Raw genomic sequence first — 56,966 nt, forward strand, 5'->3', positions numbered from 1 at the left:
GGCCCTGTTTTTTAACGAAATTCCGAAGGAGACTGAAGACTATTCAGCCTTCTTGGCCTTCTCCTGCGCTTCACGCAGCTTTTCGGTAAACTCTTCGTTGTTCTTGTTCACGAAGTCCTGAAGCTTCTTCTGGCGGTCCTCGATGTCGGACTGCGGCAGCGGGTCGCCGTCATAGGCGTTGGTGAAACCGGACAGCGACATCTTGATCGGGTTCGGCTGGTTCTGGAAATTGACGGAGGTGAGCGTCAGTTCCGAGCCGCGCTTGAAGGAAGCCACGAGCTGATCGGTCAGCGGGGCTTCCGCGATGCAGCGATCCGGCAGGCAGATCGCGTAGTCGATCTTCTGGGTCTGGCCACCGTCGATCTGCAGGCCGATGCCGGGAGGCACCATGCGGCCGGTCGGAACGGTGATCTGGAAGACCTTGCGGTTCACCTTGCCCTTCACTTCGATCAGGCTGACGCCGGTGATCATCTGGCCGGTTTCCGCCACGAGAACGTTCTGCACATTGCAGATATCCACGTCTTCCTGTTTGGTGCAGGCCTTGAACCAGCCCTGCGGCGGCTGCTGCTGTTGCGCGGCGGCGACACCAACTCCGCTTGCGGCCACGCAGGCGGCGCCGGCAAGGGCGAACAGGGTGCGGATTGCTTTCGCGTTCAGGCTTTTCATATGGCTCAGTTCCTCTAAATGCACAGCGCCAGAATATCGATCACTGCGTCACCTGTTGTTAAAATGCGGCGACAGCATGACCCTTGGCCGCGTGTTACACCGCCATGCGGTGCGAATCCAGTCCGTCCGCGCATTTCCCTGGACTTTATGACAGTGTGCGGCAAACATCACACGATCTGCGGGAAGCCCGGAAAAGGTCACACTGTGTGCTAGGCTCCCCGGCGAATCATGGAAACGCGCAATTCCCGGCCAAGGTGTCTCGATGTCTGCAGCCCTAAAACCCCTTCGTTTCGCCCTGTTGGCGAGTTTGATCGCAACAGGTGCGGCTGTCGCGGCAGACGACCAGCCGAAACATGGCGTCGCCATGCACGGCGCACCTGAACTGCCGGCCGATTTCTCGCATTTCCCCTACGCCAATCCCGAAGCGCCGAAGGGCGGCGAGATCACCTATTGCGTCGTGGGGTCCTTCGACAATCTCAACCCCTTCATTCTCAAAAGCATGCGCACCACGGCGCGCGGCGTAATCGACACCATTTTCGGCAATCTGGTGTTTGAATCCCTGATGATGCGCAGTGCCGACGAGCCCTTTTCACTCTACGGCCTGCTGGCAGAAAGCGTGGAGATGGACGAGGCGCGCAGTTATGCGGAATTCAACCTGAACCCGGACGCCAAATGGTCGGACGGAACGGATGTGACGCCGGAAGACGTGATCTTCACCTACGAGGCGTACACGGAGAAGGGACGCCCGCCCTATTCCAGCCGCATGGCAAAGATCGAGAAAATCGAGAAAACCGGCGATCACAGTGTGCGCTTCACCTTCAACGACAAGGCGGATCGCGAGTTTCCGCTGATCGTTGCGATGACCCCGATCATCCCGGAACACGCATTCGACATCGAAACCTTCGACCAGACAACGCTCAAACCGGTGATCGGCAGCGGCGCCTATCGCATTTCGGAGGTCGAGCCCGGCCGACGCATCGTCTTCACCCGAAACGAAGAGTACTGGGGCGAAAACATTCCGTCGAAGCGCGGTTTCGACAATTTCGACAAGGTCACCATCGAGTACTTCCTGAACGCAAATTCGCTTATCGAGGCGTTCAAGAAGGGCATCTGCTCTGTCTATGCAGAATCCGACCCGGTGCGCCGGCAGCGCGGCATCGATTTTCCGGCTGCCCGCGAAGGCAAGGTTGTCAGCGAAACCTTCACCAATGGCATCCCGCCCGCGGTCACGGGCTTTTTCTTCAACACACGCCGCGAAAAGTTCGCCGATCCGCAGGTGCGCCGCGCTCTTTCCAAACTCTATGATTTTGGCTGGGTCAACACGAACGTGTTGCGCGGCGAATATGAGCGCACGCTTAGCTACTGGCAGGGATCGCATCTCTCCGCCCTTGGAAAGCCCGCCGACGAGCGCGAGCGCGCGCTTCTGGAACCCTTTGCCGACCGCGTGACGCCGGACGTCATGGACGGGACCTATGGCAAGGCGGAGATGGCCGGGGCGCCCATCGGGCGTGGTGAAATGCGCGAAGCGCTGCAGATGCTTCAGCAGGCCGGATACAGCCTCGAAGGCAATGCACTGGTAAATGCCGATGGCGAGGCCCTCACCTTCGAAATCCTCGTGACATCCGAGGAAGGCGAGAAACTGGCTGCCGTTTTCCAGCGAGTGCTCAAGAAGATCGGCATAGATGTTTCGATCCGCCTGCTGGACGATTCACAGGCCCAGCAACGCAAGCAGCGCTATGATTTCGACGTGATCATCGCTTCCGTGGGCTTTTCCGGTTCGCTGTCGCCCGGTATCGAACAGATCAACCGCTGGGGTTCTGAAGCTGCGAAGGCCGAAGGCACGTTCAACCTTTCAGGCGCGGCCGATCCGGCAATCGATGCCATGATCGACGCGATGCTCAATGCGCGGGACATGGACGACTACGCCGCAGCCGTGCGCGCGCTCGACCGGCTTTTGATGTCCGGCGCCTATGTCGTGCCCATGCAGCATGACAGCGACGAATGGGTCGCCTACTGGAGCGATCTGGCGCATCCCGAAAAAACACCGCTTTACGGATACAAGCTACAGACCTGGTGGCACAAAACGGACGCTGAATAAGGCTTGAGACCATGACTGTTCCCGTTACGATCGACGTCGTTTCCGACGTCGTATGCCCCTGGTGTTATGTGGGGCGCGCGCGTCTGAAGAAGGCTTTGGAGGCAGTTCCAGAGATTTCCGTCAATCTGCGCTGGCGACCGTTCCAGCTCGACCCGACCATTCCGCCAGAAGGCAAGAGCCGGCGGGATTATCTCGCCGACAAATTCGGCGACGAGACGCGTATCCGACAGATGCACGAACAGCTTGGCACGCTTGGAGAGGCCGAGGGGATATCGTTCGATTTCGACGCCATTGCGCTTTCACCCAATACGCTCAACGCACACCGGGTGATCCGCTGGGCGGCAACGGCGGAACCGGGCGTGCAGGATCGCCTCGTCGGCCGCCTTTTCGCACTCTATTTCGAGGAAGGCGCGGATATCGGGAATGCCGCCGTCCTGATCCAGGCTGCAAAAGAGGCAGGGATGGACGCTGCGGTGGTCGAGACGCTGCTTGCGACCGACGCCGACCGGACCGAGGTCGAACAGGAAATCGCGACCGCTCAACAGATGGGTGTCACCGGAGTGCCCTGCTTCCTGCTTGAAGGCAGGTATGCGGTGGTGGGAGCGCAGGAACCGGCAACACTTGCCGATGCCATCCGCCAGGTGGCACAGGCCAAGGCTGACGGCACGCTGGACAGCGGCCAGGCGTGACCTCTGAGGCGGGGTAAGACAAGCGGCCGCCGCCCGCCCTGTCAGGCCGCTTTCTTCTCGATCAGTCGCACGAGCTGCGTCATGATGACGGCAGCACCGGCAAGCCGCTTCTCGGGCGTCGGCCAGTCACGGATAAAGACGATGCTCTGGTCGGGCCGGATTTTGGCGAGCGATCCCTGCTCGCCGATGAAGCGAACGAGCCCCACCGGTTCGGGGAATTCCTGATTCCGGAAATGCACCACGGCACCCTTGGGGCCGGCATCGAGCTTTTCGACATTGGCCCTGCGGCACAGAGCCTTGATGAAGACGATCTTGAGCAGATGCTCCACTTCCTGCGGAAGCGGGCCGAAACGGTCGATGAGTTCGGCGCCGAAAGCATCGATCTCTTCAGGCGTTTCGAGCTCTGCAATGCGGCGGTATAGCCCCAGACGCAACTGCAGATCCGAAACATAGGCTTCGGGGATCATCACCGCCGTGCCGACCGTGATCTGCGGCGACCAGCCGGTGTCTACGGCCTCTTCCGTTCCCTTCAGCTCGGCAACGGCTTCTTCCAGCATCTGCTGGTAGAGTTCATAGCCAACTTCCTTGACGTGACCGGACTGCTCCTCGCCCAGTATGTTGCCGGCACCGCGAATGTCGAGATCGTGGCTTGCAAGCTGGAACCCTGCGCCGAGCGTGTCGAGCGACTGGAGCACTTTGAGACGCCGTTCGGCCGTGGCGGTCAATGTCCGGTTTGGCGGCAGGGTGAAGAGCGCATAGGCGCGTACCTTCGAGCGGCCCACGCGCCCGCGCAGCTGATAGAGCTGCGCCAGGCCAAACATGTCTGCCCGGTGCACGATCAGCGTGTTGGCTGTCGGGATGTCGAGACCGGACTCGACGATGGTGGTGGACAGAAGCACGTCATACTGACCGTCATAGAAGGCGTTCATGATGTCGTCGAGTTCGCCCGGCGCCAATTGCCCGTGTGCTGTCGCAACTTTCAGTTCCGGCACGTGTTCGCTGAGGAATTCCCGGACTTCCGCCAGATCGGAGACCCGCGGGACGACATAAAAGCTCTGCCCGCCGCGATAGCGCTCGCGCAGGAGCGTCTCGCGGATGACGAGCGGATCGACCGGTGAGATAAAGCTGCGCACGGCCATGCGGTCCACGGGGGCCGTGGTGATGAGCGACAGCTCGCGCACGCCGGTCAGCGCCAGCTGGAGGGTGCGCGGGATCGGCGTGGCCGACAGTGTCAGCACGTGGATATCCGATTTGAGATCCTTCAGCCGCTCCTTGTGCCTGACGCCGAAATGCTGCTCTTCATCGATGATCAGAAGGCCGAGATTCTTGAAGGTGACGGAGCTTCCCAGAAGTGCATGGGTGCCGATCACGATGTCGATCGTGCCATCGGCGATGCCTTTCTTGGTTTCGGCAAGCTCTTTCGAACCGACCAGACGCGAGGCCTGCCGCACACGCAGGGGCAGACCGGCGAAGCGGTCGCGGAAGGTCTTGAAGTGCTGGCGGGCAAGCAGTGTCGTGGGCACGACCACGGCGACCTGCAGTCCCTCCATGGCGGCCACGAATGCCGCACGCAACGCCACCTCCGTCTTGCCGAACCCCACATCGCCGCAGATCAGGCGGTCCATGGGCCGGCCGGAGCCCAGATCGTCGATCACGGCATCAATGGCGGTCTGCTGGTCCTCGGTTTCCTCATAGGGGAAGCGCGCGGCAAACTCGCCATAAAGCCCCTCTGGCGGTGCGAGCTTGACGCCGGGCCGCATCTCGCGTTCGGCGGCAATGCGGATCAGATGGCCCGCCATCTCCAGAAGCTTCTTCTTGAGCCTGGCCTTGCGCGACTGCCAGGCCACGCCGCCCAGCTTGTCGAGCATGGTGTCCGGCCCGTCCGACCCGTAGCGCGACAGAAGCTCTATGTTTTCGACCGGCAGGAACAGCCGGTCATCGCCCGCATAGCGCAGCTCAAGGCAGTCATGAGGCGCACCCATGGCCTCGATGGTCTTGAGGCCAATGAACCGGCCGATGCCGTGATCGGCATGAACGACGATGTCTCCGGCTGAAAGGGCTGCCACTTCGGAGATAAAATCGGACGCCTTTTTGCGCTTCCTGGCGCGGCGCACCAGACGGTCGCCCAGAATGTCCTGTTCGCCGATGACGGCCAGCCTGGCCGTTTCGAACCCGGTTTCCAGCGGCAGAACGCCGATGCCTGCCTGCTGTTCTGGAAGCGTTTCCAGCTCTGCCAGCGTTTCGATACGCGCGACGTTGCCGAGATTGTGCTCGGCCAGGATCTGCGAAAGCCGCTCGGCGGAACCTTCACTCCAGCCCGCGATCAGAACGCGTTTGCCGCTGGCGCGCAGCGCTCCGATATGCCTGACCGCGTGATCGAACACATTGGCATTGGGATCGGCGCGCTCCTCGGCAAAATTGCGCCCGGCCTCCGCGGCCGCGTGGTGGATGCGGGCCTTGCTCGTCTCCGGCGTTGCAAAGGGGGTGAAGTGGATCACACGCCTGTCGCTTGACGCTGCACTCACCTCTTCCCGATCAAGATAAAGCGTTTCGGGCGCGACCGGCTTGTAGGGCACCGCCCCGCCAAGCTCGCTACCTTCCATCTGGGCGCGGCGTGCCTCGTAGTGATCGACGATGAGCGCATGGCGCTCGCCCAGCGCCTCTTCCGCCAGATGATCGAACACGATCGGAGCGTCGGGGAGATAATCGAGAACGCTGTCGAGCCGCTCATGGAAGAGCGGCAGCCAGTGTTCCATGCCCGCAAAACGCCTGCCCTCGCTCACGGCCGCATAGAGCGCATCGTCGCGTGAAGGCGCGCCGAAAGTCTCTATATAGTTGCGGCGAAACCGGCTGATGACCTCGGGGCTGAGCGTGATCTCGCTCATGGCCTGAAGCGAGACTTCCTTGCGCTGCCCGGTCGTCCTCTGGGTGGCAACGTCGAACGCGCGGATCGATTCGAGCGTGTCGCCGAAGAAGTCGAGCCGTAGCGCCTCATCCCAACCGGGAGCGAAGAGGTCCAGAATGCCGCCGCGCACCGCATATTCGCCCACGTCACGCACTGTCGAAACGCGTTCGAAACCGCTCGTTTCAAGACGTCCCGTGAGCGCGGTCATGTCGACCTGATTGCCCGGACGCGCGAAAAAGCCCTGGGCGCCGATCTGGTCTGCCGGCGGCATGCGCTGCAAGAGCGCATTGGCGCTCACGATCACCAAAGAACGGTGCGGCTTCCTGCGCAGCTCCGCCATCGCGCTCATCGCCGCGAGCCGCCGCGCGGCCGCATCCCCACCCGGTGACACACGATCATAGGGCAGACAGTCCCAGGCCGGCAGCTCGAGCACCGGCAATCCCGGATCGACGAAGCGCAGCGTGTCGACCAGCGCAGGCAGACGCTGCCCGTCGCGCAGAATAAAAATTGTCGGGCCATCGGGCGCCACTTCGCGGGCGACCGCAGCCAGGGCGAAGGCCTCAAACCCGTCGGCCACACCATCAACTGTCAGCGCACCGACGCCCTCACGCGGCAGTTTCAGTGAATCCATCAGGCTCATCGACGTCGCGCCTCAGCGCCCGCGCGACGCGGTTATGCGCGCCCAGAGAGGCGTGTCGTACTCCGGTGGCACCGCCACCTCGCCCGTCACCCATTTGAAGAGATTCGTGTCCGGAACATCGAGAATGGCCTCAAGCTCGGTCATTTCTTCGTCGCTCAGACGGTCGATCTCGGCATCGGCAAAACCGCCGAGCACCAGGTCCATCTCGCGCATGCCGCGCCGCCAGGAACGCACAAGCGCGCGGCGTCGGCGCGGGTCGAGATCGTGGCTGGAACGGGTTGTGCCTGTCATGGGTTTCGCCTTCATGGTCTGCGGCGGTAGGTCGCCCGGGCGGATATAGCGTGTGCATGAGCGTCTGTCAGCCTTGCGTCACCGAATTTGGGCCTTAATCATGACAGGATGCGCCCTTCCGTTCTCGACCCTCTCTTCGCTCCTGTCACGACGCTCGACGGCGTCGGCGCGAAACTGGCCGACCTCATGGCAAACATCGTTCCCGGCGATGTCGCGGGACGAGAACTTCGTGTCGGCGATCTTCTCTTTGTGCTTCCGCACTCGTTGATTGATCGGCGAAACCGCCCGGGCATTGCCAACGCGGCGGAAGGAACGATTGTCACGCTCGACCTGACGGTCGGACGTCACCACCCATCTCCGCCCGGCCGAAAGAACGTGCCCTACCGGGTCTTCGCCTTCGATGAAACGGGCGAGATCGCCCTCACCTTCTTCCACGCCCGCGCGCCGTGGATCGAAAAAATCCTTCCGGAAGGCGGGCAGGTTCTGGTGAGCGGGCGGATGGAATGGTTCAACGGGCGCGCCTCCATGGTGCATCCCGATTTCGTCGTTCCAGCGGCAGAGGCGCACACGCTGCCGACGCTCGAGCCGGTTTATCCGCTGACGGCCGGTCTCTCGGCAAAAGTCCTGCGCCGGTCGATCGCGCAATCGCTGGAGCGCTTGCCCGATCTGCCGGAATGGCAAGATGAAAGCTTTCTCTCCCGCAACCGGATGCCAGCCTTCGGCGAAGCCCTGAAAAGGCTGCATGACCCCGACGCGCCGGAAGACGTTCAGCCTGAAAGCCCCTATTGGCGACGCATCGCCTATGACGAATTCCTTGCCGGACAGCTTTCGCTGGCACTGGTACGCGCAAAGGTCAAACGCCTCTCCGGTCGTCCGCTGACGGGTGATGGGCGCTTTGAAGCGAAAATCCGGGCTGCCCTTCCCTATCAGCTGACGCGATCACAGGAAGAGGCCGTGCAGGACATCCACGCGGATCTGGCGAGCCCGGAGCGAATGGTTCGCCTGCTTCAGGGCGACGTAGGCGCGGGCAAGACCGTGGTGGCACTTCTTGCCATGGCACGCGCGGCGGAAGCGGGCGGCCAGTCGGCGCTCATGGCGCCGACGGAAATCCTCGCCCGCCAGCACGCGGCAACAATCGCACCGCTGGCCGAAGCAGCCGGCCTTCGGGTTGCGGTTCTGACCGGCCGTGAGAAAGGCAGGGAGCGCCAGCGCATTCTCGATGAAATCGCGTCGGGCACGGTCGATTTCGTGATCGGGACCCATGCACTTTTCCAGGAAACGGTCCAGTTCCGCGATCTCGCCTTTGCGGTCGTGGATGAGCAGCATCGTTTCGGCGTGCATCAGCGGCTTGCCATGACCGCAAAGGGCAATGCACCGGACATGCTCGTGATGACGGCGACCCCGATCCCGCGCACGCTCGTGCTCTCGGCGTTTGGCGACATGGATGTCTCGCGCCTGACTGAAAAACCCGCCGGGCGCCAGTCGATCCGCACCGTGACGCTGCCGGTGGAGCGTCTGCCGCAACTGGTCGACCGGCTCAGGAAAGCGCTTTCAGAGGGCCAGAAGGTTTACTGGATCTGCCCGCTCGTCGAGGAATCGGAAGAACTTGAGCTGATGTCGGCCGAAGACCGCCACGCTGCGCTGCAGAAAGTCTTCGGGAACGCCGTCGGTCTCATTCACGGACGCATGAAGGCTGCCGACAAGGACGAGGCGATGCGCGCCTTCAAGGCCGGCGAGACACGCATTCTGGTCGGTACGACGGTGGTCGAGGTGGGCGTCGACGTGCCGGATGCGACGATCATTGTGATAGAACATGCCGAGCGCTTCGGCCTCGCCCAGCTTCACCAGCTGCGCGGACGCGTTGGCCGTGGCGCCCTCGCCTCTTCCTGCGTGCTTGTCTACAAGGGGCCGCTCGGGGAAACGGCCACGCGGCGGCTGGAGGTGATGCGCGACACAGAGGACGGGTTCATGATCGCGGAGGAGGATCTGAAACTGCGCGGTGAAGGCGATCTTCTGGGCACCAAGCAGTCCGGCACGCCGGGGTTCCGCGTCGCACGGATCGAGGCGCATGTGGACCTGCTGCAGGCCGCCCGCGACGATGCACGGCTTGTCCTGTCCCGCGATCCCGAACTCCAGACCCCGCGCGGCGAGGCACTGCGGTTGCTGCTCTATTTGTTTGGACGCGACGAGGCTGTCCGCTTGCTGCGCGCCGGCTGAGCCTTGCCCGACCTGGCTTCAACAGCCAGTTCTGCCGTCCTGGCCTGATACTCGGGCGCGACAAGACCTGCCGATATGACAAGTTTTGCACCCTCTTCAACGGTCATCTTGAGTTCGATCACATCCTTCTTGGGAACGAAGAGTAGATAACCGGAGGTCGGATTCGGCGTCGTGGGTAGAAACACGGCAATGGTCTGCCCGAGATCATCGCCAATCTTCGCCTGAACCTCGCCTCGCGTTTCCGTGGCGATGAAAACGAGTGCCCACAGCCCTGTGCGAGGATACTCGATGAGGCCGACCTTCTTGAACGTGTCGGACCGTTCCGAAAGCACGGTTTCAAGAATCTGCTTGAGGCCACGGTAAACACTGCGCACGAGCGGCATGCGCCCGAGGACGCTTTCGCCCGTAGCGATGATGGTGCGCCCGATGAAATTGGCCGTCAGAAATCCGATCAGCGTGATCATGATCAGGGCGATGATCAAGCCGAAGCCCGGGACGGCAAATGGCAGATAGTTGTCCGGATTGTACCGGAACGGAATGTAGGGTTTGACCCAGGAATCGACCCAGCCGATCATCGACCAGGCGAGATAGGCCGTGATCGCCAGCGGCGCGGTGACAATGAAGCCCGTAAGGAAGTAGTTGCGCAGGCGAGTCATCATGATGTGGAAACGGGCCTCGAATATGATGGATTGACAAAAACAGCCCGGTGGACACTACGCCACCAGGCTGAACAATAGAATAGGAATTCGGGCCGCTATATGACAGCCCCTCTTTCGCTATTCGACCGTAACCGATTTCGCCAGATTGCGGGGCTGATCAACATCCGTGCCCATGATGACCGCCGTATGATAGGCCAGCATCTGGATTGGCAGCGCGTAAATGATCGGCGCAACGAACTCGGGAATGTCCGGCAGGACCACCGTCTCCAGCGTGTCGAGCGTTGCGTTTTTCGCGCCCTTCTCGTCCGTGATCAGAATGATCCGCCCGCCGCGTGCGGCGACCTCCTGCATATTCGAGACGGTTTTCTCAAAAATGCGGTCATGCGGGGCGATCACAATCACCGGCATCTGCTCATCGATGAGCGCGATGGGGCCGTGCTTCAGTTCGCCGGCCGCGTAGCCTTCGGCATGGATGTAGGAAATTTCCTTGAGCTTCAGCGCACCTTCCAGTGCCAGCGGATAGTTCGTATCCCGCCCGAGATAAAGGACATGCCGCACATGGGAGAGTTCGCGGGCGACCTTCTCGATGCCTGAACTCAGCTTGAGCGCCTGCGAAGCAAAACGCGGTGCTTCCGACAACTGACGCACAAGCGACTGCTCTTCCTCCGCGGAAATCGTGCCGCGCGCCTTCGCCGCCCTAAGCGTCAGCGCAGCGAGAACGCTGAGCTGGCAGGTGAACGCCTTTGTCGAGGCAACGCCGATTTCGGGGCCAGCCAGAGTGGGGAAAATACCGTCGCTCTCGCGTGCAATGGTCGATTCGCGCACATTGACGATGGCGGAGATCGGAACGCCTTCGCCCCGGCAATAACGTAGCGAGGCGAGCGTGTCGGCCGTTTCGCCGGACTGCGATATGAACAGTGCGGCACTGTTCTTCGGCAGCGGCATCTCGCGGTACCGGAACTCGGAAGCGATATCGATATCCACCGGCAGACGTGCATAGCGCTCAAGCCAGTATTTTCCGATCAGCCCCGCAAGGTAGGCCGTGCCACAGGCCGAAATCGCCAGACGCTCGATCTTTCCGAAGTCGAACGGCAGGTCGAAGTCTGCCACCGTGCCTTCGGCAAAGTTCAGATAGTGGGCGAGTGTATGGGAAATCACCTCCGGCTGCTCATGGATTTCCTTTTCCATAAAGTGCCGGTGATTGCCCTTGTCAACGAGAAGGCTGGTGCCGACCGACTGCTGGCGCGCGCGTTCGACAGGCTGGCCGTCCATGCCGAAAATCTCCATGCCTCCACGGCGCACCACCACCCAGTCGCCATCCTCCAGATAGGTGATGGCGTTGGTGAACGGCGCCAGTGCAATGGCGTCGGAGCCGAGATACATCTCCCCCTCGCCATGACCGACGGCGAGAGGCGGGCCGTTTCGGGCGCCGATGATCATGTCTTCGTCGCCCCGGAACAAGATTGCCAGAGCGAATGCACCGCGCAGACGCTTTAGCGCCGCAAATGCCGCATCCTGCGGCGCAGCCCCGTTCTTCAGCCCGCGGGCAACCAGATGCGCGACCACCTCCGTGTCGGTCTGGGACGAGAACGCCACACCGTCCGCTTTCAGTTCGTCACGAAGCTCCGCGAAATTCTCGATAATGCCGTTGTGAACCACGGCAACATCCTGGGCGAAATGGGGGTGCGCATTGGTCTCGTTGGGAACACCGTGCGTCGCCCAGCGTGTGTGACCGATGCCGATCATCCCGCCAAGCGGCTCCTCGCCAAGCCTCTTCTCGAGATTGACGAGTTTGCCCTCCGCGCGGCGGCGGTCGAGCTTGCCGTGATCCAGCGTGGCAACACCGGCAGAATCATATCCGCGATACTCCAGCCGCTTCAGCGCATCGACGATGAGCGGTGCCACCGGCGTCTGTCCGACAATGCCTACGATTCCACACATATGGCTGTCTCAGCCTCCCACCAAACGGTCAAACCCCGATTCACGCGATTGTTCTAGAGCGTGGAAGAAGGGGATGAAAATCAACAAGTCTTTCAGTTCGTATCAGGCCTGATCAGCTGCCTATATTGCCTGGATTTCAAGTTTTCGAGCGTCGCGCCTTGAGCGCCGCCAGCCGGTCGCGCAGGCGTTTGCCAAGCCCCTCGCGATTGGACTGACGCGCGCGGCCGAAAGCAAGTGCGTCGGCTGGCACGGACTCCGTGATCACGCTACCCGACGCCACATAGGCACCCGCGCCGATGGTCACCGGAGCAACCAAGGAAGAGTTGGTGCCGACAAAGGCACCCGGCTCAATATCGGTAAAATGCTTCGAAAAGCCGTCATAGTTGCAGGTGATGGTGCCGGCTCCAAGATTGGCCTTCGCACCAACACGCGCGTCGCCCACATAGGACAGGTGCGGAATCTTGGCGCCGGGTTCGACACGCGTCTTTTTGATCTCGACGAAATTGCCGACCTTCGCGCCATCCATGATCTCGGCGCCCGGACGCAGCCGCGCGAACGGTCCGACCGAGGCTCCCGCGTCGACACGCGCTTCCTCGAGATGGGAATTGGCTTTCAGCGTGACGTTTTCACCTATCGTCACGCCGGGTCCGAAGAAGACATTCGGTTCGATGACCGTGTCACGGCCCACAACGGTGTCATATGCGAAATAAACGGTTTCGGGAGCGATCAGCGTTACGCCATCCAGCATCATGGCTTCGCGCCGGCGCTGCTGCCAGATCGCTTCTGCAGCGGCAAGTTCTGCCCGATTGTTGATGCCGAGCGCGCTTTCGTAATCGGCTTCGATTGCCCGAACCGTCAACCCGCGGCCGGTTGCGATCTCGACAATATCGGTGAGGTAATATTCGCCCTTGGCGTTGTCGTTGCCGATGGCTTCAAGGAGTTCCAGCGCCCGATTGCCGGCAATGCCCATGGCGCCGCCGTTGCAGAACGTTATCCGACGCTCTTCATCGGAGCAGTCCTTCTCCTCGCGGATCGCAATCAGCGCTTCGCCATGCTCGATCAGCCGGCCATAGCCGGTCGGACGATCGGTGCGAAACCCCATGACGACTATGTCGGCTCCCCTGGCCAGCCCTGCGCGCAGTGCCTGAAGCGCTTCCAGCGAAATAAGCGGTGTGTCGCCAAAGGTCACGAGAACATCGTCATACCCGCGTGCAATCGCCGCGCGGGCTGCGAGCACTGCGTGGCCCGTGCCCAGACGCTCGGACTGAACGAATGTCTCGGCCCCCGGCGCAAAACCCTCCGCCGCTTTCGATACGGCTTCAGCACCGTGTCCCACGACCAGCGCCTTGTTGCCAGCCCCGGCACCGTCAAGCGCGCGTGTCACGTGACCGAGCATCTCCTGCCCGGCGATCCTGTGCAGCACCTTGGGCGTGGCGCTTTTCATCCGCGTCCCCTCGCCTGCTGCGAGAATGACGGAAAGGCAGGTGCGTTCGCTCATGGAAGGAAATCCGTTGTGCTTCTGACGAGTCGCCTTTTCTTAGAGCATCGGACCGAAAAGTGGAATCCGGTTTTCGGATTATTCCGATGCTCCATCAATCGTTTAGATCGTCCTTTGTGGTTCCGGATGGACGCACGGCGATCCAGCATCCTGCCCTTACGGCTCCAGTCCACTCTCAGCCGAGTTTGCCGAGGGCCGGAAAGGTTTCAAGAAGCCAGAAAGCCATGGATTGCATGCCGCCGGTTAAGAAAAGGACACCGGCGAGGACCAGCAGGCCGCCCATTACTTTTTCAACTCGCCCGAGCTGCATGCGGAACCGGGCGAGGAAGCGCATGAAACTGCCCGAAAACAGTGCCGCCAGAAGAAACGGCACCCCAAGCCCCAGGGAATAAACGGCGAGCAGCAGCGCGCCATCGCCAACGGTCTCGCGTCCGCCTGCCAGCGTCAGGATCGGTCCCAGAACGGGTCCGATGCACGGTGTCCAGCCGAAGGCGAACGCCAACCCCATGACATAGGCTCCGAGCCTGGTGGCCGGTTTGCCCCCCGCCTGAAAGCGTGCTTCGCGCGACAGAAATGGAATGCGCACCACGCCCAGGAAGTTCAGCCCCATGATGATGATGATGATGCCGGCAAGAATGGCGAGTTCCTGCTGCCATGCGCGCAGCACGGCGCCGATCGTGGACGCTCCCGCCCCCAGAAGCACAAAGACCGTGGTAAAGCCGAGAACGAAAGAGACGGACGCCGCAAAGAGCGCGAACCGCGTTGAGCCGCCGGACGAAGCGGCGGTTCCATCTGCGCCTTCGCCCTGGAACTGCTCCACCGAGACGCCTGCCATGTAGCACAGATAGGGAGGAACGAGCGGCAGGACACACGGTGACAGGAACGACAGCGCACCCGCACCTGCGGCACTCAAATATCCGACATCAATCGCCATGCTTCATCTCAAAACCAAATCCGCGCAAAGCGGGCTGCAGAAAGAACACACCCGTATAAGCAGACGGGTCCACACACGCCAATCACCTTTGCGTGGCATACCGTCGCGACGAATGAGCACCCGCGCGGCCAGCCTGTGCGGGAGAATGACGTTCAACTCTGGTCTGACGGAGATGGTGGTGAGCGCGCAGGGGCTCGAACCCTGGACCTACTGATTAAAAGTCAGTTGCTCTACCAACTGAGCTACGCGCTCCCGGCGGGTTCTTCCGAACCCCGGAAATTGCGGCGGAACATAGAGAGGCGCTTATCAGCGGTCAACCGGAAAAAAGTGTCTTTCTCCCGACTTTTTTCCGCTCTTCCCGACCAGCGCCATCCCGCGCGACTTCAGGTGGTGCTGAGCGTGCGACGCACCGCATCGTGCCAGCCCTTCAGCCTCGCCTCACGTTCGGCTTCGTCCATCCTTGGCCGAAACTGCCGGTCGAGCTTCCAGCTCCGCGCAAAATCACCGGCATCCGGCCACACGCCCGCCCGCGCGCCCGCGAGCCAGGCGGCTCCCAGCGCCGTCGTCTCAAGCTGAGTCGGCCGGTCCACCGGCGCGTCGAGCATGTCGGCAACGCACTGCAGCATCCAGTCGCTGGCAACCATGCCGCCATCGACGCGCAGAACCGTATCGTTCGCCCCGTCCCGCCAGTCCTTGCGCATGGCATCGAGCAGGTCGCGCGTCTGGTAGGCGACCGATTCGAGCGTCGCCCGCGCAAACTCCGCCGGGCCTGAATTGCGCGTGAGGCCATAGATTGCGCCGCGGGCTTCCGCGTCCCAGTATGGCGCGCCGAGCCCCACGAAGGCGGGAACGAGATAAAGGTGCTGTGTGGGGTCGGCTTTCGCGGCAAGCGCCCCGGAATCGGCGGCTTTGCCGATGACCTTCAGGCCGTCGCGCAACCATTGCACCGCAGCACCCGCAACGAAAATCGACCCTTCGAGCGCGTAGGTCGTCACGCCGTTCAGCCGATAGGCAATGGTGGTGAGCAGACGGTTCTTCGAGGCGACCATGGTTTCGCCGGTGTTGAGCACCGCGAAGCAACCTGTTCCGTAGGTTGCCTTGAGCATTCCCGGCTCGAAACAGGCCTGGCCAATGACGGCTGCCTGCTGGTCGCCGGCAACGCCAAGGATCGGGATGGCCGCACCGAAAAGAGCCTTCTCCGTCACGCCGAAATCATCCGCGCTATCCTTTACCTCCGGCAACAGGACCTTCGGCACGCGAAGGATTTTCAGAAGCTCGTCATCCCACGTATTTGTCCCGATATTGAAAAGCAGCGTGCGCGATGCATTTGTCGCGTCGGTCACATGCGCCCTGCCGCCGGTGAGCCGCCAGATCAGGAATGTGTCGATGGTTCCTGCAAGAAGCTCTCCCTTTTCGGCCCGTTCGCGCGCGCCTTCGACCTCATCGAGGATCCAGGTGAGTTTGGTTCCCGAAAAATAAGGATCAAGAAGCAGGCCGGTCTTCGCCGTAAAAGTCTCTTCCAGCCCCTCGGCCTTCAGCTTTTCACACATGGAAGCGGTGCGGCGGTCCTGCCAGACAATGGCATTGTGGATCGGCTTGCCCGTATCGCGCTCCCATACGACGACCGTTTCGCGCTGATTGGTGATACCGATGGCGGCAATATCTCCTGCGGAGAGCTTCGCCTTGCGCAAAGCGCTGCGCACGGTGGAGATCACGCCCTTCCAGATGTCTTCCGGATCGTGCTCGACCCAGCCCGAATCCGGATAGTGTTGCGGAAACTCCTTCTGACCCGTCGCCAGCGGCTTCATGGCCGCGTCAAACACGATGGACCTGCTTGACGTGGTGCCCTGGTCTATCGCCAATACATAGCCGCTCATGGGTCCTCCGGATCGGTCTGCAAAACTGTCGAAAACGGGGAGCCGGACTGACCGCCTCCCCGTGCAATTGTCATGTCAATCAAGCCGACTGCAACCGGCCTTACTGCCAGCGCTTGACGATTTCCTCATAGACGATGGTCTCGCCCTGGGGTTTTTCGTTTTCAAGCTTGGCCTTGGCGCCACCCTTGCCGATCCACTCGGACGGGTCCTTCTCCTCGTTCAGACGCGGCCCGCAGCCACCATAGACATTGGCGCTTTCGTCCGCTGCCTGCATGCGGGCCATGGTCAGATCCATCTCGCCGGCCAGACGGTCCATTGCTTCCTGCGGCGTGAAGGCGCCGGAGTTCACATCGCCGATCTGCTGCCACCAGATCTGGGCGAGCTTCGGGTAGTCCGGCACATTGACGCCGGTGTCCGTCCACAGGACCCGATCCGGTGAGCGGTAGAACTCGACGAGCCCGCCGAGCTTCGGCGCCCGCTCGGTGAAGGATTCGTGATTCACCGTGGAATCGCGGATGATCGTGAGACCCACATGGCTCTTCTTCACATCAACCGTCTTCGACGTGACGAACTGGGCGTAGAGCCAGGCCGCCTTGCGCCGGTCCACGGGCGTGGACTGGAATAGGGTCCAGGAGCCGACATCCTGATAGCCGAGCTTCATGCCCTCTTCCCAATAGGGACCATGCGGCGAAGGTGCCATCTTCCAAAGCAGATTGCCCTCGTCATCGACGGTGTTGTTGCCCTCGCTCTTCGGCTTCACCATGTCGGCGGTGAAGGCCGTGTACCAGAAAATCTGCTGGGCGACGTTGCCCTGGCTCAAGGCCGGCAGCGACTGGTAGAAGTCGAGGTCGGCAGCACCGGGCGGAGCATACTGACGCAGCCACTCATCCCATTTGCGGATGGCGTAGACGGCGGCCGGCCCATTGGCAGCACCGCCGCGGCTGACGGATGCACCGGATGGATTGCAGGAACCCTCCTCCATGCGGATGCCCCATTCATCGATAGGCCGGCCATTGGGCAAACCCTTGGAACCCGCACCTGCCATGGAAAGCCAGGCATCCGTCATGCGCCAGCCGAGATCCGGTGCGCGCTTGCCGTAGTCCATATGGCCGTAGACGCGAACGCCGTCGATCTCCTTCACGTCGTTGGTGAAGAAATCAGCGATGTCCTCATAGGCAGACCAGTTTACGGGAACGCCGAGCTCATACCCGTATTTCTCTTTAAATTTCTCTTTGATTTCAGGGCGATCAAACCAGTCTTTACGGAACCAGTACAGGTTTGCGAACTGCTGGTCGGGCAGTTGCCAGAGCTTGCCGTCGGGACCCGTGGCCGAAGCCACACCGATAAAATCTTCCAGATCGAGTGTCGGCGATGTGACGTCCGCACCCTCGCCGCCCATCCAGTCGGTGAGGTTGACGGCGCTTTGCAGGCGGGAATGCGTGCCCACCAGATCGGCGTCGTTGACATAGGCATCATAGAGGTTTCGGTTGGTCTGCATCTGCGTCTGCACGGCCTGAACCACCTCGCCTTCGCCCAGAAGCTGGTGGTTCACCTTGATGCCCGTAATCTCTTCGAACGCCTTGGTCAGCGTTTCGGATTCATAGGTGTGGGTCGGGATGGTTTCGGAGAGAACGTTGATCTCCATGCCCTGAAACGGTTCCGCTGCCTTGATGAACCATTCCATTTCTGCGAGCTGCTCCTCACGGCTGAGTGAAGAGGGCTGGAACTCGTCATCAATCCACTTTTCCGCTGCCGCCATGTCCGCCATGGCCTGGCCGGGCAGCCAGAGCAGAGCGAGCGCAGCGACTGAAGCTTTCAAATGCGCTTTCATTTCAAACTCCTCCTCCTGTTTCCACATTCAGTTCCTGAACATGGTTGGCGGTTCGGGTGGGCTTGTTCCGGTCCCGTTGCGCCGGTTTGCGGAGCGGCCTGCCGTTCCGCTTTGCTTTGCCGATGGACCTACACCCAGCGAAACACCGCGTAGGCGTAGATCAGCGACAAAATCGTGCCGCCCCAAAGCGGCATGTCCGTCAGCCCCAGCCATCCAAGATGGATGAAGGCGCTGCCAAGCAGAGAAATGAACAGCCGGTCTCCGCGTGTCGTGTCCAGACCCAGAATCCCGTGCCGCGGTCCTCCACCGGGGCTCGCCCATTCCCAGACGGTCATGGCGCACAGAAGCGCGAAGATGACGAGGAAGAACGTGGCGGTCTGCCAGGTCCAGGCCATCCATGTGAGATCGAGCCAATGGGGCATGATTTCCTCCCTACACGCGCCCGAGGGCAAAGCCCTTGGCGATGTAATTGCGTACGAACCAGATCACGATCGCGCCCGGGATGATGGTCAAAACGCCGGCCGCAGCCAACAGTCCCAGCTCATAGCCGGACGTGCTTGCGGTGCGTGTCATGACGGCCGCGATGGGCTTGGCGGCGACAGAGGTCAGCGTCTTTGCAAGAAGCAGTTCCACCCATGAGAACATGAAACAGAAGAAGGCCGTAACCCCGATGCCCGATGCAATCAGCGGCATGAAAATTCTGACAAAGAAGCGCGGGAATGAATAACCGTCGATATAGGCGGTTTCGTCGATCTCCTTGGGCACGCCCGACATGAAACCTTCGAGGATCCAGACGGCAAGCGGAATGTTGAACAAGCAGTGCGCGAGCGCGACGGCCCACGGCGTATCGAACAGGCCGATGGCCGAATAGAGCTGGTAGAACGGCAGGGCAAAGACCGCCGGCGGGGCCATGCGGTTGGTCAGAAGCCAGAAAAACAGGTGCTTGTCGCCAAGGAAGCGATAGCGTGAAAACGCATAGGCTGCCGGCAGCGCAAAGGCGACGGAAATCACCGTATTTATAATGACATAGCTGATGGAGCTGATGTAACCGTTATACCAGACGGGGTTGGTCAGAATCTCCACATAGCTGTCGATGGTGAAGTTCTTCGGCCAGGGACTGAAGCCGCCCAGGATCTCGTTTGTCGTCTTGAACGACATGTTGACCAGCCAATAGATCGGCAGAAGCAGGAAGACGATATAGAGCGTGGGAACAAGCCAGCGCGTCAGTCTCATTGTTCGTCTCCCCGACTCATCAGCGTGTAGAAGATCCAGCTCACCAGCAATGTCATGAGGAAGTAGATGATGCTCATGGCGGCTGCGATGCCGAGGTTGAATTCACCCAGCGCCGCCTTCACCAGATCGATGGACAGAAACGTCGTCGCATTGCCGGGACCGCCGCCGGTCAGCACGAAGGGCTCCGTGTAGATCATGAAGGAGTCCATGAAGCGCAGGAGAACGGCGATGGTGAGAACGCGGTTCATCTTGGGCAGCTGGATAAAGCGGAACACCGACCAGCGCGATGCGCCATCGATCTTCGCCGCCTGATAATAGGCCTCCGGGATAGACCGCAGGCCTGCATAGGCAAGCAGCACGACAAGCGAGGTCCAGTGCCAGACATCCATCAACACCACCGTGAACCAGGCGGAAATGGGCTGACGGGTGAAATTATAGGGAATGCCGAGAGCATTCAGCCCATAGCCCAGAAGGCCGATATCCGGCAGAGCCATGATGTTCCACATCGCACCCACCACGTTCCACGGAATGAGCAGCGGCAGCGCCATCAGCACAAGACAGACAGACACCCATGGCCCGGAGCGCGGCATGGTCAGAGCAATGGCCACGCCGAGCGGCACCTCGATCAGAAGAATGATCCCGGTGAACAGAAACTGCCGGAAAAGCGAGGCGTGAAAACGGTCGGAGGTGAGCACATCCTCATACCATTTGACACCTTCGAAAAAGAACAGATTGTTGCCGAACGTCTCCTGCACCGAGTAGTTCACCACCGTCATCAGCGGTATGATCGCGTTGAAAGCGACCAGCAGCAGGACCGGCAGGACGAGAAACCAGGCCCGGTTGTTCCATGTCTTGGTCATGCTGCCCCTCCCTGGCGCGCAGCCGCCGGATTCACACGCCATGAATTTGCATAGATGTTGATGCCAGCGGGATCGAAACTGATATGCGGTTCACCTGGAATGGCAGTATCCTCGGCGACAATCGCCGCAATGGGTTGCCCCTCGATGGTCGCATGAACGATCTTGCGCCGCCCCGTATCCTCGACGCGCGTTATCTGTGCCGGAATGCCGTTGTTGCCGATGCGCACATATTCCGGGCGCACGCCCAGTTCCATGCGCGCCGCATGGTCTGCCGCGACCGGCCCGGCCAGGGTGATGGCGTGGCTGCCGATATGGGCGCCCTGCCCGTCAATCCGGACAGGAAGAACATTCATGCCCGGAGAGCCGATAAAATATCCGACAAAGGTGTGATTGGGACGTTCGAACAGTTCTTCCGGCGTTCCGATCTGTACGATCTCGCCCTCGTTCATCACCACCACCTGATCGGCAAAGGTCAGCGCCTCGGTCTGATCGTGGGTCACATAGACCATGGTAAAGGCAAAGCGCCGGTGCAGTTCCTTCAGCTGCGAGCGCAGCACCCATTTCATGTGGGGATCGATAACCGTCAGTGGTTCATCGAACAGGATGGCGCTGACATCCGAGCGCACCAGCCCGCGACCGAGCGCGATCTTCTGTTTGTCGTCTGCCGTCAGCCCCTTGGCTTTCTGATCAGCGCGGTCCGCCAGATCGATCATTTCGAGCGTTTCGCGCACCCGCCGCTCGATCTCATTCGAAGCCACGCCGCGATTTCGTAGGGGAAAGGCCAGGTTCTGGTAGACCGTCATCGTGTCGTAGACGACCGGAAACTGGAAAACCTGCGCGATATTGCGATCTTCCGTGGAAAGGTCTGTCACCTTGTGTCCATCAAAGAGGATCTCTCCCTCGGTTGGCCGCAACAGCCCCGAGATGATGTTCAAAAGTGTGGTCTTGCCACAGCCCGACGGCCCAAGAAGAGCATAGGCGCCACCATCATCGAAGGTGTGGTGAACCCGCTTCAAAGCGAAATCGTCATCGCTCACAGGGTTGGGCATATAGGCGTGACGGATGTTGTTCAGATCAATTCGCGCCATTCCCGCCTCCTACGCAGCCTGGCTGGTGCCGGACGTGACACGCCGGTTTGCATTGTCGAACACCAGCACGTGGCGCGTATCGATGAAGACATCGACCGTTTCACCGACCTCCAGACGATGAATGCCTTCTTCCAGCATCACCCAGCGGTGGCCTGCAAAATCGAGATGGACAAAGCTCTCGGAACCGGTGATTTCAGTCACCGAAACGGTGGCCCGGACCGAAACCCCGTCGGCCGCGCGCGCCGCCAGCGACAGATGATGGGGCTGAAAGCCGAGCGTGTACTGTCCGTCGGGCGCGCCTTCGAGGCCCTGTGGAACGGGCAGTTGAACGGTTTCGTCGAGTGCGAACCTGCCGCCCGCCTTCGTCACCGCCAAGGTGTTCAGCGGCGGGTCGGAAAAGGTGCGCGCGGTCACGAGATCGATCGGTTTGCGGAACACGTCGATGGTCGGGCCGAACTGTGTCAGGCGCCCCTGGCTCAGCGTCGCCGTGCTGCCGCCAAGGAGCAGCGCCTCGCTCGGCTCGGTGGTGGCGTAGACAAAGATCGCACCTGACGCCGCAAATATCTTCGGCAGTTCGGCGCGCAGCTCCTCGCGCAGCTTGTAATCCAGATTGGCCAGCGGCTCGTCCAGCAACACCAGACGTGCTTCCTTGACCATGGCGCGGGCCAGTGCCGTGCGCTGCTGCTGGCCACCGGAAAGCTCCAGAGGTGTGCGGTCCAGATGCGGCGTCAGATGCAGAAGCTCTGCCGCCTGCCGTACCTTTTCCTCGATGACGCGCTTCTCGGCACCCGCAACGCGCAGCGGCGAAGCGATGTTTTCATAAACCGTCATCGCCGGATAGTTGATAAACTGCTGGTAGACCATGGCAACGCTGCGCTTCTGCACCGGCACGCCGGTCACATCGTCACCATCCATCCACACGCTGCCCGCGGTCGGCCGGTCAAGCCCGGCCATAAGCCGCATCAGGCTGGTCTTGCCAGCCAGCGTAGGCCCGAGCAGCACGTTCAGCGAGCCCGGCTCCAGCCTCAGCGAAACGTCGTCTATTTGCGTTTCGCCGGATACGACCTTTGAAACGTCGCGCAGTTCAAGCATGTCCTCCCCCAGCGTTTGCCGCCTGGTTGTGCATTCCCGAAATTTCACGCATGAAAGTGTCGACCGCTGCCGCCTCCTCCTGCGACAGGCGCAAACCGCGTTTGGTTCTGCGCCAGAGCACGTCATCACCGCTGACAGCCCATTCGTGAGCGGCCAGATAGCGCAATTCCGCTTCGTAGAGATCGACACCGAAATGCCGGCCCAGATCATCGAGCGACCGCGCTTCTCCGAGGAGATCGCGGGCACACAGGCCATAGAGCCTGACAAGCCGCGCCGCATGATGCCTGTCGAGGAAGGAATAGTCCCGCATCAGCGCCTCGACCTGTGCCTCGTAGCCGTCGAAAGGAAACTCGCCGCCCGGCAGCGCACCCGCATGCGTCCACGGCTGCCCTTTGGGACCAAGCGTCTCAGCGATTTTTTCAAGGGCGGATTCGGCCAGCTTGCGGTAGGTCGTTATCTTGCCGCCGAACACGTGCACCATGGGCGCCCCACCCCGCGCGGTCTCCGATTTCAGCACATAGTCCCGCGTCGCTTCCTGTGCCTTCGAGGCGCCGTCATCGAATAGCGGGCGCACCCCGGAGTAGGTCCAGACGATATCGTCGCGGGTCACCGATTCGGAGAAATATTCGCTTGCAGCGGCGCAGAGATAGTCAACCTCGCCGTCGCTGATGGCCACATCCTTCGGATCGCCGTCGTAATCCTGGTCCGTGGTCCCAATCAGGGTAAAATCTTCCTCGTATGGGATGGCGAAGATGATCCGCCCATCGGCATTCTGGAAAAAATACGCACGCGGATCATCGAATTTGCGCCGGACGACGATGTGACTGCCCTTGACCAGCCGCACATTGTGAACGTCGTTCTGGCCAAGCACGCCGGAAATGACGTGATCCACCCAGGGACCGGCTGCATTGACGAGATAACGTGCCCGCACGGTCTCGGTCTCACCGGTCAAAAGGTTCTGGATACGAACTTTCCAGGTCCCGTTATCGTCTTCGGCCGAGATCACGCGTGTGCGCACCCGCACATCGGCACCCCGGTTTGCAGCGTCACGGGCATTCAGCACGACAAAGCGCGCATCGTTCACCCAGCAGTCCGAATATTCAAAGGCCCGCCGGTAGGAGGCTTTCAGCGGCTTACCCGCCGGGTCGGACCGCATGTCGAGCGTGCGTGTCTTTGGAAGCCGCTTTCGCCCGCCGATATGATCGTAGATGAAGAGCCCGAGCCGCACGAGCCAGGCTGGGCGCAGCCCCTTGTGCAAAGGCAGGACGAAACGCATCGGCCAGATGATGTGCGGCGCGTTGCGCCACAGGATCTCACGCTCCATCAGCGCTTCGCGCACGAGGCGAAACTCGTAATGTTCGAGATAGCGCAGACCGCCATGGATCAATTTGGTGGAGCCGGAAGAGGTGCCGCTCGCAAGGTCGTTCATCTCCGCCAGAATGACGGAGTAACCGCGCCCGACCGCATCGCGTGCAATGCCACAGCCATTGATGCCGCCGCCAATGACGAACACGTCGAACATGTCGAACATGTCAGAGCTGGCAGACATTGAACTGGGCGCGGAACCGGACACGCAATCCTCCCCTGTCTCTCAGACTGCAGGAGCAATCCCCTCCAATGGAGACAAAAGAATTATTTCGAAAGCAGAATGAATGTCAAACGAAAATGAAGAAATTATTGGGATCCGGTCTCGATAAGCCGCACACCCGCCTCCTCGCACAAGGCCCGCATCGCCGGAAGTGGACAGCGGTCGGTGATGAATGTGTCGACCTGCGATAAATGGCCGATGCGCACGGGCGCGCCGCGCTCGAACTTGGTCGAATCGGACACCAGGATCACATGCCTTGCATTGGCAATGATCGCCTGCGCCACTTTCACCTCGCGGAAATCGAAATCGTAAAGCGCGCCATCCGGGTCGATGGATGAGACGCCGATCACCGCATAGTCCACCTTGAACTGCCGGATGAAGTCGACGGCGGCCTCGCCGACAACGCCGCCATCGGACCCGCGGACAACGCCACCGGCGATAATGACTTCGAGTGAAGGATAAACACGCATCCTATTGGCAACATTGATATTATTCGTGATCACCATGAGCCCTTCATGATCGAGAAGCGCATCGCTCACGGCTTCGGTGGTGGTGCCGATATTGACGAAAAGCGACGCCCTGTCGGGAATGAGCCGCGCAGCCGCCTGACCGATCGCCCGCTTTTCATCCAGAGCAATCTTGCGCCGCGCTTCATACTCCATGTTCTCGATACCGGAGGGCAGCAGTGCGCCCCCATGGATGCGCGTCAGCAGGCGCCGGTCGCAGAGCTCGTTGAGATCACGCCGTATCGTTTGCGGCGTCACGCTGAAATGCTCGGCAAGGTCATCCACCAGAACACGGCCATGCTCCTTTGCCTGTTCAAGGATCTCCGAGAGTCGCGGCGTCAGGAATGAAGGGTTCATTGTCGTCTCTATGTTCGTTTTGGTCATATAAGGACAAAAACGAACACAGAGCAAGCGCACTCTGCGGCGAGCAGTGCGGCGAACGCACACCGGCAATCGCCGCCGAAACCATTTCCGGTCATGTCTCGTGGCTCCCAAAAACAGACTAAAATGCAAAACCGGCTTCGGGAGAAAGCCGCGCATACGCGGAAAGAGAGGAACGCACCATGAGAAACCTGCTACCGACCATCGCGCTGACGTTGCTAACGCCTGTTTTCGCTTTTGCCGGCGAGACGGAAATTCGCGCAGCGCAGTCGTCCATCAGGAACCAGATCGAAGCCTTTCTGGCCGGAGACAATGAACGGGCCTATTCCTATGCCGCGCCCAACATCAAGGCGCTCTTCCCGACGCTCGATCGCTTCATGGCGATGGTGACGCGCGGCTATCAGCCCGTCTACCGCCCGCGCAACTACGCATTCGGAAAGGCGGCCGAGCCGAACGCATCGACGGTCATTCAGCGCGTGCTGACCACAGGTCCGAACGGCAGAAGCTATGAAGCGGTCTATACCCTTGAGCGGCAGACCGACGGCACTTATCGGATCACAGGCGTGGGCCTGAAGGAGGCAGACGCTCTTGCGATCTGATGAGCGAAGCGGCGAGCCGGCCCGCCACGGATCTCAGCGCGTAAAGTCCGGGAGACTTTTGAATGCCGTCTTCAAGGCATCCGACCATCCCTCGGAGATTTCCCGCAGATACGGGTCATCTGCCTCGATGCGCTTTTCATAGCCGATGCGGAATGTGTCGTTCTCGTAGAAGAGAAGGTCGAGCGGCAGACCGACGGAGAGGTTGGATTTGAGCGTCGAATCGAACGACACAAGCAGGAGCTTCACCGTCTCTTCCAGCTTCATGGCCGGGTCGAAGGCACGAACCAGAATGGGTTTTCCGTATTTCGTCTCGCCGATCTGGAAAAAGGGCGTGTCGGCGCTGACCTCGATGAAATTCCCTTCCGGGTAAATCAGGAAGAGACGCGGTTCCATGCCGCGAATCTGGCCACCCAGAATAAAAGAGGCACCGAATGCGTCTGCGCTTTGGCCTGCCGGCGCGGACTGGCGGATGACTTCCTTGACGGTATCCCCCACCAGACGTGCCGCCTGATACATGGACGGAGTTTCGAGCATGGAAGGCGTGCGCTCGTCGGGCGCCTTGGTCCGTTCGTCCAGCAAGCTGACCACCGCCTGCGTGGTCGCCAGATTGCCCGCTGAAAGCAGCACCAGAACGCGGTCGTCCGGTTTGTGCCAGCAGTGCATCTTCCGAAAGGTGGAAATGTTGTCGACGCCGGCGTTCGTCCGCGTGTCGGACATGAACACCAGGCCATGCTGCGTTTTCAGCCCGACGCAATAGGTCATCCGGACCGGTACCTCATTCAGATTCGTTCCAGAAGATTACTGCTCGACCGTGATCTGAACCGCAAGCTCTTCCTGCGCCTGTCCGATCCTGATCCCCATCACCGGCATCGCATCACGATAGTCCCGGCCTGTCGCAACCCGAACATAGCGATCATCGGCCGAGATGCCGTTGGAGCAATCAAAGGCCACCCAGCCCAGCCCTTCAAGATGTGTCTCGGCCCAGGCATGGCTTGCTACCTGTTCGTCCCTGTCATCCATACGCAGATAGCCGCTTACATAGCGCGCGGGAAAGCCCATCATACGCGCTCCAGTGAGAAAGATATGAGCGTGATCCTGACACACGCCCTCCCCATTCTCCAAGGCGGTCTCGGCCGATGTTCCGGCATCGGTCGTCCCGATCCTGTAGGCCACGCGATCCCGCACTTCGCTCATGAGGCTGTGGAGGCGCTCCACATCCGTTTCACCGTCGATGCCGCGTAGCAGGGCCGAAATGCCGCGCCCGGCAGTGCAAAGCGGCGTCTGCTGCTGAAAAAGCCAAAGCGGCGCAAGCCCCTGGTGCTTGCCTGTCACGCCAGCCGTGTCGCGCGTTTCGACCACGCCGGACGCCTCGATCACGATTGTATGCGGCTCGCCATCAATGCTCACAAGACGCGTGTCATTTCCGAAACCGTCGACAAACTGCGCTTCCTGCGTAGCGCCCTCGGTCTTCAGCGACCACTCCACCACGTCCTGCGTCGGACCGCTTTGCGGAAAGAGGCGCAGACGCTGAAGGGCGTATGAGAGAGGAGCATCATAGCGATACTCCGTGCGGTGCTTGATTTTCAGGCGCATCTGAATGCCCTCAGTGAAAGCGAAAATCTGTGGCGATCTGATTGCCCAGCGCTGTATTGTCGCGGATAAAATCGCTCAGGAACTCGTGCAGGCCTTCGTCGAATATATCCGAGACGGCCGCAGTCTTCAGCTTTTCGACTCTGACATCTGCCATTTCGTTGCAATTCTGCCGCACACCGTATTCATCGGCCAGATAGTCCAGGGAATCCCGAATGCCCCGATAACAAAAGGCCAGCGAACGCGGCATTCGCCGGTTGAGGATGAGATAGTCGGCGATATTGGCGGGATTGAAGTCCCCTTCATGGGTCCAGCGGTATGAACGAAGTGCCGACACCGAGCGCAAAATCGTCTGCCACTGGATATTGTCGAGCGGCGAGCCCACCCATGCCGCCGACGGCAGAAGCACGTAGTATTTCACGTCCAGTATGCGCGCCGTGTTGTCGGCTCGCTCGATCAAAGTGCCGATCTGGGCAAAATCGAAAATCTCGTTGCGCAGCATGGTGCCCTGAAACGCGCCGCGGATAAGCGCCGTTTCGCGTTTTACAGCGTCGAGAACGGCTGGAAGGTCCTGTTCGTCCACACGCCTCTTCAGCATGCGGTGCATCGACATCCACGCCTCGTTCACGCTCTCCCAGGTCTCGCGCGTGAGCGCGGTCCTCACCATGCGCGCGTTCATCCGTGCGGTGTCTATGGAAGACAGGACGCTGGAGGGATTGCCGGTATCCCGCAGCAGAAAATTCGTCACCGTCGCCGTATCGAACGCGTCGTTCTCCTCTTCGAACAGATCACGCACGCCGGCGCTGGTGAGAACCGAAGCCCATTCGTCCGACGAAGCGCTGGTCTGGGTCAGCGCCAGTCTAAGACCGGTATCGACCAGGCGCGCCATGTTCTCCGCGCGTTCGATGTAGCGCGCCATCCAGAAGAGTCCGTTCGCGGAGCGACCAAGAAGCATGTCAGAGCGCCCTAATCATCGAGAACCCAGGTGTCTTTCGTGCCGCCACCCTGGGAGGAGTTGACCACAAGAGATCCCTTCTTCAATGCGACACGCGTCAGACCGCCCGGCACGATACGGACACGATCTGACACAAGCACGAAAGGACGAAGGTCCACGTGCCGTGGCGCAAGCCCCTTGCTGGTGAGGATCGGACAGGTGGAAAGCGAAAGCGTCGGCTGGGCGATATAGTTCTTCGGTCTGGCTTTCAGCTTCTTCGCAAAAGCCGCCCTCTCCTTCTTGGAAGCGGCAGGCCCCACCAGCATGCCATAGCCACCCGAACCATGAACCTCCTTCACGACAAGCTCATCGAGATGCTCCAGCACATAAGCGAGACTGTCAGGCTCGGAACAGCGCCAGGTCGGCACGTTCTGCAGGATCGCCTTGCGGCCGGTGTAGAACTCGACGATCTCAGGCATGTAGGAGTAAATCGCCTTGTCGTCGGAAATTCCCGTCCCCGGGGCGTTGGCGATGGTAATCTTGCCGGCACGATAGACATCCATGATGCCCGGTACGCCGAGGACGGAATCGGGCCGAAAGGTCAGCGGATCCAGATAATCGTCATCGATCCGGCGATAAAGGACGTCAATGCGTTGGTAGCCTTGGGTCGTCCGCATCGCCACATGCCCGTCCACCACGCGAAGATCCGATCCTTCCACCAGTTCGACGCCCATCTGGTCGGCCAGGAAGGCGTGCTCGAAATATGCCGAGTTAAAACTGCCGGGTGTGAGAATGGCGATTGTCGGTTTGCCATCGCAATGCTCGGGCTTCACACTCGCTAGGGATTCGCGCAGAAGCTGCGGATAATTCTCCACCGGCAGCACCTTCACCTGCTGAAAGAGCTCCGGAAAGAGCTGCATCATGGTTTCGCGGTTCTCCAGCATGTAGGAGACACCGGAAGGCGTGCGCGCATTGTCCTCCAGGACGAAAAAATCATTCTCGCCGGTGCGCACGATATCGACACCGGTAATGTGCGTGTAGACGCCGCCAGGCGGCCGCACACCGATCATTTCGGGCAGAAACGCCTCGTTGTTGGATATGATCTCCTTGGGGATGCGCCCGGCACGCAGAATTTCCTGCCGGTGGTAGATATCCTCCAGAAAGGCGTTGAGCGCCTGGACACGCTGCTCGATACCCTGTACGAGACGGCGCCATTCCTTGCCGGAGATAATGCGCGGTACAATGTCGAAGGGGATGAGCCGCTCGGCTGCTTCCTGGTCGCCATAAACTGCGAAAGTGATGCCGGTTCTACGGAAAACCCGCTCCGCATCGTCCGCCTTCTGCTTCAGGCGTTTCGGGTCCTGCCGGTCGAACCAGCTCTGGTAATCTTCGTAAGGATCTCGGGCCTGGCCCCCCAGGCGCATCTCGTCAAAGTGCGTCAAGAAATGCTCCTCTCAAGAGCATTTCAGCGGGGATGCCTCAAAAAAGCAAGTTGTTTCTATAGGTTGCGGGAAATCGGGAAGATTGCCGGCTTCCATGCCCAATCTTTGAGCCGGATGCGCACTGCTCTGCCAAAATTATGAGCACCCTCCATCAGAGGGGCGGCAGATCGCCTTCTTCCCACGCCGCACTGATTTCGGAAGAGCGTTGCTGAAACCGCCCTGCTTCAATGGCGTCGCGAATGTCCTGCATGAGCGACTGGTAGTAGGCGAGGTTGTTCCAGGTCAGCAACATGCCGGCCAGGGATTCGCCCGCCTTCACGAGATGATGAAGATAGGCGCGGGAATAATCCCGTGCGGCTGGACAGTCGCTCTCCTCGTCCAGCGGGCGCATGTCCTCGGCGTGTCGGGCATTCTTCAGGTTGATCTTGCCGCGTCGCGTATAGGCAAGACCGTGCCGGCCTGCGCGTGTCGGCATCACGCAATCGAACATATCGATCCCGCGCGCGACCGATTTCAGGATGTCGTCCGGTGTGCCGACACCCATCAGGTAGCGGGGCTTTTCACCGGGCAGCACCGGGCACGTGGCTTCGAGCATGTCGAGCATGACGGCCTGCGGCTCACCGACGGCCAGTCCGCCAACAGCATAGCCCTTCAGGTCCATCGCGGCCAGCGCTCTGGCCGAGCGCTCGCGCAGATGCGGCTTGTCTCCACCCTGCACGATGCCGAACATCGCCTTGCCGGGCTGGTCGCCGAACGCGGTCCTGCAGCGCTCCGCCCAACGCAGCGAGAGTTCCATCGCCCGTTCGATTTCGGATTCTTCCGCCGGCAGTGCAACACACTCGTCGAGCTGCATCTGGATGTCGGAACCGAGCAGTCCCTGTATCTCTATGGAGCGCTCAGGCGGCATCTCGAACACCTGGCCATCCACATGAGACCGGAAGGTTACGCCTTTTTCGGTGATTTTGCGCAGGTCCGCCAGCGACATGACCTGAAACCCGCCTGAATCCGTCAGGATCGGATAGGGCCAGCGTGCAAATTCATGCAGACCGCCAAGCCGCGCCACCCGTTCCGCGCCCGGCCGCAGCATCAGGTGATAGGTGTTGCCAAGAATGATGTCGGCGCCGAGATCGCGCACCTGATCCATATACATGGCCTTGACTGTGCCTGCCGTTCCCACCGGCATGAAGGCCGGTGTGCGGATGGTGCCGCGCGGCATGGAAATCTCGCCGCGACGGGCATCGCCGTCCGTTGCCAGAAGGCGGAAGGTAAACCGCTCACTCACGATTGATCGTCCCTGAAAAGCAGACTGGCATCGCCATAGGAATAGAAACGGTACTCATTGCCGATCGCATGCTGATAGGCGCGTTTCATCGTTTCCGTGCCGCTAAAGGCCGAAACGAGCATGAAAAGTGTCGAGCGCGGCAGGTGAAAATTGGTCATCAGCACGTCGACCGTGCGAAAGCGATAGCCGGGCGTGATGAAAATATCCGTCGCACCGGACCATGCTTCCAGTTCTCCGGTCCGTTGCGAAGCGCTCTCCAATAGCCGCAGCGAGGTGGTGCCCACCGAGACGATGCGTCCGCCGCGCGCTCTGACCGCGTTCAGCGCTTCTGCCGTCTCGGCGCTCACCTCGCCGCGTTCGGAATGCATCCTGTGGTCGTCCGTGTCGTCGACCTTGACCGGCAGAAAGGTGCCCGCCCCCACATGGAGCGTCACAAAATGCCGCTCGATACCGGCCGCATCCAGCGCCTGCATCAGTTCCGGTGTGAAATGCAGCCCGGCGGTCGGCGCCGCGACGGCGCCCTCTTCACGGGCATAGATCGTCTGATAGTCGACCTCGTCGCGCGCATCCTCGGCGCGTTTCCCGGCGATATAGGGCGGTAGCGGCATATGGCCGGCCGCAGCGATGGCTTCATCGAGGAAGGGCCCCGAAAAATCGAAAACGAGCAGCGCTTCCCCGCCCTCGCCCTTTTCCGCGACGGTCGCCTCAAGCGTGCCAAGGAAACAGCTTTCGCCATCATGGCCGAACTGAATGCGCTCGCCCACATTCACGCGCTTCGCCGGCTTCAGGAAAGCGCGCCAGCGGTCCGGCCCCTCGCGCATGTGCAGCGTCGCCTCAATGCGCGCCTGCGCCTCACCGCGCCGGCGAATGCCGCCAAGGCGGGCGGGGATAACCTTTGTGTCGTTGAAGACCAGCGCGTCGCCGGGCTGCAGAAGCTGGGGCAGCTCACGCACCACATGGTCACGGATTTTCTCGCCGTGGATCGTCAAAAGCCGAGCAGAATCGCGCGGACTGACCGGTCTGAGCGCAATCCGTTCCTCCGGCAGCTCAAAATCGAAGATGTCTACACGCATCGCAAACCGGCCGGCAAAAAGACCGGGCGGCGCTCTGCCGCCCGGCATCGAAAACTCAGGCAGCGTCAGCCGCAACCCGCATGGAAATGATGGAATCCGGCTCCGAGACAGGCTCGCCGCGCTTGATCCTGTCGATGCAGTCCATGCCTTCGGTCACCTGGCCCCAGACCGAGTACTGACGGTCGAGCCACGGCGCCTTGTCGAAGCAGATGAAGAACTGGGAGTTGGCCGAGTTCGGGTTCTGCGAACGGGCCATCGAGCATGTGCCGCGCTCATGGGCCATGTTGGAGAACTCGGCCTTCAGATCCGGCTTGTCGGAACCGCCCATACCGGTACCCGTCGGGTCACCCGTCTGCGCCATGAATCCGTCGATCACGCGGTGGAACACGATGCCATCGTAGAACTTGTCGCGCGCAAGTTCCTTGACGCGCTTCACATGCTCGGGAGCAATGTCCGGAAACAACTGGATAACGACCTTGCCCTTGGTCGTCTCCATGACGATGGTGTTTTCCGGATCCTTGATATCAGCCATTCTTATACCTTTCTTTCGTCGACGCGGTTAGTTCGCGTCGTCACTCGCCATGCGCGCATCGAGAATCTTGTCGGGATTCTGCACCATGCCGTTCTGCGCGGCGTCACCCTTCTTGATCGCGTCAACCAGTTCCATGCCCGATTCGACTTCGCCGATCACCGTGTATTGTCCATTCAGGTGTTCGGCAGGCGCGAACATGATGAAAAACTGGGAATTGGCAGAGTTCGGATCCTGCGAACGGGCCATGCCCACGGTTCCGCGCGCAAACGCGGCGTCGGAGAATTCCGCCGGCAAATCGGGCTTTTCGGAGCCACCGGTGCCGACAAGACGCGCATCGAAGCCATCTTCCACATCGCCATACTGGACGTCACCGGTCTGCGCCATGAACCCGTCGATCACACGATGGAAAGCGACATTGTCATAAGCGCCCTCTTCGACGAGGGCCTTGACCTGCTCCACATGCCTGGGCGCAAGATCCGGCCGCAGCCCGATGGTCACTTCACCGTTCCTGAGCGTGAGGATCAAAGTGTTTTCAGGTTCGGCGGCCGAAGCCATACCGAGAGAAGCCACAAGGGCGCCGGCCACGAGCGCGGACGAGGCTAGCTTGCGAAGCTGCATGAAACTCTCCTTTTGGTTTCAGGCGGGGAACTTGGCTTCGAGCGCTTCCAGAACAGCGGAAGGCACGAATGGCGCGATGTCTCCGCCCATGGAAGCGATCTGACGTACAAGTGTGGCGGTAATGGTGCGCACGGATGGGCTGGCGGGCAGAAAAACCGTCTGCAGGTCGGGCGCCATGGTTTCGTTCATGCCGGCCATCTGCATCTCGTAGTCGAGATCCGTGCCATCACGCAGACCGCGGATCATGATCGAGGAGCCATGTCTGCGTGCGGCATCGATCACCAGCTTGTCGAATGCCACAACCTCAATGCGCCGGGCGTCACCACCCAGCTCGACCATGGCAGATTTCTGGATCAGCGCGACGCGCTCCTCATAGCTGAAAAGAGGCTTCTTGCCTGGGTGAACACCGATGCCGACAACCACCCTGTCAGCCACCGTCAGCGCGCCCTTGAGCACATCGAGATGGCCGTTCGTCAGGGGATCGAAGGATCCTGCATAAAATGCTGTTCGTTCGGTCATGGCGTGCTTGTATCCGTGTTGCCGGATGAAGGCAATTCAGCAATCGCACCTCTTCGCAGCAATGGCGGCGAAAAGATGAACCGCACATGAACAGTCCGTTCAACACCGGTTCGAACCTGATCGGGTAGTCAGAACACCAATGGCTGAAGGGGCGCCGGTCCGGGGTATGAAACCAAATGGCGTCTCTCCTCGTTAACAGACCAAAGGAGTGAAGCCATGCTGATCTTTACGCTAGCCGCCGCAATGACCGTCGCAATGCTGATTGCCACCGTTATTGGCCTCCACGAAGAAGCCGGACGTGTCAAACTCGAGAACCGCGTTCGCAACTCTGCGAACCGCCGCTTCCGTTAAACCGGAATCGGAGGGCGCGCGCCGATCACTCGGCAGCGCCATTCCCGTTCTCGTCGCCCACCTCTCCGTTTACGACGTCATCGGCGGTGGCGATCTCTTCCTCTTCGGTCTGCGTGTCGGAAATGCGCTCGACCGAAACCACTTTCTCGCCCTTGGCCGTGTTGAAGATCGTCACGCCCTTTGTCGCGCGGCTGGCGATGCGGATACCGTCGACCGGAACACGAATGACCTGGCCCGCGTTCGAAACCAGCATGATCTGATCATCCTGCTCCACCGGGAACGCCGCAATCAAAGGACCGATCTCATCGGTCTTGGCGACATCTGTCGCACGAATGCCTTTGCCGCCACGGCCGGTGACCCGGAAATCATAGCTTGAAGAACGTTTGCCGTAGCCGAATTCGCTGACGGTCAGCACCATCTGCTCGCGCGCCTTGAGCTCCTCGTAGCGTTCAGGTGTCAGGTTTTCCTCTTCGCCGAGATCCTCATTGGTCAGGGCGATGTCTTCATCTTCGCCGCTTGCCTGCCTGCGCTCCGCTGCAGCCTGCTTGAGATAGGCGGCGCGCGCGGCCGGACTTGCCTCGACATGCGAGAGGATCGCCATGGAAATCACACGGTCGCCTTCGGCGAGATTGATGCCGCGCACGCCGATCGAATTGCGACCGGCAAAGACGCGCACGTCCGTGACGCAGAAGCGGATGCACTGGCCCGATGCTGCGGTCAGAAGCACGTCGTCGTCTTCCGTACAGGTGTAAACTCCGAGAATCTCGTCACTCGGATCATCCAGCTTCATGGCGATCTTGCCATTGCGGTTGACCTGGACGAAATCGGACAATTTGTTGCGGCGCACCGTACCACGCGTGGTGGCGAACATGACGTCGAGTGCGCCCCAGCTCTCCTCGTCCTCCGGCAGCGGCATGATCGTCGTAATGCTCTCGCCCTCCTCGAGCGGCAGCATGTTGCGCAGGAACTTGCCAACGGATTGCGGCGTGCCAACCGGCAGGCGCCAGACCTTTTCCTTGTAGACGATGCCGCGTGAGGAGAAGAACAGAATAGGCGTGTGCGTGTTGGCCACAAACAGCCGCGTGACGAAATCCTCGTCCTTGGTCGACATGCCCGAACGGCCCTTGCCGCCGCGCGCCTGCGCCCGATAGATGGAGAGCGGCACGCGCTTGATATAGCCCTTGCGCGTGACGGTGACGACCATTTCCTCACGCTGGATCAGGTCTTCGTCATCCAAGTCCGCACCACCTTCGGTGATCTCGGAGCGACGCGGTGTGCCGAACTCGTCGCGCACGGCGATGAGCTCGTCCTTGACGATCTGTTGAATACGCGCCCGCGACGACAGGATTTCCAGATAATCGCTGATTTCCGCGCCAATCTGGTTCAATTCGTCGGCGATTTCATCGCGCCCGAGCGCCGTCAGACGCTGCAGGCGCAGTTCGAGGATCGCACGCGCCTGCTCTTCCGACAGATTATAGGTGCCATCATCGTTGATGCGGTGGCGTGGGTCATCGATCAGGAGAATGAGGGCTTCGACATCCTCCGCCGGCCAGCGGCGCTCCATCAGTTGTTCGCGCGCCGTCTGCGGGTCGGGCGCATGGCGGATAAGCTTGATCACCTCGTCGATATTGGCTACCGCGATGGCGAGACCGACCAGCACATGCGCGCGGTCGCGCGCCTTGCGCAGGAGATATTTCGTGCGCCGGCTGACGACCTCCTCGCGGAAGTGGACAAAAGCCTTCAGAAGATCGAGCAGGTTCATCTGCTCCGGCTTGCCGCCGTTGAGCGCGACCATGTTTGCGCCAAAGGACGTCTGCAGCGGCGTGAAGCGATAAAGCTGGTTCAATACGACATCGGCGACGGCGTCGCGCTTCAGCTCGACCACGACGCGATAGCCCTGTCGGTCGCTTTCGTCGCGGATGTCGGAGATGCCCTCGATGCGCTTGTCGCGCACCAGTTCGGCCATCTTTTCGATCATCGAGGCCTTGTTGACCTGATAGGGGATCTCCGTGATGATGATGGCTTCACGGTCGTTGCGGGCGGGCTCGATGGCCACCCTGCCGCGCATCATGATCGAGCCGCGGCCTGTCTCGTAGGCGCTGCGGATGCCGGACCGCCCGAGGATGAGACCGCCGGTCGGGAAATCGGGCCCCGGGATCAGTTCCTGCAGCTCGGGCAGGCTGATCGCCGGATTGTCGATCATGGCCACACAGCCATTGATGACTTCCGACAGATTATGCGGAGGAATATTGGTCGCCATGCCGACCGCGATACCGCCGGAACCATTGACCAGGAGGTTCGGATAGCGTGCGGGAAGCACCTTGGGCTCGCTGGAGGAGCCGTCATACGTGTCCTGGAAATCGACCGTTTCCTTGTCGATGTCTTCCAGAAGCTCGTGAGCGCCTTTGGTGAGCCGCGACTCGGTGTAGCGCATGGCCGCCGGCGGATCGCCGTCGATGGAGCCGAAATTGCCCTGACCGTCGATAAGCGGCAGGCGCATGGACCAGTCCTGCGCCATGCGCACCAGCGCGTCATAAATCGCCGCGTCGCCATGGGGGTGGTATTTACCCATCACGTCGGCGACCGGGCGCGCCGATTTCACATATTTGCGGTTCCAGTGATAGCCGCTCTCGTGCGAGGCGTAGAGAATGCGCCGGTGCACCGGCTTCAACCCGTCGCGCGCATCCGGAAGAGCGCGGCTCACGATCACGCTCATCGCGTAGTCGAGATAGGAGCGCTGCATCTCCTCGATAATGGAAATCGGCTCGATGTCGTCGGGCTCGCCCGGTCCGGTCGGCGTCGTCTGGTCAGTCAAATCGTGTCACACACAAAATAAGGAATCACTGACTTCTTATATATGAAGCGCCGTTGATTCTCCAATCGAAGCAGCGATTGAAGCCGGGGAAATCCAACGCGATTTCAGATGCATATGGAAGGTCTGTGAATGATTTCACTGACAAATTGCCGCAGACCGCCCGCCAGGGGACACAATCGGGTCTTTTCCGAAGCCTCCCGACTGGGCTAGACAGTTGCAAGGGAGGACCTCATGCCAGGCTACGAGACCGCATTCAATGCCTTTGTCACACTGCTCGTGACCGTGGACCCACCAGGCCTCGCCCCGCTCTTTCTCGCCCTGACGGTGGGCATGAACCGGTCAGAGCGCAACCAGGTCGCCGTTCGGGCGGCGATCATCGGCTTCGCGGTCCTCGCTCTCTTCGGCGTGGCCGGCAGCGCCATACTCTCCGTGTTCGGGATCACACTTCCCGCTTTCCGCGTGGCGGGCGGCCTGCTTCTCTTTTTCATCGCCTTCGAAATGATCTTCGAGCGCCGCCAGGAACGCCATGAGAAGAGCGCCGAGCGCGCCATCACCCGCGACATGATCCGAAACATCGCCGCCTTTCCGCTGGCGATCCCCTTGATAGCCGGCCCTGGCGCGATTTCGGCCACCGTTCTTCTCTCAGGCTCCTTTAGCGGCCTGGCCGGAAGCGCGGCACTGCTGGCAATACTGGCCACAACGATCATCATCACCTACGCCGTCTTCACGCTCGCCGAGCGCGTCGACCGGTTTCTTGGCGAGACGGGACGCTCGATCCTGACGCGCCTTCTCGGCGTTATACTGGCTGCCCTCGCCGTGCAGTTCGTCGCCGACGGCGCCAAGGCGCTGTTTGCGGCGCCGTAGCCCCGGTAAACCGCGCACAAATGCCGGGAGTTGCGGAACACAACTGGAACATATAGAGTATGTTCTGGTTTTGTTTTTAACTGATTCTCGGTGGCGCCCATGCTGACCCGCAAGCAGCACGAACTTCTCCTGTTCATCCACGAGCGGCTGAAGGAAACAGGAATCCCGCCCTCCTTCGATGAAATGAAGGAAGCGCTGGACCTTGCCTCGAAATCCGGCATTCATCGGTTGATCACCGCCCTCGAGGAGCGTGGCTTCATTCGCAGGCTTCCCAATCGGGCCCGTGCCCTGGAAGTTCTGCGCCTTCCCGATTCGATTGCTCCCGGCCTGAACCCCGGCGCACGAAAATTCTCGCCCAGCGTCATTGAAGGCAGCCTCGGCAAAGCCCCCTCGCCCCAGCCAAAACCGGCTGCCAGCAATGATGACGGTCTTGCCGGCGTCGTTTCCGTGCCGGTGATGGGCCGCATTGCTGCAGGCGTCCCTATTGATGCCATTCAGCACCAGACGCATTCCATCGCCGTCCCCCCGGACATGCTGAGCGGCGGCGATCATTACGCGCTGGAGGTCAGGGGCGATTCCATGATCGAGGCGGGGATCTTCGATGGCGATACCGTCATCATCCGCGAAACCCAGACCGCCAATCCGGGCGAGATCGTGGTCGCGCTGGTGGATCAGGAAGAAGCAACCCTGAAACGCTTTCGCCGCAAAGGCGCGTCGATTGCCCTTGAAGCTGCAAACCCGGCCTATGAAACGCGGATTTTTGGCCCTGACAGGGTCAAGGTTCAGGGACGTCTGGTTGGATTGATGCGCCGTTACTGAAGTATGTTGCAGTCAGGTGGAAAAACCTGACTGCAAAATCCTCCAACGCGGCGACGGCGGGTCGAGCCGTCTGTGTAGCCCCCCACTTTTCTTCCACAGCCGGGTACACCCCTTTCGTTTCTCCCCGCCGGTACGTCCCGCTCGCTTCGACCTTTCAGCGGACATGTTCCGGGAACTGAGACCGCAGAACCCGGGGCAGCATCTCGGGCAGATCCTCGGCGATAAGCCCGCGGCCGAACACTCCGCCGGCCTCCGCATGAAGCCAGACACCCGCGCAGGCTGCTTCAAACGCCGGCATCCTCTGCGCCATCAGACCAGCCACGATCCCGGACAGGACATCGCCTGAGCCGGCTGTCGCCAGGTGCTGCGTTGCGTTCACATTGATGGCTGCCCGCCCGTCGGGCGCCGCAACCACCGTATCCGGTCCCTTGAGCACGATTATCGCACCGGATCGCATGGCTGCCTCCCGGGCCCGCTCCACTTTCGAGACCTCCGGCGCATCTTCAAGACCTGCAAACAGGCGGCCGAACTCGCCTTCGTGGGGTGTCAGAACGACCTGCGCGGCGGAGGCCTTGATCATGGCGAAAAGCGTCTCCGGATCGCCGCGAAAGGCGGTGATTGCATCCGCATCGAAAACCAGCCCGCCCACATCGTCCACCTGATCGAGAAGGCTGCGCGCAAAACCTCGCGTCCGCTCGCCTGTTCCTGCCCCTGGCCCCAGCACTGCACCGGAAGGCGCGCGGTCACGGATGAACGCCTCCAGTTCGTCCGCCGTATCGGCCCTGCGCAGCATGATCGAGGTCAGATGCATAGCGTTGACGGAGAGCGCGTTGGCGGGTGAAAGCACGGTCACGGCGCCCGCCCCCGCCCGCGCAGCACCGCGCGCTGCAAGACGCGCTGCTCCCGTAGACGTGGCGCCACCGGATATGACGGCCACATGCCCGCGCGAATATTTGTGGGCGCTGATGCCGATCTCCGGAAAGGTCGCCCGCCACAGCGCGGGTCGGTTCTCCCATGTGTTGCATTCGGCTCGATCCAGCGTTGTTTCGGCTATGCCGATATCCGCGACAAGAAGCACACCGCACATCTGTCGGCCGGGCACGAGCACGTGCCCCGGCTTCTTGCGGAAGAAGGTCACGGTCATATCCGCCTGGAACGCAGTACCAAGCGGCTTCCCGGTAAGCCCGGAAACGCCGGACGGCAAATCGATCGACACCACGGGGAGCCCGCTGGTGCGCACCCGTTCTATGATTGCAGCCTCGCGCCCTTCGACAGGCTTCGACAGACCAGCGCCGAACAGCGCATCCACCACAAGCCATCGCTCAACGGGTTCGAACTCCGAAAATGGCTTCGGTTCAACAGGGCAATCCCTGCGCGCCCTGGCAGCATCGCTGCCCGCCGCCGGTTCGGTTTCGGCAAACAGCCGGACCTGGACACCCCGCTCCGCAAGCAGGCGGGCAACGACATAGCCATCGCCACCGTTGTTGCCCGGGCCGCAGAGAACCAGAAACCCCTCCGCCACGGCGAAACGTTCCAGGATCGCAGCCGCCACCACCGCACCCGCGTTCTGCATCAGGCCATAGCCGTCGAGAGGCCCGGCAGCGATCGCATTGCGGTCCACGCTGCCCATTTCTTCAGGTGTCAGAATTTCCAAACCCATCGACCTTGCCGCTTTCTTCGGCGCATTGCATATTTTTTAGGCAAGTCGCAAACTGCGCAACACACCGCACGGTTCCCTTGGTACGATCCGGAGGCCTCGCCTGACATGTCACTGCCCGACCGATCCACGCGATTTCGCCCGTGTGGATACAGAATGCAGCGACTGGCACGCTTCATGCAAGGCTCCAGCACGAGTTGGCATGTTTCGTGCTTCAACCGAACCGGAGCAACAAGGGGCGCGGGATCACCGTTCCTGAACTCATTTGGAGGCCACTGAGGCATGAAAAAGGTCGAAGCGATCATCAAACCGTTCAAGCTCGACGAAGTGAAGGAAGCCCTTCAAGAGATCGGCCTTCAGGGCATAACCGTGATCGAGGCCAAGGGTTTCGGTCGCCAGAAGGGGCATACCGAGCTTTATCGCGGGGCCGAATATGTCGTCGATTTTCTCCCGAAGGTGAAAATCGAAGTCGTGCTCCCGGACGAGACCGTGGACGCCGCGATCGAGGCGATCCGCAAGGCCGCCCAGACCGGGCGTATCGGCGACGGCAAGATTTTCGTGACAAATGTGGAAGAAGTCATCCGCATCCGCACCGGCGAGACCGGCGCCGACGCTGTTTGATCCCCAAACCATTCTCTTTCCCGGAAGACCTCCGGGATCATCAGGCAAGACCATCGCAAATAGGAAGGCGAATATGACCACTGCACAAGACATCATGAAGCAGATCAAGGAAAACGACGTGAAGTTTGTCGATCTGCGCTTCACCGATCCCAAAGGCAAGCTGCAGCACGTCACCATGGATGTCTCCGCCGTGGATGAGGACATGTTCGCCGACGGCGTCATGTTCGACGGCTCGTCCATTGCCGGCTGGAAAGCCATCAACGAGTCCGACATGGTGCTCATGCCCGAGCCCGACACGGCTCACATGGACCCGTTCTTCGCCCAGTCGACGATGGCGATTTTCTGCGACATTCTCGATCCGATCTCCGGTGAGGCCTATAACCGCGACCCGCGCGGCACGGCAAAGAAGGCGGAAGCCTTCCTCAAGTCCGAGGGCATTGGCGACACGGTTTATGTCGGCCCCGAGCCGGAGTTCTTCATCTTCGATGACGTGAAGTACAAGGCCGATCCGTACAACACCGGCTTCAAGCTTGATTCCAGCGAGCTTCCCACCAATGACGATGCGGACTATGAAACGGGCAATCTGGGCCACCGTCCGCGTGTCAAGGGCGGCTACTTCCCGGTTCCGCCGATCGATTCGGCACAGGACATGCGTTCCGAAATGCTGACGGTCCTGACCGAAATGGGTGTGATCGTTGAAAAGCACCACCACGAGGTCGGTGCGGCACAGCATGAGCTGGGCATCAAGTTCGAGACGCTTCTGAAGAGCGCCGACAGTGTCCAGAAGTTCAAATACGGTGTCCACCAGGTGGCCAACGCCTACGGCAAGACCGCAACCTTCATGCCAAAGCCCGTCTATGGTGACAACGGTTCGGGCATGCATGTGCACCAGTCGATCTGGAAGGAAGGCAAGCCGACCTTCGCCGGCAATGAATATGCCGGCCTGTCGGAGAACTGCCTCTACTATATCGGCGGCATCATCAAGCACGCCAAGGCGATCAACGCCTTCACCAACCCGATCACCAACTCCTACAAGCGCCTGGTTCCGGGCTTCGAAGCACCGGTTCTGCTTGCATATTCGGCCCGCAACCGCTCCGCTTCATGCCGCATCCCGTTCGGCTCCTCGCCGAAAGCCAAGCGTGTCGAGGTTCGCTTCCCCGATCCGGGCGCGAACCCCTACCTCGCCTTTGCCGCCATGCTGATGGCAGGCCTTGACGGCATCAAGAACAAGATCCATCCCGGCCAGGCCATGGACAAGGATCTCTATGACCTGCCGCCGAAGGAGCTGAAAAAGGTGCCGACCGTCTGTGGCTCGCTGCGCGAAGCGCTCATGAGCCTCGACAAGGATCGCGGCTTCCTGAAGGCAGGCGGCGTGTTCGACGACGATCAGATCGATGCCTATATCGAGCTGAAAATGGCGGAAGTGCTGCGCTACGAAATGACGCCGCACCCGGTCGAGTTCGAGATGTACTACTCCGTTTGATCGCATCTGTTGGGGTGATCAGGGCTCCGTCTTCGGACGGGGCCCTTTTTTGTTTCAGCCTCTGGTGCTGCGGCTTTGCCAGTCCCGCGCCAGAGCGGAAAGGTCCGCACGCTCCCGAAATGCGCGCGTCACCTCGCCAAAGGCGAAACGGATCGAGTTTTCGACAATCTCCCGGTCGAAGCGTTTCAGTTCATCGGCAATCGGCGCCCATTTGAACAGCGCCTTTGGACTTTCCGAAAAACAGTCGCCACTGGTTGCCGCATTCTGCCAGTGCAGATCGGCAATGCGATCGTGAAAACGTTCCCGCCAGTCTTCCACGATTTGCGCATCAGGCAGCGCCTCGGCGTTTTGGGCCAGCCCCTCTGCATGGCAATGAAGGGCGAGTGCGCTGGCCTCGCTCTGGCTCAGTGCACCTTCGGCCCCAACTTTTGCAACGGTGTGAACGGTAAGGTCAGACAGGCAGGCCGCGAAAACGTGGAGCTTGGCAATGTTGATGGAACCGATGAACACGTCGTCTTCGAACATGGACGGATAGCGTGTGCCCATGCGGGCTTTCAGATATCCGTAAAGCTTCTTCTGAGCCACGAATGAAGAGCGTGTCGCAACGAAACTGCACAGGGACGGGATATCGTCGATTACGCTATTGTCTCGCCGCAAACTGAGACGCCCAGCCGCTTCGCGCAGGAATGCCATTCCCCTGGACCAGGCAACACCCATAAGACACGTCCTCCCGTCATACGACCAATGTCTCGATTTCCATTGATCAGAAGATGCCCAATGCTTGAGACATGCCATTGTGATTCCTATTCAGTAGAACCGCAATGGCGGCAGTTAACGACTTTCGTCGCTGACGTTCTTAGGGAGGAGGACACCATGTCCGCTAATAACGCAGATGATGTGAGGGATCGTTACTGGGCCAAGACCAGGAACCTGACAATCGTGGTTCTGGCCCTGTGGGCGTTCTTCGCACTTGTCGTTCCAGCAATGGTTTCGACACTCAATCAATTCACGTTTCTTGGCTTTCCCTTCGGCTACTACATGATCGCCCAGGGTTCGCTCATCGCCTTTGTCGTCATCATCTGGGTGCAGAACTGGCGCCAAGATGCCATCGACGACGAATTCGGCTTCGGCGAAGAAGAATAGGGAGGAACCGGCATGGCTTTGATACAGGGACGGTTCATCGACAATATCGGCCGGGTGTATGCAATCTATACCGGCGGCTTCCTTGCCTTCATCCTCTTGATGGCGGTTCTGGAACAGCTTGGCGTCGGCGCCGACACGATCGGCATTCTGTTCGTCGCCTTCACCATCGCGATCTATGCCATCATCGGCTGGCTGTCGCGGACCATGGAGGTCGATGCCTATTATGTGGCGGGACGGCAGGTGCCGGCCGTCTACAACGGCATGGCAACCGCGGCCGACTGGATGTCGGGCGCATCCTTCGTTGCCCTTGCAGGCGGCGTCTATTTCGGCGGCTACGGCTACATGGCCTTCATCGTCGGCTGGACGGGTGGCTATGTGCTCGTCAATTCGCTGATGGCGCCCTATCTGCGCAAATTCGGCTGCTATACGGTGCCCGACTTCATCGGCACGCGCTACGGCGGCAATCTTGCGCGCCTGTGCGCCGTGATCGTTCTGGTCGTTGCTTCGTTCACCTATGTGACGGCGCAGATCAACGCAACCGGCACCATCGCCGCGCGCGCCCTGCACATTCCATTCTCCTACGGCGTCTGGTTCGGGCTGCTGGGCATTCTGCTCTGCTCCATGCTGGGCGGCATGCGCGCCGTCACCTGGACCCAGGTGGCTCAGTACATCGTGCTGATCATCGCCTATCTCGTGCCGGTCATCTGGATGTCGAATGCGCAGGGCTTCGGCATCATCCCGCATTTCACCTATGGCGAAGCGGCCGCAAACATGGCGAATTTCGAGGCACAATACGGCCTGAATCCGCCAGCGGAAGCCATTGCCGGCCTTTCGGTGCTCACCACGCCGCATACCGGCCCGGTGGGTGACTATGCAGAGTGGAAGTTCATCACGCTTGCTCTGTGCATGATGTGCGGCACGGCTTCCCTGCCCCACATCCTGATGCGCTACTTCACGACGCCGACCGTTCGTTCGGCGCGCAAGTCGGTCGCATGGTCGCTGCTGTTCATCTTCCTGCTTTACTTCACAGCCCCGGCCCTCGCCACGCTCACCAAGCTGCAGCTTCTCGATCCGAATCTGCCGACAGCAATCATCGGTAAACCGTTCGAGGAAGTGGCTTCACTGGCATGGATCCAGAACTGGGCAAGCGTTGGCTTCCTCGCCATCGCGGACCAGAATGGTGACGGCATCCTGCAGCTCAACGAGTTCTTCATGCGGCCGGACATCGTCGTTCTGGCCACCCCTGAAATCGCGGGCCTGCCCTACGTGATTTCCGGTCTCGTTGCAGCCGGCGGCATGGCAGCAGCCATGTCCACTGCGGACGGCCTTCTCCTGGCCATCGCAAACGCCCTCAGCCACGATCTCTATTACAAGATCATCGATCCAAAGGCTGACACGGCCATTCGGTTGATTGTCGCGCGCATTCTGCTCGTCGGCATCGGTGCGCTGGGCGCGTTGATCGCGTCTCTCCAGCTTACGGGCATTCTGGGTGCGGTGGCCTGGGCATTCTGCTTCGCCTGCTCAGGTCTGTTTTTCCCGCTCGCCCTCGGTGTTTGGTGGAAACGGGCCAACCGGGCCGGCGCGGTTGCCGGTATGGCAGCGGGTTTCACCGCAGGCAGCCTCTATCTCTACTATGTCTACACCGGAGGAACGCCATGGTTCGGCATCGACCATCTCCGCTTTGGCATAGTGGGCATGGCCGTTAGCCTGGTCTCGATGGTGGTCGTTACCCTGCTGACGCCCGCCCCCGACGAAGAAATCCAGCGCATGGTGGAAGAAACCCGCGTGCCGACAGGCCCGGCCATTCTGTCTGCCAAGCACTGATCCGTGCCAGATCGCCGTGCATCCATCTGGACGCACGGCGATCCAAACGAGTGACGGAGCATCGGGATAACCCGAAAACCGGATTCCGCTTTTCGGTCCGATGCTCTAGGCTCCGAAAACGGGGGCGGGAAAAACCCGCCCCCTAATCATGTCCGGGGAGGCATTCCATGCCCGAAACAATGGCTGCATTTCCATTCTGGGTGCTGGCGCTCGACTACATCCTTGGCGTCGTCATGTGGACGCTGATCGGGCGCGCGGCCATGAACATTTTCCTGCCGGAAGATTCAAGCTTCTTCTTCATGCGTTTCTTCGTGCGCGTGACGAACCCGATCCTGAAACTCTTCCGTCCCGTGACGCCGGGCTTCCTGCTGGAGCCGCTGGTGCCGGTCTATGTGGCGTGGTTCTTCTTTATGATCCGGTTCTATCTGATGCCCTGGCTGCTCGGCTACTCGGTCATGGGCATGCTTTCGTTCCCGCTCGAAAGCGAGATCGCAGGCGTTCTCTATCAGATGTTCGGCGGCAACTGAGACAGGGGCCGGTAACGGCCCTGCCCCAGCTCAATCGAGTGCAGAAAGCAGCGTTGCCGCTGACATCATGTCGCGCTCGCGGGCGGAGCGCCGCTGCGCGGCTTCACTGTCTTCACCCCAAAGGGAAATGTTCCAGTCCTCATCCACATGAGCGGCTTTCCACGCGGCCTGGGGCTCCAGCGCTTTTGCCTCTACGGCCAGTGCAAGCAGCGCAGACCCCATCAGCGTCGTCATCACATGCAGGCAGGCCAGACGGTATGGCTCGTTCTTCTGGCGCAGATATGCGCTGACCGCGGCGATCGCCTCGCGGGGCTGCTCCACATGGATGACCCCTTCGGCGAGCACGAAATGCGCGCCCATATGCTGCTGCGCCCAGTCCAGAACCGGATCCCAAGCCTCTGCCTGCAGTGCCACCAGACGCGCCGGCGATGGCGCACGGTAGCAGACGAGATCGCCCGTGGCGTAACGCAGGACATCTTCCAGGACAGCCTGCGCGTGAACGGCAACCCCGTCTATCGCCGTGTTGACGAGCCGCGTCACGGGCATGGATGCAGGATCGATATGTTCATCCTGTGCCTGATACTCGCCGGCCACCAGAAGCGCTGTCGCTTCATTTGGCAAGCGCACAGCACTTGCACCTGGCGTCCGCACGGCCTTTCCGTCAAGGTGGACGGCAAAACCACCATCCTCCTCGGGCGCCACTGAAACGTCTTTGTAAAAACGCTTTGGCAGCGGCTTCCGGATGGCGCTCTGCGCCCGCCGGACGGGATCGAGCTCCGCCGGGGTCTTTCCGCTTTCGAGATCGTTCAGAAGGTCACGCATGGGTCTTCATATAGTGTGTGTTTGCAATTTGGTTAACCCGGAATCACCCGGCGACGTGGCCGATTGACCACGGTCAGCCCCAGTACGATCAGGCAAAGCGCCAGAAGGATTTTGAGCGTCAGTGGTTCACCCAGGAGAAGACCACCCGACAGAACGCCGAAAACGGGTGTGAGAAAGGTGAAACTCGACAGCCCCGACGCCGGGTATCGCCGCATCAGCCAGAACCAGACAAGATACGTGAACGAGACGACAAACACCGCCTGGAACACCAGCGCTCCCGTCGCCAGAGTACTGACTTCGCGCAAGAGCGGCCCTCCAAAGGGAATGAAGGGGATCGCCAGCAGCGCAGAAACGGAGAGCTGATAAAGCAGCGTCTTTTCCGCACCGGCGTTCGACAGGCTGGACTGCTTGATGACGACGATGGTTGCCGCCCAGGCAATGCCTGCGACAAGACATAAGACATCGCCGAAAAGTGCATCTGGTCCTGGCAGGCTGAGATTATCAGAGAAGACAAGAACCACTCCGGCAAAGGCAAGAAGAAGCCCGCCGAACCTGAGCGCTGACATCTTCTCCCCAAGGAAGAAGTGGCCGCCGACGAGCACCCAGAATGGCATTGTGTTGAGCATCAGGGCACCGCGTGCCGCCGATGTGTAATCGAGGCCGAAGAAGACCAGAATGAACTCCAGACCGAACAGGAGACCGGCCAGAATCCCGGGCCAGAGCGTGCCATCGCGCTCGAACAGGCGAATGCCCCTGTATCGGCACCAAAGGAAGACGAGCAGAGCGGCCACCGCCGAGCGGAGAAACATGGACAGCATCGGGTTGAAGCCGATATTGGCCAGCTTGATCGCCACCTGGTTGACGCCCCACGTCAGGGTCAGCCCAAGCATGACAATGGTAGCGAAGGCGTCGATCGCATCACGCCTGGTTGAGGCGTCGGCGGCGGAAAGCGTGGTCATGCACCATCCTCGGCGGAGGCTTCGTCAAAGCCAAGAAGATTCCAGCTCTGGCGCATATGCGGCGGCAGCGGCGCGGTCACGTCGATCTTGCCCCCACCCGGATGCGGGATAACGATGCGGCGTGCATGCAGATGAAGTCGCTTCTGGATGCCCCCGGGAAATTCCCAGTTCTGGTCCGCCTCGAAATATTTCGGGTCACCGATGATCGGGCATCCGATATAGGCAGCATGAACGCGAAGCTGGTGGGTGCGCCCTGTGTAGGGTTCCATCTCGAGCCAGGAGAGAGCGGAACCGGCCCGCTCCACCACCCGGTAATTTGAAACCGCATGATCAGAATCGGGCTCGCCATGCTTGACCACGCGCATCCGGTCACCGTCTGGCGTCTGCTCCTTGGCAAGCCAGGTGGATATGCGCGCCTCGTCCCTGTTTGGAACACCCTTCACCAGTGCCCAGTAGGTCTTTTTCGTCTCGCGCGCGCGAAACGCTTCGGCAAGCCGCATGGCCGCCTGACGGGTGCGTGCCACCACGAGCACACCCGACGTGTCGCGGTCGAGGCGATGCACCAGGCGCGGCTTTTCACCCTTCTTGTTGCGCAGGGCTTCCAGCATACCGTCGACGTGCCGGTTCACACCGGAGCCGCCCTGTACGGCGAGACCGGCCGGCTTGTTGAACACGAAAACCTTCGGGTCTTCGTAGAGCAGCATCTGCATCAGCGCTTCAGCGTCGCCGGTGTTGCGCAGACTGTGCGCTGTCGCCTGCCCGTCCCCCTTGCGATCCACATCGAGCGGCGGCACGCGCACCATCTGCCCCGGCTCAAGCCGGGTATCGGCCTTGGCACGGCTTCCGCTCACACGGATCTGTCCGGAGCGCAGGAGTTTCTGCAAATGCCCGAAGCCGAGACCGGGAAAATGGGCCTTGAACCATCGGTCCAGCCGCATTCCGTTCTCGTCCTTGTCCACCTCGATCTGCTGTACGCCGGCCATTTCACCCATCCATTAAAAAACATCGCCTCAGGCGAAATGCCGAACCAGATAAAGGCCGGCGAACAGCGCTGCAATCGCACCGCAAACGCTGACAAGCACATAGGACGCGGCCAACAGCCCCTCGCCCCGTTCCCACAAAACGGCAACATCGAGCGAAAAGGCGGAGAAGGTCGTGAACCCGCCGAGCAATCCCGTTGCCACGAAAAGCCTCAATTCCGGCGACGCGCCCGCGCGCCGGGCCAGCCACTCGACAAACACGCCCATGATGAAAGACCCGACGAGATTGACCGTCAGCGTTCCCCACGGAAAGCCGATCCCCAGAAGGCGCATGGCAGCAAGGCCGGTCAGGTGTCTCAGGCTCGCGCCGACTGCCCCTCCGGCGGCAACGATCAGCAGATGGTTCATGGCGCCCTTTTCGCAGAAGCTGCGCAAAAATCAACAACCCTCGACATCACGGCTCTCCCCGCTCCTTGCGCAGCCGCGCCCAATAGTCGAGCCGCTTGCGAATCTCGCGTTCAAAACCCCGTTCGGGCGGATCGTAGTAGCGCCGGCGCCCCATCTCTTCGGGAAAGTAGTTTTGCCCGGAGAACGCATCCGGCTGGTCGTGATCATAGGCATAACCGGCACCGTAGCCGGTCTCCTTCATGAGCTTGGTCGGTGCGTTGAGGATGTGCTTGGGCGGCAGCAGGGATCCATTTGCCTTTGCATCGGCAAAGGCCTGCTTGAAGGCCGTGTAAACGCCGTTCGACTTGGGCGCGGTCGCCAGATAGACGCAGGCCTGCGCAAGGGCCAGTTCCCCTTCCGGTGAACCGAGATATTCGTAGGCATCCTTGGCTGCATTGGCAATGCCAAGGGCCTGCGGGTCGGCAAGGCCGATGTCTTCCACAGCCATGCGCACAAGCCGGCGACCGATGTAGAGCGGGTGTTCGCCCGCATCGAACATGCGGCACAGATAATAGAGCGCGGCATCGGGATCGGAACCGCGTACGGACTTGTGCAGCGCCGAGATGAGATTGTAATGCCCGTCCTGGCCCTTGTCATAGACGGGCGCGCGGCGTTGAGCGACACGCTGCAGCCCCTCGGCATCGAATACCTCGCCTTCGCGGGCGGCGCGCCAGACCTCTTCGGCGAGGGTCAGAGAGGCGCGCCCGTCGCCATCGGCCATGCGCACAAGCACGGCCCGCGCTTCCTCGTCCAGCGGCAGGGGTTTTTCTTCCAGTGCCTCCGCACGCTCAAGAAGCCGCATGAGGCTTTCTGGTCCAAGCGTGTTGAAGTTGAGCACACGCGCACGCGACAGAAGAGCAGCGTTGAGCTCAAAGGACGGGTTTTCAGTCGTCGCCCCGACGAGGACCACGGTGCCATCTTCCATCACCGGCAGGAAGGAATCCTGCTGTGAGCGGTTGAAACGATGGATTTCGTCCACGAAAAGAAGCGTCTGTCTGCCCTGGCTGCGCCGGAGCCGCGCAGCCTCGAACACCTTTTTGAGATCGGCAACGCCTGAGAAGATCGCCGATATCTGCTCAAAGGCCAGCTCTGTCTCACCGGCAAGGAGACGGGCAACCGTGGTCTTGCCGGTGCCGGGCGGCCCCCAGAAGATCAGCGAGCCGAGCGAGCGGCTCGCGATCATGCGGGTAAGCACACCGTCATCGCCGGTCAGGTGCTCCTGCCCTACCACTTCGTCGAGCTTTTTCGGGCGCAGCCGGTCGGCAAGCGGGCGGCTCACATTCGAGCCGCTATCTTCGGCAGTGGCGAACAGATCACTCATCGGTCATTCATCGAACCCAAATTCAAAAGCGCAGGCGTTGACGCAACGTGCGGCCATCCCGCTCAACGGCAAAGTCCCAGCGGCGCCCGGTGTCCCGGGCCACGACCTGCATGGTTTCGGTGTCCTCGATCTCTATGCCATTAACCTCACGGATGATGTCACCCGGCCGCAGACCCACACTGGCTGCGGGCGAGCGCCGGTCGACCTCCAGCACAACGACGCCTTTCCTGTTCAAAGGCAGTTTCAGGCGCTGGGCCAGGCGCGGAGCGAGCGTGGCGACCACAGCACCGGCAAATGGGCCGCGCCCGTCCAGCGTGACAGGCTTCGTATCCTCACCATCGGAGAGCCTTTCGAGTTCGAAGCTCAGCTCGAGCGTCGTTCCGTCGCGCAGCACCCTGATCACACCCTTCTCTTCGAGCGGGTGCGTAACAAGGCGATATTCGAGCGCATCGGGATGCTGAATGTCCGCGCCATCCATGGCCACCACCGCATCGCCCGGGCGCAGGCCGGCACGCTCGGCAGGACTATCAGGCGCAATCTCGCGTACGAGTGCGCCAACGGGACGCTCCATGCCAAGGGCTTCTGCGATCTGAGGTGTTACAGGATCAAACGAAGCGCCGAAAAACGGCCTTTCGAACGTATTGGCGCCGGAAAGCGCAGCATTGACCACCGCCCGCACCATGTTGGCGGGAATGGCAAATCCAATGCCGATGGAGCCACCGCTGCGGCTGACAATGGCCGTGTTGATCCCGATCACCTGTCCACGCATGTCGATCAGCGCACCGCCGGAATTGCCTGGATTGATCGCCGCATCCGTCTGGATGAAGAAACCGAAATCCGACACGCCGACATGGCTGCGCGCGAGCGCGGAAACAATCCCGCTCGTTGTGGTCTGGCCCACGCCGAACGGATTGCCGATTGCAAGCACCAGATCGCCCACTTCGAGAGAATCGGAATCGCCCAGACGCACGGCGGAAAACGCCGCATCGCCCGAGATCTTCAGCACTGCGAGATCAAGCGCCTTGTCCTTCAGCAGTATCTCGCTCTCGAACTCGCGCCCATCCGCCAGTGCAACCTTCACCTCATCGGCGTCGCTGATGACGTGGTTGTTCGTTACGATCACGCCGCTAGGGTCGACAAGCACGCCGGAACCCAGCGAAGAGCGGACACGGGGCGGCATTTGCGGACGCCCGAAAAACTGCTCGAAGAAGGGGTCGCCCATGAAGGGCGAGCGCACCTGAACAGTCGACGAGGCGTAGACGTTCACCACGGCCGGCGATGTTTCCTTGACGAGCGGCGCGAAGGAAAGCTGGATCTCGTCCCGCCCGAACGGAACACGACGTTCTGGCGTATCGCGCTGCGGCGCGACAAGCCGCTTCTCCCCGTCTCCCTTCAGGAGATCAGAAAGATATCCCCGCAGGGTTCCGCTTCCGCTTTCCTGCGCAAGAACCGAACCAGTGGCGACAACCACGGCCGCAAACACAAGAAGAGCAACCCTTGAGAAAACAGAACGCATCCGCATATGCCTGGCCTCTATCCGTTTTGGGAGAATGCAGGTGATCGTGTGAACACCCACGCCGGTTTTCTCAGAGCATTGTGCATATTGAAAGGCGCGAGCCCATCAAAGCCGTGAGTTTGCGCAACAAAAAAGGGGCCGCGAAGCCCCTTTTTTTAGTGTGCTCAAGGCGCGCAAAATTATGCGGCTTCGGCCTCTTCGTTGCCGCCCTCGGCTTCAAGACGCGCACGGTCGGCAGCGCCCTTCGCCTCGACATCGCGGTCAACGAACTCGATGACGGCCATTGGCGCATTGTCGCCATGGCGGAAACCGGCCTTCATAATGCGCGTGTAGCCGCCATTGCGCTCTGCGTAGCGCGGAGCGAGCGTGTCGAACAGACGCTTGACCAGGCTTTCGTCGCGGATGGCCGAGATGGCCTGACGACGGGCATGCAGGTCGCCGCGCTTGCCGAGCGTCACCAGCTTTTCCACGATCGGGCGAAGTTCCTTCGCCTTCGGCAGAGTGGTGACGATCTGTTCGTGTTCGATCAGCGAAGCCGCCATGTTGGCAAAGAGCGCCTTGCGGTGGCTTGCCGTCCTGTTCAGCTTGCGGCCGGATTTTCCGTGACGCATGGCCTTTCTCCTTCAATCCCCGTCGCCCGAACTTGGCGGGCTTTACGGGCCTAGTATTGGTCTTCGTAACGCTTGGCGAGTTCTTCGATGTTTTCCGGCGGCCAATCCTCGACTTCCATGCCGAGGTGGAGCCCCATCGAGGCCAGCACTTCCTTGATTTCGTTGAGCGACTTGCGGCCGAAATTCGGCGTGCGCAGCATCTCGGCTTCCGTCTTCTGGATCAGGTCGCCGATATACACGATGTTGTCGTTCTTCAGGCAGTTTGCAGAGCGAACCGAAAGCTCCAGCTCGTCCACCTTCTTGAGAAGCGCCGGGTTGAAAGCAAGCTCAGCCACCTGTTCGGCGGGCTGCTCCTTCTGCGGCTCTTCGAAGTTGACAAACAGCGCCAGCTGGTCCTGCAGGATGCGCGCGGCAAAAGCCACTGCGTCCTCGCCCGTCACCGAACCGTTGGTCTCGATGGTCATGGTCAGCTTGTCATAGTCGAGAACCTGGCCCTCGCGGGTGTTCTCAACCTTGTAAGAGACCTTCTTGACCGGCGAGTAGAGGCTGTCGACCGGAATAAGCCCGATCGGCGCATCTTCTGCACGGTTGCGGTCAGCCGGGACATAGCCCTTGCCGTTGTCGACGGTGAACTCCATGCGAATTTCCGCGCCCTCGTCCAGCGTGCACAGCACGTGATCGGGGTTGAGGACTTCCACATCGCCCACGGTCTGGATGTCGCCAGCAGTCACGGCGCCCGGTCCCTGCTTGCGCACAACCATGCGCTTGGGGCCTTCGCCTTCCATGGAGAGCGCGATTTCCTTGATGTTCAGGACGATGTCCGTCACATCCTCACGCACGCCGGGGATCGACGAGAATTCGTGCAGAACGCCGTCGATCTGCACCGCGGTCACAGCCGCACCGCGCAGCGACGACAGCAGCACACGACGCAGTGCATTGCCGAGCGTCAGACCGAAGCCACGCTCAAGAGGCTCGGCCACCAGCGTGGTGACCGTACGACCCTTGGACGAAAACTCGACCTTGTTCGGCTTGATAAGCTCTTGCCAGTTCTTCTGGATCATTCCGGGTTCCTTCCGTTACCCCGCCACCATCCATTCGTGACGGGCGTCCTGGAAACCGCAGAGGAGCGCACAAGGCGCTCTTGCGGCGACAAAACTCTGGTTAGACGCGGCGCTTCTTGCGCGGGCGGCAGCCATTGTGCGGGATCGGCGTCACATCGCGGATCGAGGTGATGGTAAAGCCGGCAGCCTGCAGCGCACGCAGTGCGGACTCACGACCCGAACCAGGACCGGAAACCTCAACCTCGAGCGTGCGCATGCCGTGCTCGGCAGCCTTGCGAGCGCAATCCTCGGCAGCAACCTGGGCGGCAAACGGCGTCGACTTACGCGAGCCCTTGAAGCCCTGTGCGCCTGCAGACGACCAGGCAATCGCATTGCCCTGTGCGTCAGTGATGGTGATCATCGTGTTGTTGAAGCTCGAATTGACGTGAGCAACACCCGACGAGATATTCTTACGTTCGCGACGCCGAACGCGTGCGGCTTCCTTGGCCATACTCTTCCTTTCAGTCGATCTCTACACCGCCGTAACACCAGCGGCTCCACCTGGAGAAGCGAATAGTGGTTAGCGAGTAGCGAGTAGCGAGTAGAAACAAGATCGGCTTCTATTCGCTATTCGCTATTCGCTATTCGCTACTCACTCAATTACTTCTTCTTGCCGGCGATTGCCTTGGCAGGGCCCTTGCGGGTGCGCGCATTGGTGTGCGTGCGCTGGCCGCGGACCGGAAGCGAACGACGGTGACGCAGACCGCGGTAGCAGCCCAGGTCCATCAGACGCTTGATGTTCATCGAAACTTCGCGGCGCAGATCGCCCTCAACGCGCAGATCGCGGTCGATCGTTTCGCGGATGGCGAGGATCTCGGCATCGGTAAGCTCGCTGACGCGGCGCTCAAGCGGGATGTTGACCTGCTTGACGATATCCCCGGCAGTCTTCGGACCGATGCCGTGGATATACTGAAGCGCGATCACGACGCGCTTATTGGTCGGAATATTGACGCCTGCAATACGGGCCATCTTCTTCTCCATGTGAGCCGGTTCCCCGGCGCTTCGTTTGCCCGCGTCCGGTGGAGGCCGGCCCTTGCGGGAGATGATTGTTCCTACAAACAAGAAGGCCGAGCCTGACGGCCCGACCAACGACTCGTTCGATCAGGAGACCGAGTGGCATTAATCGATAAACGCCACACAGTCAAGCACCGCCGGAGAATGCACCGGCTCAAAGTGACGCGAGGACCTGCTCGATATCCGCCGTCACCTCGTCGATGGACTTCATTCCGTCGACGCGCCGCAGAAATCCCTTGGCATGGTAGTAGCCGATCAGCGCTGCGGTCTTCTTGTAATATTCGCGCAGCCGCTCGTCGAAGACCGCGGCATTGTCATCCTTGCGCGGTGTCTGACCGGCGGCGATGGCATCCTGTGCACGCTTTTCGATGCGCCCTACCAGAGCCGCGTCATCGACCACAAGCTCGATGGTCGCGTCAAGCTTGACCTCGCGTTCGGCCAGCATCGCCTCAACGGCATCAGCCTGCGCTAGAGTGCGCGGATATCCGTCGAGAATAAAACCGTTCGCACAGTCGGGTTGATCGATACGTTCGGCAACAATCGCGTTGACGATCTCGTCCGACACCAGCTCGCCGGCGTCCATGACAGCCTTCGCGCGCTTTCCTACTTCCGTCCCAGCCGCAACCGCGGCCCGCAACATGTCACCCGTGGATAGCTGCGGAACGCCGTGCTTCTCGACCAGCCGCTGGGCCTGCGTGCCCTTACCCGCTCCCGGCGGTCCAAGAAGTATAAGCCTCATCGTCCCCTCTTACCCCCACGCAATTTGGATTTCTTGATCAGCCCCTCATACTGATGGGCAATGAGGTGACCCTGCATCTGCGCAACCGTGTCGAGCGTGACGCTCACCACGATCAGCAGCGACGTGCCGCCGAGATAGAAGGGAACGCCAGTCGCCGAAATCAGGAACTCCGGCAGCAGACAGATCAGGACAAGATAGATTGCACCGATCACCGTGATGCGCGTCAGCACATAATCAATGTACTCTGCAGTACGCTCACCCGGGCGATATCCCGGAATGAAGCCAGAATGCTTCTTCAGCTGGTCGGCGGTATCCTTCGGATTGAACACGATCGCCGTGTAGAAAAACGCGAAGAATGCAATGAGCGCCGCGTAGAGGAACATGAACAGCGGCTGGCCGTGACCAAGGGAAGCAAGCATGGTCGCCGCCCAGCCGGGCAGCTGCGTCGTATCGGAGAAGCCCGCAACAGTCGCCGGAAGCAGGAGCAATGAAGACGCGAAGATCGGCGGGATCACACCAGCGGTGTTGAGCTTGAGCGGCAGGTGCGAGGTATCGCCCTGGAACATGCGGTTGCCCACCTGGCGCTTCGGATACTGGATCAGAAGACGGCGCTGGGCGCGTTCGAAAAATACGATCACACCAATGACCGCAACCACCAGCACGATGATCGCAAGGATCAGTCCGGTGGACAGCGCGCCGGTGCGGCCAAGCTCCAGCGTGCCGCCGATGGCCGAAGGCAGACCAGCGACAATGCCGGAGAAAATGATGAGCGAGATACCGTTGCCGATGCCACGAGCGGTGATCTGCTCACCAAGCCACATCAGGAACATGGTGCCGCCCACAAGCGTGATGACGGCGGAAATGCGGAAGAACCAGCCCGGATCAGCCACGATATTCGCGCCGCCCTCCAAGCCTACGGCAATGCCATAGGCCTGAACCGTCGCAAGAATGACCGTGCCGTAACGGGTGTACTGGTTGATGACCTTTCGGCCCTGCTCGCCTTCCTTCTTCAGCTGCTCGAGCGACGGCACGACCGACGTCATGAGCTGCATGATGATGGAGGCGGAAATATACGGCATGATGCCGAGCGCGAAGATCGCCATGCGCTCGACCGCGCCGCCGGCAAACATGTTGAACATGCCCAGAACACCACCAGACTGCTGCTGGAAGGCCTGCGCAAAGGCGTCAGGGTTGATGCCCGGCATCGGGATGTAAGTGCCAAGCCGATAAACCAGCAACGCCCCGAGCGTGAACCAGATGCGTTTCTTGAGATCCTCAGCCTTCGCGAAGGCCGCGAAATTGAGATTGGACGCAAGCTGTTCCGCTGCCGATGCCATGAAGAATTCTCCGCTTCGTCGTGCCCTCCCGCAGATATCCGAATCGATACGGGCGCACGTTGTCGAAAACCCGAAATAGGGTCTGACAGGCATAGATGCAAGCGGCGGACAATCGCCCGCCGCTTGTGGATCGGATTACTCGGCCTTGGCCGCTGCTTCGAGCAGCTTAACCGTTCCGCCGGCCTTCTCGATCTTCTCGACAGCGGCCTTGGAGGCACCGGCAACTTCGAGAGTGACCTTCGTTTTCAGGTCACCGTCGCTGAGGACGCGAACACCATCCTTCGCGCGGCGCAGTACACCGGCCGAAACCAACGCAGCCACGTCGATGACCGCCTTTCCGTCCAGCTTCTTGGCGTCAATTGCGGCCTGGATGCGGCCCAGCGACACTTCATTGAAGTCGTTGCCGAAGATGTTCTTGAAGCCGCGCTTGGGC

The 56,966-nt window shown here is 60.7% G+C and carries 53 protein-coding genes and 1 tRNA gene (1 of these 54 running past the window's edge); 12 read left to right on the forward strand and 42 right to left on the reverse strand.

Annotated elements, in window-relative coordinates; all coding sequences use genetic code 11:
* Window positions 1-39: 39 nt before the first annotated feature.
* Entirely contained in the window at window positions 40-666 is a 627-nt protein-coding gene (locus tag AC07E3_RS00305; RefSeq protein WP_007009886.1) for an invasion associated locus B family protein, read from the reverse strand.
* A gap of 262 nt (window positions 667-928) precedes the next feature.
* Here AC07E3_RS00305 and AC07E3_RS00310 point away from each other — a divergent pair, with 262 nt between their 5' ends.
* Window positions 929-2,764: an extracellular solute-binding protein gene (locus tag AC07E3_RS00310; RefSeq protein WP_478359979.1), complete on the forward strand. Its 1,836-nt coding sequence runs from the start codon at window positions 929-931 to the stop codon at window positions 2,762-2,764.
* A gap of 11 nt (window positions 2,765-2,775) precedes the next feature.
* Complete coding sequence (locus tag AC07E3_RS00315; RefSeq protein ID WP_478359980.1) at window positions 2,776-3,453, forward strand: DsbA family oxidoreductase; 678 nt, start codon at window positions 2,776-2,778, stop codon at window positions 3,451-3,453.
* Window positions 3,454-3,494: 41 nt separating this feature from the next.
* Here AC07E3_RS00315 and mfd read toward each other — a convergent pair whose 3' ends face one another.
* Together mfd and AC07E3_RS00325 are read right to left on the reverse strand one after the other, a co-directional pair.
* A complete protein-coding gene (gene mfd, locus AC07E3_RS00320) occupies window positions 3,495-6,998 on the reverse strand; it encodes a transcription-repair coupling factor (RefSeq protein WP_478359981.1) in 3,504 nt (1,167 codons plus the stop codon).
* A 12-nt stretch (window positions 6,999-7,010) separates the two neighbouring features.
* Window positions 7,011-7,289, reverse strand: coding sequence for a succinate dehydrogenase assembly factor 2 (locus tag AC07E3_RS00325; protein WP_025029436.1), 279 nt, complete (start codon window positions 7,287-7,289; stop codon window positions 7,011-7,013).
* A 108-nt stretch (window positions 7,290-7,397) separates the two neighbouring features.
* Between AC07E3_RS00325 and recG the strand changes: the two genes are divergently transcribed.
* The gene (recG, locus tag AC07E3_RS00330; protein WP_478359982.1) at window positions 7,398-9,506 is read left to right on the forward strand and encodes an ATP-dependent DNA helicase RecG; all 2,109 of its coding nucleotides are present in this window, start codon (window positions 7,398-7,400) and stop codon (window positions 9,504-9,506) included.
* Here the strand turns inward: recG and AC07E3_RS00335 are convergent.
* The 14 genes from AC07E3_RS00335 to AC07E3_RS00400 form a co-directional block, all read right to left on the reverse strand.
* Entirely contained in the window at window positions 9,458-10,162 is a 705-nt protein-coding gene (locus AC07E3_RS00335) for a DUF502 domain-containing protein (RefSeq protein ID WP_478360129.1), read from the reverse strand. The two genes, recG and AC07E3_RS00335, sit on opposite strands and share 49 nt — an antisense overlap.
* A 120-nt stretch (window positions 10,163-10,282) precedes the next feature.
* Window positions 10,283-12,106, reverse strand: coding sequence for a glutamine--fructose-6-phosphate transaminase (isomerizing) (gene glmS, locus AC07E3_RS00340; RefSeq protein ID WP_336071462.1), 1,824 nt, complete (start codon window positions 12,104-12,106; stop codon window positions 10,283-10,285).
* A gap of 136 nt (window positions 12,107-12,242) precedes the next feature.
* A complete protein-coding gene (glmU, locus tag AC07E3_RS00345; RefSeq protein WP_478359983.1) occupies window positions 12,243-13,604 on the reverse strand; it encodes a bifunctional UDP-N-acetylglucosamine diphosphorylase/glucosamine-1-phosphate N-acetyltransferase GlmU in 1,362 nt (453 codons plus the stop codon).
* Between the two features lie 175 nt (window positions 13,605-13,779).
* On the reverse strand, window positions 13,780-14,538 hold the full coding sequence (locus tag AC07E3_RS00350) for a cytochrome c biogenesis CcdA family protein (RefSeq protein ID WP_478359984.1): 759 nt from the start codon (window positions 14,536-14,538) through the stop codon (window positions 13,780-13,782).
* A 176-nt stretch (window positions 14,539-14,714) separates the two neighbouring features.
* Window positions 14,715-14,790 (reverse strand) — tRNA-Lys (locus AC07E3_RS00355).
* A 131-nt stretch (window positions 14,791-14,921) separates the two neighbouring features.
* Window positions 14,922-16,415, reverse strand: a complete 1,494-nt coding sequence (glpK, locus tag AC07E3_RS00360) for a glycerol kinase GlpK (RefSeq protein WP_478359985.1) — start codon at window positions 16,413-16,415, stop codon at window positions 14,922-14,924.
* Between the two features lie 100 nt (window positions 16,416-16,515).
* Window positions 16,516-18,246 carry an ABC transporter substrate-binding protein gene (locus AC07E3_RS00365; RefSeq protein WP_336071517.1) on the reverse strand — a complete coding sequence of 577 codons (1,731 nt, stop codon included), beginning with the start codon at window positions 18,244-18,246 and terminating at the stop codon, window positions 16,516-16,518.
* A gap of 128 nt (window positions 18,247-18,374) precedes the next feature.
* Complete coding sequence (locus tag AC07E3_RS00370) at window positions 18,375-18,668, reverse strand: DUF2160 domain-containing protein (protein ID WP_007009573.1); 294 nt, start codon at window positions 18,666-18,668, stop codon at window positions 18,375-18,377.
* A gap of 10 nt (window positions 18,669-18,678) precedes the next feature.
* On the reverse strand, window positions 18,679-19,479 hold the full coding sequence (locus AC07E3_RS00375) for a carbohydrate ABC transporter permease (RefSeq protein WP_065815299.1): 801 nt from the start codon (window positions 19,477-19,479) through the stop codon (window positions 18,679-18,681).
* A complete protein-coding gene (locus tag AC07E3_RS00380) occupies window positions 19,476-20,339 on the reverse strand; it encodes a carbohydrate ABC transporter permease (RefSeq protein WP_478359986.1) in 864 nt (287 codons plus the stop codon). Before AC07E3_RS00380 ends, AC07E3_RS00375 begins: the two co-directional genes overlap by 4 nt.
* Window positions 20,336-21,427, reverse strand: a complete 1,092-nt coding sequence (locus tag AC07E3_RS00385) for an ABC transporter ATP-binding protein (protein ID WP_478359987.1) — start codon at window positions 21,425-21,427, stop codon at window positions 20,336-20,338. The genes AC07E3_RS00380 and AC07E3_RS00385 overlap by 4 nt, the downstream gene beginning before the upstream one ends.
* Before the next feature lie 9 nt (window positions 21,428-21,436).
* A complete protein-coding gene (locus AC07E3_RS00390; RefSeq protein WP_478359988.1) occupies window positions 21,437-22,519 on the reverse strand; it encodes an ABC transporter ATP-binding protein in 1,083 nt (360 codons plus the stop codon).
* Window positions 22,512-24,068, reverse strand: coding sequence for a glycerol-3-phosphate dehydrogenase (glpD, locus tag AC07E3_RS00395; protein ID WP_478359989.1), 1,557 nt, complete (start codon window positions 24,066-24,068; stop codon window positions 22,512-22,514). Before glpD ends, AC07E3_RS00390 begins: the two co-directional genes overlap by 8 nt.
* Before the next feature lie 125 nt (window positions 24,069-24,193).
* A complete protein-coding gene (locus AC07E3_RS00400) occupies window positions 24,194-24,970 on the reverse strand; it encodes a DeoR/GlpR family DNA-binding transcription regulator (RefSeq protein WP_065815407.1) in 777 nt (258 codons plus the stop codon).
* Between the two features lie 206 nt (window positions 24,971-25,176).
* Between AC07E3_RS00400 and AC07E3_RS00405 the strand changes: the two genes are divergently transcribed.
* Window positions 25,177-25,593, forward strand: a complete 417-nt coding sequence (locus tag AC07E3_RS00405) for a DUF4864 domain-containing protein (protein ID WP_478359990.1) — start codon at window positions 25,177-25,179, stop codon at window positions 25,591-25,593.
* 33 nt (window positions 25,594-25,626) lie between these two features.
* On the opposite strand, the gene AC07E3_RS00410 is transcribed toward AC07E3_RS00405, so the two are convergent.
* From AC07E3_RS00410 to coaD, 9 genes are all read right to left on the reverse strand, one after another.
* Window positions 25,627-26,355: a proteasome-type protease gene (locus tag AC07E3_RS00410; RefSeq protein WP_336071526.1), complete on the reverse strand. Its 729-nt coding sequence runs from the start codon at window positions 26,353-26,355 to the stop codon at window positions 25,627-25,629.
* Window positions 26,356-26,391: 36 nt separating this feature from the next.
* Window positions 26,392-27,186 (reverse strand): transglutaminase family protein, encoded by a 795-nt coding sequence (locus AC07E3_RS00415; protein ID WP_336071527.1) that lies wholly within the window; start codon window positions 27,184-27,186, stop codon window positions 26,392-26,394.
* 10 nt (window positions 27,187-27,196) lie between these two features.
* The gene (locus tag AC07E3_RS00420; RefSeq protein WP_478359991.1) at window positions 27,197-28,138 is read right to left on the reverse strand and encodes an alpha-E domain-containing protein; all 942 of its coding nucleotides are present in this window, start codon (window positions 28,136-28,138) and stop codon (window positions 27,197-27,199) included.
* An 11-nt stretch (window positions 28,139-28,149) separates the two neighbouring features.
* Window positions 28,150-29,559 (reverse strand): circularly permuted type 2 ATP-grasp protein, encoded by a 1,410-nt coding sequence (locus tag AC07E3_RS00425; RefSeq protein ID WP_478359992.1) that lies wholly within the window; start codon window positions 29,557-29,559, stop codon window positions 28,150-28,152.
* A 151-nt stretch (window positions 29,560-29,710) separates the two neighbouring features.
* Entirely contained in the window at window positions 29,711-30,841 is a 1,131-nt protein-coding gene (gene tgt / locus AC07E3_RS00430) for a tRNA guanosine(34) transglycosylase Tgt (protein WP_336071530.1), read from the reverse strand.
* Entirely contained in the window at window positions 30,838-31,914 is a 1,077-nt protein-coding gene (queA, locus tag AC07E3_RS00435) for a tRNA preQ1(34) S-adenosylmethionine ribosyltransferase-isomerase QueA (protein ID WP_336071642.1), read from the reverse strand. Before queA ends, tgt begins: the two co-directional genes overlap by 4 nt.
* 55 nt (window positions 31,915-31,969) lie before the next feature.
* Complete coding sequence (locus AC07E3_RS00440) at window positions 31,970-32,446, reverse strand: peptidylprolyl isomerase (RefSeq protein ID WP_007009560.1); 477 nt, start codon at window positions 32,444-32,446, stop codon at window positions 31,970-31,972.
* A gap of 27 nt (window positions 32,447-32,473) precedes the next feature.
* Window positions 32,474-33,064 carry a peptidylprolyl isomerase gene (locus AC07E3_RS00445; protein WP_478359993.1) on the reverse strand — a complete coding sequence of 197 codons (591 nt, stop codon included), beginning with the start codon at window positions 33,062-33,064 and terminating at the stop codon, window positions 32,474-32,476.
* Window positions 33,065-33,082: 18 nt separating this feature from the next.
* On the reverse strand, window positions 33,083-33,583 hold the full coding sequence (gene coaD / locus AC07E3_RS00450; RefSeq protein WP_478359994.1) for a pantetheine-phosphate adenylyltransferase: 501 nt from the start codon (window positions 33,581-33,583) through the stop codon (window positions 33,083-33,085).
* 216 nt (window positions 33,584-33,799) lie between these two features.
* Here coaD and AC07E3_RS00455 point away from each other — a divergent pair, with 216 nt between their 5' ends.
* Entirely contained in the window at window positions 33,800-33,934 is a 135-nt protein-coding gene (locus AC07E3_RS00455) for a hypothetical protein (RefSeq protein ID WP_255606232.1), read from the forward strand.
* A 25-nt stretch (window positions 33,935-33,959) separates the two neighbouring features.
* Here AC07E3_RS00455 and gyrA read toward each other — a convergent pair whose 3' ends face one another.
* Complete coding sequence (gyrA, locus tag AC07E3_RS00460) at window positions 33,960-36,749, reverse strand: DNA gyrase subunit A (RefSeq protein ID WP_478359995.1); 2,790 nt, start codon at window positions 36,747-36,749, stop codon at window positions 33,960-33,962.
* 231 nt (window positions 36,750-36,980) lie between these two features.
* Between gyrA and AC07E3_RS00465 the strand changes: the two genes are divergently transcribed.
* Both AC07E3_RS00465 and lexA read left to right on the forward strand, forming a co-directional pair.
* On the forward strand, window positions 36,981-37,613 hold the full coding sequence (locus AC07E3_RS00465) for a MarC family protein (protein ID WP_336071538.1): 633 nt from the start codon (window positions 36,981-36,983) through the stop codon (window positions 37,611-37,613).
* Window positions 37,614-37,712: 99 nt separating this feature from the next.
* Window positions 37,713-38,432, forward strand: coding sequence for a transcriptional repressor LexA (gene lexA / locus AC07E3_RS00470; RefSeq protein WP_007009554.1), 720 nt, complete (start codon window positions 37,713-37,715; stop codon window positions 38,430-38,432).
* A 154-nt stretch (window positions 38,433-38,586) separates the two neighbouring features.
* Here the strand turns inward: lexA and AC07E3_RS00475 are convergent, their stop codons facing one another.
* On the reverse strand, window positions 38,587-40,092 hold the full coding sequence (locus AC07E3_RS00475) for an NAD(P)H-hydrate dehydratase (RefSeq protein ID WP_478359996.1): 1,506 nt from the start codon (window positions 40,090-40,092) through the stop codon (window positions 38,587-38,589).
* Between the two features lie 279 nt (window positions 40,093-40,371).
* Here AC07E3_RS00475 and AC07E3_RS00480 point away from each other — a divergent pair, with 279 nt between their 5' ends.
* Both AC07E3_RS00480 and glnA read left to right on the forward strand, forming a co-directional pair.
* Complete coding sequence (locus AC07E3_RS00480; RefSeq protein ID WP_007009552.1) at window positions 40,372-40,710, forward strand: P-II family nitrogen regulator; 339 nt, start codon at window positions 40,372-40,374, stop codon at window positions 40,708-40,710.
* Between the two features lie 73 nt (window positions 40,711-40,783).
* Window positions 40,784-42,193: a type I glutamate--ammonia ligase gene (gene glnA / locus AC07E3_RS00485; RefSeq protein WP_007009551.1), complete on the forward strand. Its 1,410-nt coding sequence runs from the start codon at window positions 40,784-40,786 to the stop codon at window positions 42,191-42,193.
* A 54-nt stretch (window positions 42,194-42,247) separates the two neighbouring features.
* On the opposite strand, the gene AC07E3_RS00490 is transcribed toward glnA, so the two are convergent.
* A complete protein-coding gene (locus AC07E3_RS00490; protein WP_336071540.1) occupies window positions 42,248-42,910 on the reverse strand; it encodes a hypothetical protein in 663 nt (220 codons plus the stop codon).
* A 156-nt stretch (window positions 42,911-43,066) separates the two neighbouring features.
* Here AC07E3_RS00490 and AC07E3_RS00495 point away from each other — a divergent pair, with 156 nt between their 5' ends.
* The 3 genes from AC07E3_RS00495 (at window position 43,067) to AC07E3_RS00505 (ending at window position 45,687) form a co-directional block, all read left to right on the forward strand.
* Window positions 43,067-43,336 (forward strand): DUF4212 domain-containing protein, encoded by a 270-nt coding sequence (locus AC07E3_RS00495; RefSeq protein ID WP_065815265.1) that lies wholly within the window; start codon window positions 43,067-43,069, stop codon window positions 43,334-43,336.
* Window positions 43,337-43,348: 12 nt separating this feature from the next.
* Window positions 43,349-45,160 (forward strand): sodium:solute symporter family protein, encoded by a 1,812-nt coding sequence (locus AC07E3_RS00500; protein WP_336071541.1) that lies wholly within the window; start codon window positions 43,349-43,351, stop codon window positions 45,158-45,160.
* Between the two features lie 167 nt (window positions 45,161-45,327).
* On the forward strand, window positions 45,328-45,687 hold the full coding sequence (locus AC07E3_RS00505; protein WP_478359997.1) for a hypothetical protein: 360 nt from the start codon (window positions 45,328-45,330) through the stop codon (window positions 45,685-45,687).
* A 30-nt stretch (window positions 45,688-45,717) separates the two neighbouring features.
* On the opposite strand, the gene AC07E3_RS00510 is transcribed toward AC07E3_RS00505, so the two are convergent.
* The 13 genes from AC07E3_RS00510 to rplO all read right to left on the reverse strand — a co-directional run.
* Window positions 45,718-46,509, reverse strand: coding sequence for an ATP12 family chaperone protein (locus AC07E3_RS00510; protein ID WP_478359998.1), 792 nt, complete (start codon window positions 46,507-46,509; stop codon window positions 45,718-45,720).
* A gap of 32 nt (window positions 46,510-46,541) precedes the next feature.
* Window positions 46,542-47,468, reverse strand: a complete 927-nt coding sequence (locus AC07E3_RS00515; protein WP_336071544.1) for a DMT family transporter — start codon at window positions 47,466-47,468, stop codon at window positions 46,542-46,544.
* Window positions 47,465-48,451 carry an RluA family pseudouridine synthase gene (locus AC07E3_RS00520; RefSeq protein ID WP_478359999.1) on the reverse strand — a complete coding sequence of 329 codons (987 nt, stop codon included), beginning with the start codon at window positions 48,449-48,451 and terminating at the stop codon, window positions 47,465-47,467. The genes AC07E3_RS00515 and AC07E3_RS00520 overlap by 4 nt, the downstream gene beginning before the upstream one ends.
* Before the next feature lie 27 nt (window positions 48,452-48,478).
* Window positions 48,479-48,856, reverse strand: coding sequence for a fluoride efflux transporter CrcB (crcB, locus tag AC07E3_RS00525; protein ID WP_336071547.1), 378 nt, complete (start codon window positions 48,854-48,856; stop codon window positions 48,479-48,481).
* Window positions 48,857-48,902: 46 nt separating this feature from the next.
* Entirely contained in the window at window positions 48,903-50,216 is a 1,314-nt protein-coding gene (locus AC07E3_RS00530; protein ID WP_065815261.1) for a replication-associated recombination protein A, read from the reverse strand.
* 22 nt (window positions 50,217-50,238) lie between these two features.
* Window positions 50,239-51,738, reverse strand: a complete 1,500-nt coding sequence (locus AC07E3_RS00535) for a DegQ family serine endoprotease (protein ID WP_478360000.1) — start codon at window positions 51,736-51,738, stop codon at window positions 50,239-50,241.
* 173 nt (window positions 51,739-51,911) lie between these two features.
* Window positions 51,912-52,343, reverse strand: coding sequence for a 50S ribosomal protein L17 (gene rplQ, locus AC07E3_RS00540; RefSeq protein ID WP_007009539.1), 432 nt, complete (start codon window positions 52,341-52,343; stop codon window positions 51,912-51,914).
* A gap of 50 nt (window positions 52,344-52,393) precedes the next feature.
* A complete protein-coding gene (locus tag AC07E3_RS00545; protein ID WP_065815259.1) occupies window positions 52,394-53,404 on the reverse strand; it encodes a DNA-directed RNA polymerase subunit alpha in 1,011 nt (336 codons plus the stop codon).
* Between the two features lie 100 nt (window positions 53,405-53,504).
* Window positions 53,505-53,894: a 30S ribosomal protein S11 gene (gene rpsK, locus AC07E3_RS00550; protein ID WP_007009537.1), complete on the reverse strand. Its 390-nt coding sequence runs from the start codon at window positions 53,892-53,894 to the stop codon at window positions 53,505-53,507.
* 149 nt (window positions 53,895-54,043) lie between these two features.
* Window positions 54,044-54,412 (reverse strand): 30S ribosomal protein S13, encoded by a 369-nt coding sequence (rpsM, locus tag AC07E3_RS00555; RefSeq protein ID WP_007009536.1) that lies wholly within the window; start codon window positions 54,410-54,412, stop codon window positions 54,044-54,046.
* A gap of 199 nt (window positions 54,413-54,611) precedes the next feature.
* Complete coding sequence (locus AC07E3_RS00560; RefSeq protein ID WP_478360001.1) at window positions 54,612-55,196, reverse strand: adenylate kinase; 585 nt, start codon at window positions 55,194-55,196, stop codon at window positions 54,612-54,614.
* The gene (gene secY, locus AC07E3_RS00565; RefSeq protein WP_336071551.1) at window positions 55,193-56,533 is read right to left on the reverse strand and encodes a preprotein translocase subunit SecY; all 1,341 of its coding nucleotides are present in this window, start codon (window positions 56,531-56,533) and stop codon (window positions 55,193-55,195) included. Before secY ends, AC07E3_RS00560 begins: the two co-directional genes overlap by 4 nt.
* A gap of 135 nt (window positions 56,534-56,668) precedes the next feature.
* Window positions 56,669-56,966 carry the 3' portion of a 50S ribosomal protein L15 gene (gene rplO, locus AC07E3_RS00570; protein ID WP_007009533.1) on the reverse strand. Its footprint extends 179 nt past the window's final position, so only the last 298 of its 477 coding nucleotides appear in the window; its start codon lies beyond the right edge, outside the window — the gene reads right to left on this strand; it ends in the stop codon at window positions 56,669-56,671.

Source organism: Nitratireductor lacus, assembly GCF_056431025.1.

Bases quoted from the DNA above. Each gene is read 5' to 3' on its own strand.
- glnA (WP_007009551.1), top strand. From the start codon at position 40,784: ATGACCACTGCACAAGACATCATGAAGCAGATCAAGGAAAACGACGTG.
- glpK (WP_478359985.1), bottom strand. From the start codon at position 16,415: ATGAGCGGCTATGTATTGGCGATAGACCAGGGCACCACGTCAAGCAGG.
- AC07E3_RS00370 (WP_007009573.1), bottom strand. From the start codon at position 18,668: ATGCCCCATTGGCTCGATCTCACATGGATGGCCTGGACCTGGCAGACC.
- AC07E3_RS00335 (WP_478360129.1), bottom strand. From the start codon at position 10,162: ATGACTCGCCTGCGCAACTACTTCCTTACGGGCTTCATTGTCACCGCG.
- AC07E3_RS00365 (WP_336071517.1), bottom strand. From the start codon at position 18,246: ATGAAAGCGCATTTGAAAGCTTCAGTCGCTGCGCTCGCTCTGCTCTGG.
- lexA (WP_007009554.1), top strand. From the start codon at position 37,713: ATGCTGACCCGCAAGCAGCACGAACTTCTCCTGTTCATCCACGAGCGG.
- AC07E3_RS00410 (WP_336071526.1), bottom strand. From the start codon at position 26,355: ATGACCTATTGCGTCGGGCTGAAAACGCAGCATGGCCTGGTGTTCATG.
- AC07E3_RS00420 (WP_478359991.1), bottom strand. From the start codon at position 28,138: ATGCTTCTTGGTCGCTCCGCGAACGGACTCTTCTGGATGGCGCGCTAC.
- AC07E3_RS00405 (WP_478359990.1), top strand. From the start codon at position 25,177: ATGAGAAACCTGCTACCGACCATCGCGCTGACGTTGCTAACGCCTGTT.
- AC07E3_RS00505 (WP_478359997.1), top strand. From the start codon at position 45,328: ATGCCCGAAACAATGGCTGCATTTCCATTCTGGGTGCTGGCGCTCGAC.
- AC07E3_RS00490 (WP_336071540.1), bottom strand. From the start codon at position 42,910: ATGGGTGTTGCCTGGTCCAGGGGAATGGCATTCCTGCGCGAAGCGGCT.
- AC07E3_RS00380 (WP_478359986.1), bottom strand. From the start codon at position 20,339: ATGACCAAGACATGGAACAACCGGGCCTGGTTTCTCGTCCTGCCGGTC.
- AC07E3_RS00520 (WP_478359999.1), bottom strand. From the start codon at position 48,451: ATGGCCGGCGTACAGCAGATCGAGGTGGACAAGGACGAGAACGGAATG.
- AC07E3_RS00495 (WP_065815265.1), top strand. From the start codon at position 43,067: ATGTCCGCTAATAACGCAGATGATGTGAGGGATCGTTACTGGGCCAAG.
- AC07E3_RS00560 (WP_478360001.1), bottom strand. From the start codon at position 55,196: ATGAGGCTTATACTTCTTGGACCGCCGGGAGCGGGTAAGGGCACGCAG.
- AC07E3_RS00465 (WP_336071538.1), top strand. From the start codon at position 36,981: ATGCCAGGCTACGAGACCGCATTCAATGCCTTTGTCACACTGCTCGTG.
- recG (WP_478359982.1), top strand. From the start codon at position 7,398: ATGCGCCCTTCCGTTCTCGACCCTCTCTTCGCTCCTGTCACGACGCTC.
- AC07E3_RS00440 (WP_007009560.1), bottom strand. From the start codon at position 32,446: ATGGCTGATATCAAGGATCCGGAAAACACCATCGTCATGGAGACGACC.
- AC07E3_RS00305 (WP_007009886.1), bottom strand. From the start codon at position 666: ATGAAAAGCCTGAACGCGAAAGCAATCCGCACCCTGTTCGCCCTTGCC.
- crcB (WP_336071547.1), bottom strand. From the start codon at position 48,856: ATGAACCATCTGCTGATCGTTGCCGCCGGAGGGGCAGTCGGCGCGAGC.
- AC07E3_RS00500 (WP_336071541.1), top strand. From the start codon at position 43,349: ATGGCTTTGATACAGGGACGGTTCATCGACAATATCGGCCGGGTGTAT.
- rpsM (WP_007009536.1), bottom strand. From the start codon at position 54,412: ATGGCCCGTATTGCAGGCGTCAATATTCCGACCAATAAGCGCGTCGTG.
- AC07E3_RS00535 (WP_478360000.1), bottom strand. From the start codon at position 51,738: ATGCGGATGCGTTCTGTTTTCTCAAGGGTTGCTCTTCTTGTGTTTGCG.
- AC07E3_RS00515 (WP_336071544.1), bottom strand. From the start codon at position 47,468: ATGACCACGCTTTCCGCCGCCGACGCCTCAACCAGGCGTGATGCGATC.
- AC07E3_RS00455 (WP_255606232.1), top strand. From the start codon at position 33,800: ATGCTGATCTTTACGCTAGCCGCCGCAATGACCGTCGCAATGCTGATT.
- AC07E3_RS00475 (WP_478359996.1), bottom strand. From the start codon at position 40,092: ATGGGTTTGGAAATTCTGACACCTGAAGAAATGGGCAGCGTGGACCGC.
- AC07E3_RS00400 (WP_065815407.1), bottom strand. From the start codon at position 24,970: ATGAACCCTTCATTCCTGACGCCGCGACTCTCGGAGATCCTTGAACAG.
- AC07E3_RS00325 (WP_025029436.1), bottom strand. From the start codon at position 7,289: ATGACAGGCACAACCCGTTCCAGCCACGATCTCGACCCGCGCCGACGC.
- AC07E3_RS00530 (WP_065815261.1), bottom strand. From the start codon at position 50,216: ATGAGTGATCTGTTCGCCACTGCCGAAGATAGCGGCTCGAATGTGAGC.
- AC07E3_RS00480 (WP_007009552.1), top strand. From the start codon at position 40,372: ATGAAAAAGGTCGAAGCGATCATCAAACCGTTCAAGCTCGACGAAGTG.
- glmU (WP_478359983.1), bottom strand. From the start codon at position 13,604: ATGAGCGAACGCACCTGCCTTTCCGTCATTCTCGCAGCAGGCGAGGGG.
- AC07E3_RS00445 (WP_478359993.1), bottom strand. From the start codon at position 33,064: ATGCAGCTTCGCAAGCTAGCCTCGTCCGCGCTCGTGGCCGGCGCCCTT.
- AC07E3_RS00310 (WP_478359979.1), top strand. From the start codon at position 929: ATGTCTGCAGCCCTAAAACCCCTTCGTTTCGCCCTGTTGGCGAGTTTG.
- glmS (WP_336071462.1), bottom strand. From the start codon at position 12,106: ATGTGTGGAATCGTAGGCATTGTCGGACAGACGCCGGTGGCACCGCTC.
- secY (WP_336071551.1), bottom strand. From the start codon at position 56,533: ATGGCATCGGCAGCGGAACAGCTTGCGTCCAATCTCAATTTCGCGGCC.
- AC07E3_RS00415 (WP_336071527.1), bottom strand. From the start codon at position 27,186: ATGCGCCTGAAAATCAAGCACCGCACGGAGTATCGCTATGATGCTCCT.
- rplQ (WP_007009539.1), bottom strand. From the start codon at position 52,343: ATGCGTCACGGAAAATCCGGCCGCAAGCTGAACAGGACGGCAAGCCAC.
- AC07E3_RS00510 (WP_478359998.1), bottom strand. From the start codon at position 46,509: ATGCGTGACCTTCTGAACGATCTCGAAAGCGGAAAGACCCCGGCGGAG.
- AC07E3_RS00315 (WP_478359980.1), top strand. From the start codon at position 2,776: ATGACTGTTCCCGTTACGATCGACGTCGTTTCCGACGTCGTATGCCCC.
- AC07E3_RS00390 (WP_478359988.1), bottom strand. From the start codon at position 22,519: ATGCTTGAACTGCGCGACGTTTCAAAGGTCGTATCCGGCGAAACGCAA.
- AC07E3_RS00545 (WP_065815259.1), bottom strand. From the start codon at position 53,404: ATGATCCAGAAGAACTGGCAAGAGCTTATCAAGCCGAACAAGGTCGAG.
- AC07E3_RS00385 (WP_478359987.1), bottom strand. From the start codon at position 21,427: ATGGCGCGAATTGATCTGAACAACATCCGTCACGCCTATATGCCCAAC.
- AC07E3_RS00375 (WP_065815299.1), bottom strand. From the start codon at position 19,479: ATGAGACTGACGCGCTGGCTTGTTCCCACGCTCTATATCGTCTTCCTG.
- AC07E3_RS00350 (WP_478359984.1), bottom strand. From the start codon at position 14,538: ATGGCGATTGATGTCGGATATTTGAGTGCCGCAGGTGCGGGTGCGCTG.
- mfd (WP_478359981.1), bottom strand. From the start codon at position 6,998: ATGAGCCTGATGGATTCACTGAAACTGCCGCGTGAGGGCGTCGGTGCG.
- coaD (WP_478359994.1), bottom strand. From the start codon at position 33,583: ATGACCGAACGAACAGCATTTTATGCAGGATCCTTCGATCCCCTGACG.
- glpD (WP_478359989.1), bottom strand. From the start codon at position 24,068: ATGTCTGCCAGCTCTGACATGTTCGACATGTTCGACGTGTTCGTCATT.
- rpsK (WP_007009537.1), bottom strand. From the start codon at position 53,894: ATGGCCAAGGAAGCCGCACGCGTTCGGCGTCGCGAACGTAAGAATATC.
- queA (WP_336071642.1), bottom strand. From the start codon at position 31,914: ATGCGTGTAGACATCTTCGATTTTGAGCTGCCGGAGGAACGGATTGCG.